At 65.8% G+C, this 56,993-nt stretch carries 46 protein-coding genes, 1 tRNA gene, 3 pseudogenes and 1 riboswitch (1 of these 51 running past the window's edge); of the genes and pseudogenes, 26 read left to right on the top strand and 24 right to left on the bottom strand.

Features of this window, described 5'->3' with window-relative positions; all coding sequences use genetic code 11:
* Positions 1-428, top strand: partial view of a CBS domain-containing protein gene (locus tag AB6A66_RS11480; RefSeq protein WP_371038506.1) — the 3' portion only. The gene continues 7 nt to the left of window position 1, outside the view; only the last 428 of its 435 coding nucleotides appear in the window; the start codon falls outside the window, past its left edge; the stop codon is at positions 426-428.
* 80 nt (positions 429-508) lie between these two features.
* Complete coding sequence (gene coaD, locus AB6A66_RS11475; RefSeq protein ID WP_371038505.1) at positions 509-1,000, top strand: pantetheine-phosphate adenylyltransferase; 492 nt, start codon at positions 509-511, stop codon at positions 998-1,000.
* A 3-nt stretch (positions 1,001-1,003) separates the two neighbouring features.
* On the opposite strand, the gene AB6A66_RS11470 is transcribed toward coaD, so the two are convergent.
* Together AB6A66_RS11470 and gap are read right to left on the bottom strand one after the other, a co-directional pair.
* Positions 1,004-1,147, bottom strand: coding sequence for a hypothetical protein (locus tag AB6A66_RS11470; protein ID WP_371056012.1), 144 nt, complete (start codon positions 1,145-1,147; stop codon positions 1,004-1,006).
* 13 nt (positions 1,148-1,160) lie between these two features.
* Entirely contained in the window at positions 1,161-2,165 is a 1,005-nt protein-coding gene (gene gap / locus AB6A66_RS11465) for a type I glyceraldehyde-3-phosphate dehydrogenase (protein ID WP_371056011.1), read from the bottom strand.
* Positions 2,166-2,376: 211 nt separating this feature from the next.
* Between gap and AB6A66_RS11460 the strand changes: the two genes are divergently transcribed.
* Positions 2,377-3,351: a DUF808 domain-containing protein gene (locus AB6A66_RS11460; RefSeq protein WP_371056010.1), complete on the top strand. Its 975-nt coding sequence runs from the start codon at positions 2,377-2,379 to the stop codon at positions 3,349-3,351.
* Positions 3,352-3,354: 3 nt separating this feature from the next.
* On the opposite strand, the gene tkt is transcribed toward AB6A66_RS11460, so the two are convergent.
* The gene (gene tkt, locus AB6A66_RS11455) at positions 3,355-5,370 is read right to left on the bottom strand and encodes a transketolase (RefSeq protein ID WP_371056009.1); all 2,016 of its coding nucleotides are present in this window, start codon (positions 5,368-5,370) and stop codon (positions 3,355-3,357) included.
* Between the two features lie 219 nt (positions 5,371-5,589).
* Here tkt and AB6A66_RS11450 point away from each other — a divergent pair, with 219 nt between their 5' ends.
* Complete coding sequence (locus AB6A66_RS11450) at positions 5,590-6,162, top strand: hypothetical protein (RefSeq protein WP_371056008.1); 573 nt, start codon at positions 5,590-5,592, stop codon at positions 6,160-6,162.
* Positions 6,162-6,782, top strand: coding sequence for a cell division protein ZapA (locus AB6A66_RS11445; protein WP_371056007.1), 621 nt, complete (start codon positions 6,162-6,164; stop codon positions 6,780-6,782). Before AB6A66_RS11450 ends, AB6A66_RS11445 begins: the two co-directional genes overlap by 1 nt.
* Positions 6,783-6,807: 25 nt before the next feature.
* Here AB6A66_RS11445 and grxD read toward each other — a convergent pair whose 3' ends face one another.
* The 5 genes from grxD to AB6A66_RS11420 form a co-directional block, all read right to left on the bottom strand.
* Entirely contained in the window at positions 6,808-7,170 is a 363-nt protein-coding gene (gene grxD, locus AB6A66_RS11440; RefSeq protein WP_371056006.1) for a Grx4 family monothiol glutaredoxin, read from the bottom strand.
* Positions 7,167-7,445 carry a hypothetical protein gene (locus AB6A66_RS11435; RefSeq protein ID WP_371056005.1) on the bottom strand — a complete coding sequence of 93 codons (279 nt, stop codon included), beginning with the start codon at positions 7,443-7,445 and terminating at the stop codon, positions 7,167-7,169. Before AB6A66_RS11435 ends, grxD begins: the two co-directional genes overlap by 4 nt.
* A 7-nt stretch (positions 7,446-7,452) precedes the next feature.
* Positions 7,453-7,695, bottom strand: a complete 243-nt coding sequence (locus tag AB6A66_RS11430; RefSeq protein ID WP_371056004.1) for a BolA/IbaG family iron-sulfur metabolism protein — start codon at positions 7,693-7,695, stop codon at positions 7,453-7,455.
* Between the two features lie 193 nt (positions 7,696-7,888).
* Entirely contained in the window at positions 7,889-8,359 is a 471-nt protein-coding gene (locus AB6A66_RS11425; protein WP_371056003.1) for a disulfide bond formation protein B, read from the bottom strand.
* Positions 8,356-8,934: a YqaA family protein gene (locus tag AB6A66_RS11420; protein WP_371038494.1), complete on the bottom strand. Its 579-nt coding sequence runs from the start codon at positions 8,932-8,934 to the stop codon at positions 8,356-8,358. The genes AB6A66_RS11425 and AB6A66_RS11420 overlap by 4 nt, the downstream gene beginning before the upstream one ends.
* Before the next feature lie 123 nt (positions 8,935-9,057).
* Here AB6A66_RS11420 and AB6A66_RS11415 point away from each other — a divergent pair.
* From AB6A66_RS11415 to AB6A66_RS11405, 3 genes are all read left to right on the top strand, one after another.
* Positions 9,058-9,141: transfer RNA gene (locus AB6A66_RS11415), tRNA-Leu, on the top strand.
* A 336-nt stretch (positions 9,142-9,477) separates the two neighbouring features.
* The gene (locus tag AB6A66_RS11410; RefSeq protein WP_371056002.1) at positions 9,478-10,206 is read left to right on the top strand and encodes a VPLPA-CTERM sorting domain-containing protein; all 729 of its coding nucleotides are present in this window, start codon (positions 9,478-9,480) and stop codon (positions 10,204-10,206) included.
* Between the two features lie 452 nt (positions 10,207-10,658).
* The gene (locus AB6A66_RS11405; RefSeq protein WP_371056001.1) at positions 10,659-11,264 is read left to right on the top strand and encodes a VPLPA-CTERM sorting domain-containing protein; all 606 of its coding nucleotides are present in this window, start codon (positions 10,659-10,661) and stop codon (positions 11,262-11,264) included.
* A gap of 106 nt (positions 11,265-11,370) precedes the next feature.
* Here AB6A66_RS11405 and AB6A66_RS11400 read toward each other — a convergent pair whose 3' ends face one another.
* The 3 genes from AB6A66_RS11400 to AB6A66_RS11390 all read right to left on the bottom strand — a co-directional run bounded on the left by AB6A66_RS11400 (position 11,371) and on the right by AB6A66_RS11390 (position 14,857).
* A complete protein-coding gene (locus AB6A66_RS11400) occupies positions 11,371-11,553 on the bottom strand; it encodes a hypothetical protein (protein ID WP_371056000.1) in 183 nt (60 codons plus the stop codon).
* Between the two features lie 206 nt (positions 11,554-11,759).
* On the bottom strand, positions 11,760-12,971 hold the full coding sequence (locus tag AB6A66_RS11395; protein ID WP_371055998.1) for a class I SAM-dependent methyltransferase: 1,212 nt from the start codon (positions 12,969-12,971) through the stop codon (positions 11,760-11,762).
* A 530-nt stretch (positions 12,972-13,501) separates the two neighbouring features.
* Positions 13,502-14,857, bottom strand: a complete 1,356-nt coding sequence (locus AB6A66_RS11390) for an IS1380 family transposase (RefSeq protein ID WP_371055997.1) — start codon at positions 14,855-14,857, stop codon at positions 13,502-13,504.
* A 206-nt stretch (positions 14,858-15,063) separates the two neighbouring features.
* Between AB6A66_RS11390 and AB6A66_RS11385 the strand changes: the two genes are divergently transcribed.
* The 3 genes from AB6A66_RS11385 to AB6A66_RS11375 all read left to right on the top strand — a co-directional run bounded on the left by AB6A66_RS11385 (position 15,064) and on the right by AB6A66_RS11375 (position 20,577).
* Positions 15,064-15,735 carry a VPLPA-CTERM sorting domain-containing protein gene (locus AB6A66_RS11385; protein ID WP_371055995.1) on the top strand — a complete coding sequence of 224 codons (672 nt, stop codon included), beginning with the start codon at positions 15,064-15,066 and terminating at the stop codon, positions 15,733-15,735.
* 567 nt (positions 15,736-16,302) lie between these two features.
* Complete coding sequence (locus tag AB6A66_RS11380; protein WP_371055994.1) at positions 16,303-19,149, top strand: PKD domain-containing protein; 2,847 nt, start codon at positions 16,303-16,305, stop codon at positions 19,147-19,149.
* Positions 19,150-19,785: 636 nt separating this feature from the next.
* The gene (locus AB6A66_RS11375) at positions 19,786-20,577 is read left to right on the top strand and encodes a hypothetical protein (protein ID WP_371055993.1); all 792 of its coding nucleotides are present in this window, start codon (positions 19,786-19,788) and stop codon (positions 20,575-20,577) included.
* 6 nt (positions 20,578-20,583) lie between these two features.
* On the opposite strand, the gene AB6A66_RS11370 is transcribed toward AB6A66_RS11375, so the two are convergent.
* Genes AB6A66_RS11370 through AB6A66_RS11360 form a run of 3 tightly spaced genes read right to left on the bottom strand, consistent with a single transcriptional unit; the run spans position 20,584 to position 24,013 of the window.
* Positions 20,584-21,540 (bottom strand): glycosyltransferase family 2 protein, encoded by a 957-nt coding sequence (locus tag AB6A66_RS11370; RefSeq protein ID WP_371055992.1) that lies wholly within the window; start codon positions 21,538-21,540, stop codon positions 20,584-20,586.
* Positions 21,541-22,461, bottom strand: coding sequence for a sulfotransferase (locus tag AB6A66_RS11365; protein WP_371055991.1), 921 nt, complete (start codon positions 22,459-22,461; stop codon positions 21,541-21,543).
* 37 nt (positions 22,462-22,498) lie between these two features.
* On the bottom strand, positions 22,499-24,013 hold the full coding sequence (locus tag AB6A66_RS11360) for an oligosaccharide flippase family protein (protein ID WP_371055990.1): 1,515 nt from the start codon (positions 24,011-24,013) through the stop codon (positions 22,499-22,501).
* 365 nt (positions 24,014-24,378) lie between these two features.
* On the opposite strand from AB6A66_RS11360, the pseudogene AB6A66_RS11355 reads away from it, so the two are divergent.
* The 5 genes and pseudogenes from AB6A66_RS11355 (at position 24,379) to AB6A66_RS11335 (ending at position 30,800) form a co-directional block, all read left to right on the top strand.
* Positions 24,379-25,546, top strand: a pseudogene (locus AB6A66_RS11355) (IS3 family transposase).
* 247 nt (positions 25,547-25,793) lie between these two features.
* Positions 25,794-26,551: pseudogene (locus AB6A66_RS11350) on the top strand (IS5 family transposase).
* Positions 26,552-26,618: 67 nt separating this feature from the next.
* Complete coding sequence (locus tag AB6A66_RS11345; RefSeq protein WP_371055989.1) at positions 26,619-27,713, top strand: IS630 family transposase; 1,095 nt, start codon at positions 26,619-26,621, stop codon at positions 27,711-27,713.
* Between the two features lie 222 nt (positions 27,714-27,935).
* On the top strand, positions 27,936-29,342 hold the full coding sequence (locus AB6A66_RS11340) for a hypothetical protein (RefSeq protein ID WP_371055988.1): 1,407 nt from the start codon (positions 27,936-27,938) through the stop codon (positions 29,340-29,342).
* Positions 29,343-29,738: 396 nt separating this feature from the next.
* Complete coding sequence (locus AB6A66_RS11335) at positions 29,739-30,800, top strand: glycosyltransferase family 2 protein (RefSeq protein WP_371055987.1); 1,062 nt, start codon at positions 29,739-29,741, stop codon at positions 30,798-30,800.
* A 19-nt stretch (positions 30,801-30,819) separates the two neighbouring features.
* Here AB6A66_RS11335 and xrtD read toward each other — a convergent pair whose 3' ends face one another.
* The 5 genes from xrtD to AB6A66_RS11310 all read right to left on the bottom strand — a co-directional run bounded on the left by xrtD (position 30,820) and on the right by AB6A66_RS11310 (position 37,909).
* On the bottom strand, positions 30,820-32,421 hold the full coding sequence (xrtD, locus tag AB6A66_RS11330; RefSeq protein WP_371055986.1) for a VPLPA-CTERM-specific exosortase XrtD: 1,602 nt from the start codon (positions 32,419-32,421) through the stop codon (positions 30,820-30,822).
* Between the two features lie 119 nt (positions 32,422-32,540).
* Positions 32,541-33,947 (bottom strand): hypothetical protein, encoded by a 1,407-nt coding sequence (locus AB6A66_RS11325; protein ID WP_371055985.1) that lies wholly within the window; start codon positions 33,945-33,947, stop codon positions 32,541-32,543.
* A 9-nt stretch (positions 33,948-33,956) separates the two neighbouring features.
* On the bottom strand, positions 33,957-34,577 hold the full coding sequence (locus AB6A66_RS11320; RefSeq protein ID WP_371055983.1) for a polysaccharide biosynthesis/export family protein: 621 nt from the start codon (positions 34,575-34,577) through the stop codon (positions 33,957-33,959).
* Positions 34,578-34,699: 122 nt separating this feature from the next.
* A complete protein-coding gene (locus AB6A66_RS11315) occupies positions 34,700-37,174 on the bottom strand; it encodes a tetratricopeptide repeat protein (protein ID WP_371055982.1) in 2,475 nt (824 codons plus the stop codon).
* Positions 37,175-37,228: 54 nt separating this feature from the next.
* Complete coding sequence (locus tag AB6A66_RS11310) at positions 37,229-37,909, bottom strand: sugar transferase (RefSeq protein WP_371055981.1); 681 nt, start codon at positions 37,907-37,909, stop codon at positions 37,229-37,231.
* 524 nt (positions 37,910-38,433) lie between these two features.
* On the opposite strand from AB6A66_RS11310, the gene AB6A66_RS11305 reads away from it, so the two are divergent.
* The 4 genes from AB6A66_RS11305 to AB6A66_RS11290 are packed head-to-tail and all read left to right on the top strand — an operon-like array spanning position 38,434 to position 42,570.
* Positions 38,434-39,288 carry an ExeA family protein gene (locus AB6A66_RS11305; protein WP_371055980.1) on the top strand — a complete coding sequence of 285 codons (855 nt, stop codon included), beginning with the start codon at positions 38,434-38,436 and terminating at the stop codon, positions 39,286-39,288.
* The gene (locus AB6A66_RS11300; protein WP_371055979.1) at positions 39,285-40,844 is read left to right on the top strand and encodes a GumC family protein; all 1,560 of its coding nucleotides are present in this window, start codon (positions 39,285-39,287) and stop codon (positions 40,842-40,844) included. Before AB6A66_RS11305 ends, AB6A66_RS11300 begins: the two co-directional genes overlap by 4 nt.
* Positions 40,845-40,871: 27 nt before the next feature.
* Positions 40,872-41,702 (top strand): CpsD/CapB family tyrosine-protein kinase, encoded by an 831-nt coding sequence (locus AB6A66_RS11295; RefSeq protein ID WP_371055978.1) that lies wholly within the window; start codon positions 40,872-40,874, stop codon positions 41,700-41,702.
* On the top strand, positions 41,677-42,570 hold the full coding sequence (locus AB6A66_RS11290; RefSeq protein WP_371055977.1) for a glycosyltransferase family 2 protein: 894 nt from the start codon (positions 41,677-41,679) through the stop codon (positions 42,568-42,570). The genes AB6A66_RS11295 and AB6A66_RS11290 overlap by 26 nt, the downstream gene beginning before the upstream one ends.
* Positions 42,571-42,640: 70 nt before the next feature.
* Here AB6A66_RS11290 and AB6A66_RS11285 read toward each other — a convergent pair.
* The 3 genes and pseudogenes from AB6A66_RS11285 to AB6A66_RS11275 all read right to left on the bottom strand — a co-directional run bounded on the left by AB6A66_RS11285 (position 42,641) and on the right by AB6A66_RS11275 (position 46,607).
* A pseudogene (locus tag AB6A66_RS11285) lies at positions 42,641-43,564 on the bottom strand (IS5 family transposase).
* A gap of 84 nt (positions 43,565-43,648) precedes the next feature.
* On the bottom strand, positions 43,649-44,782 hold the full coding sequence (locus tag AB6A66_RS11280; RefSeq protein ID WP_371055976.1) for a glycosyltransferase family 4 protein: 1,134 nt from the start codon (positions 44,780-44,782) through the stop codon (positions 43,649-43,651).
* Positions 44,783-45,737: 955 nt separating this feature from the next.
* Positions 45,738-46,607 carry a universal stress protein gene (locus tag AB6A66_RS11275; RefSeq protein ID WP_371055975.1) on the bottom strand — a complete coding sequence of 290 codons (870 nt, stop codon included), beginning with the start codon at positions 46,605-46,607 and terminating at the stop codon, positions 45,738-45,740.
* Positions 46,608-46,745: 138 nt separating this feature from the next.
* Here AB6A66_RS11275 and AB6A66_RS11270 point away from each other — a divergent pair, with 138 nt between their 5' ends.
* The 5 genes from AB6A66_RS11270 to AB6A66_RS11250 all read left to right on the top strand — a co-directional run bounded on the left by AB6A66_RS11270 (position 46,746) and on the right by AB6A66_RS11250 (position 52,948).
* Positions 46,746-46,985, top strand: coding sequence for a helix-turn-helix domain-containing protein (locus AB6A66_RS11270; RefSeq protein ID WP_371055974.1), 240 nt, complete (start codon positions 46,746-46,748; stop codon positions 46,983-46,985).
* Positions 46,982-48,712, top strand: a complete 1,731-nt coding sequence (locus tag AB6A66_RS11265; protein WP_371055973.1) for a cation:proton antiporter — start codon at positions 46,982-46,984, stop codon at positions 48,710-48,712. Before AB6A66_RS11270 ends, AB6A66_RS11265 begins: the two co-directional genes overlap by 4 nt.
* 39 nt (positions 48,713-48,751) lie before the next feature.
* A complete protein-coding gene (locus tag AB6A66_RS11260; RefSeq protein ID WP_371055972.1) occupies positions 48,752-51,457 on the top strand; it encodes a cation-transporting P-type ATPase in 2,706 nt (901 codons plus the stop codon).
* A 71-nt stretch (positions 51,458-51,528) separates the two neighbouring features.
* Positions 51,529-51,632: riboswitch (SAM-I-IV-variant riboswitch) on the top strand.
* Positions 51,633-51,773: 141 nt separating this feature from the next.
* Positions 51,774-52,439 (top strand): hypothetical protein, encoded by a 666-nt coding sequence (locus AB6A66_RS11255; protein WP_371055971.1) that lies wholly within the window; start codon positions 51,774-51,776, stop codon positions 52,437-52,439.
* Positions 52,436-52,948 (top strand): hypothetical protein, encoded by a 513-nt coding sequence (locus tag AB6A66_RS11250; protein WP_371055970.1) that lies wholly within the window; start codon positions 52,436-52,438, stop codon positions 52,946-52,948. Before AB6A66_RS11255 ends, AB6A66_RS11250 begins: the two co-directional genes overlap by 4 nt.
* 449 nt (positions 52,949-53,397) lie before the next feature.
* Here AB6A66_RS11250 and AB6A66_RS11245 read toward each other — a convergent pair whose 3' ends face one another.
* Positions 53,398-54,075, bottom strand: coding sequence for a PEP-CTERM sorting domain-containing protein (locus tag AB6A66_RS11245; RefSeq protein WP_371055969.1), 678 nt, complete (start codon positions 54,073-54,075; stop codon positions 53,398-53,400).
* Between the two features lie 497 nt (positions 54,076-54,572).
* On the opposite strand from AB6A66_RS11245, the gene AB6A66_RS11240 reads away from it, so the two are divergent.
* Positions 54,573-55,289 carry a VPLPA-CTERM sorting domain-containing protein gene (locus AB6A66_RS11240; RefSeq protein ID WP_371055968.1) on the top strand — a complete coding sequence of 239 codons (717 nt, stop codon included), beginning with the start codon at positions 54,573-54,575 and terminating at the stop codon, positions 55,287-55,289.
* Between the two features lie 153 nt (positions 55,290-55,442).
* Here the strand turns inward: AB6A66_RS11240 and AB6A66_RS11235 are convergent.
* A partial coding sequence (locus AB6A66_RS11235; protein ID WP_371055967.1) for a hypothetical protein occupies positions 55,443-56,993 on the bottom strand: 1,551 nt, incomplete at its 5' end.

Below are 56,993 nucleotides of genomic sequence, written 5' to 3'. Positions count from 1 at the left end.
TTCGCAACATTCTGAAACTGAAGGGCGATGCGGGGGTGGTCACCGTGCAGCCCGACGCGACGCTCATGGCGGCGGCGGGCATCCTCGCCGAGCGCGGCATCGGCTCGGTGGTCGTTTCCCACGACGGGGCGCGGGCCGAAGGCATCCTGTCGGAGCGCGACATCGTCCGCCAGATCGCCGTGCGCGGGCCGGACTGCCTGTCGGAGCGGGTCGGGACCTGCATGACCGCGCGCGTCGTCACCTGCGCGCTCGACGACAGCGCCGACGATGTGCTGGGCAAGATGACGGAGGGGCGCTTCCGGCACATGCCCGTGCTGCAGGAGGGCCGGATGGTCGGGATCGTCACCATCGGCGACGTCGTCAAGGCGCGCCTGACCGAGCTTTCGATGGAGAAGGACGCGCTTCAGGGCATGATCATGGGTTACTGAGCGCGACGCGCCGCCCCTTGCATTTCGTCTCCGCGTGGGTTTGCTTCGGGCGCGGGCAGCACGCGGACGGGGACAGGGACATGCGCATCGGGCTTTATCCGGGGACCTTCGACCCGATCACCTTCGGTCACATGGACATCATTCGCCGCGCCTGCGCGCTGGTCGACCGCCTTGTGATCGGGGTGGCCATCAACCGGGACAAGGGGCCTCTTTTCGATCTCGAGACCCGGGTGGACATGATCGAGCGGGAATGCGCGGGGCTCGTCGAGGAAACCGGGACGGAAATCGTCGCCCATCCGTTCGAGAACCTGCTGATCGACTGCGCGAACGATGTCGGCGCCACGCTGATCGTGCGCGGACTGCGCGCGGTCAGCGACTTCGAATACGAGTTCCAGATGGTGGGCATGAACCGTGCCCTCGACGACCGCGTCGAGACCGTGTTCCTGATGGCCGAGGCGCGCCACCAGGCCATCGCGTCCAAGCTCGTCAAGGAGATCGCCCGGCTGGGCGGAGACACCACGCGGTTCGTGTCCCCCGCCGTGAGCGAGGCGCTCCGGGAACGCTTCGCCTGACGCTCAGCGCCAGAAGGCGAGCCAGTCCAGCAGGTCCAGGAACCTCTGCATCAGAAAGACGAGCGCCGCGCCGCCGTTCCAGACCTGGTCCGCCGCAACGGCGCCCAGGACGAGCACGGCGAGAACGAGCGCGGCCCCGTTGGTCATCGCCCCCGTCCCGTCAGACCGAGAGCCGGCCCATCACCGCGGCCACGTCCGCCATGCGCGCGGAAAAGCCCCATTCGTTGTCGTACCAGGCCAGCACGCGCACCAGGCGCCGGCCCACGACCTTCGTCTGGTCGGGCGCGAAGATCGACGACGCGGTGGTGTGGTTGAAGTCGACCGACACCTTGGGTTCGGGATCGAAGGCGAGCACCGCGCCCATGTGGCCCGCGGCGGCCCGGGCGGCGATCTCGTTCACCTCCTCTTCCGTCACGTCGCGCGCCGCCTCGAAGGTGAGATCCACCGCCGAGACATTCGGCGTGGGCACCCGCATCGCGGTCCCGTCGAGCCGCCCGGCGAGATCGGGCAGCACCTCGCCCAGCGCCTTCGCCGCGCCGGTGGAGGTCGGGATCATGGCGAGCGCCGCGGCGCGGGCGCGGTAGAGATCCTTGTGGCGCCGGTCGAGCGTCGGCTGGTCGCCGGTGTAGGAATGGATCGTCGTCATCACGCCCCGCTCGATCCCGATGGCCTCGTGCAGCACCTTGGCGAGCGGCGCCAGGCAGTTGGTGGTGCAGGAGCCGTTCGAGATCATCCGCTCCTCCGCCCGGAGATCGCGGTGGTTGACGCCGAAGACCACCGTCCGGTCCACGTTCTTCGCCGGCGCGGAGATCAGCACCTTCTTCGCGCCGCGCTCCAGGTGGACGCGCGACGTCTCGCCGTCGTTGAACTGCCCGGTGCACTCCAGCACCACGTCCACGCCCTCCCAGTCGAGATCGGAGGGATCGTAGGTGGAGAACACCTTCATCGGGCCGCGCCCCACATCCATCGTGTCGCCCTCGACCCGGACCTCCTGGCCGAAGCGGCCGTGCACGCTGTCGTAGCGCAGCAGATGGGCGTTCGTCTCGATCGGGCCGGTCGCGTTGATCTTCACCACCTCGACGTCGTTGCGCGCGGCTTCGACGATATGCGCGAGCGTGCAGCGTCCGATGCGGCCGAATCCGTTGATCCCGAGCGTGACGGTCATGGTCCCCTCCTGCGTGGCGATTGCGCGCCTCATAGCCCCGCGGCGGCGGCACGGCAAAGGAAACCGGCCTTTCATGTCGCGGTGTTAGCGATAAAAGTTGCCGCGCCCGGTGTGATTGCGCTAACGGACCGGGTGGCGTGCCGGCGTGCCGTCGGGTATCCCTCGGTCTGTCACGCGCAAGGCGTGGCGACCGGGTGGAAGGAACAGGGGCATGGCTGGCGGTCTTCTCGCATTGCTCGACGATGTCGCGGCGCTCACCAAGGTGGCGGCAGCCTCGCTCGACGATGTCGCGGGGCAGGCGGTCAAGGCCGGCTCCAAGGCGATGGGCGCGGTGATCGACGACGCCGCGGTGACGCCGAAATACATGCGCGGCTTCCATCCCTCGCGGGAACTGCCCATCGTCTGGCGCATCACCAAGGGCTCTCTGCGCAACAAGCTCCTCATCCTGCTGCCGGCGGGGCTGCTGCTGTCGGCCTTCGCGCCCTGGCTCATCGCGCCGCTTCTGATGCTGGGCGGCTTCTACCTGTGCTTCGAAGGCGCGGAGAAGGTGGTGCACGCCGTCGCGCCCCACGCGGTGGAGCATGCCGCGAGGGCCCACGAGACGGTGGATCCCGCCCATCTCGAGGAAAAGAAGGCGAAGGGCGCGATCAAGACGGACTTCATCCTGTCGGCCGAGATCATGACCATCGCGCTCGCCGCGATCCCCGAGAGCGCCTTGTGGATGGAGGCGGCCACCCTCGCGCTCATCGCCGTGGGCATCACCGCGCTCGTCTACGGGGCGGTGGCGCTCATCGTGAAGGCCGACGACATGGGCCTCGCCATGGCCAAGCATGGCCGGCTCGGCGTCACCCGCGCGGCGGGGCGGGGGATCGTGAAGGGGATGCCGGGCTTTCTCAAGGCGCTGATGGTGGTGGGCACGGCCGCGATGCTCTGGGTGGGCGGTTCGATCGTGGTGCACAGCCTGGAGGAGATGGGCGTGGCCGGGCCCGCGCATCTCATCCATGCCGTCGCCGCGGCCGTGGCGCATCCGCTGCCCGACGGGCTGCACGCCGCCGGCGAGTGGGGTGTGACCGCGCTCATCGACGGCGTGCTGGGTCTTGGCATCGGCCTTGCGCTCATCCCCGTCGTGGCACGCGTCGTCGAGCCGCTCTTCGGGCTCTTCGGCGGCGCCGGGGTCGGGGAGTGACGCTCAGAGCAGCGCCCTGGCCCGTTCCGCCACCGCCTCGGCGGTGATGCCGAACTCCTCGAACAGCACCTTCGCCGGCGCCGAGGCGCCGAAACTGTCCATGCCCACGAAACCGGCCTTCTTCTCGCGCCCGCGCTCGCCCAGCAGCCAGCGGTCCCAGCCTTGCCGGACGCCCGCCTCGACCGCGACGCGGACCGGGCCGGCGGGCAGCACGCGCTTGCGGTAGGCTTCGTCCTGCGCGGCGAAAAGCTCCATGCAGGGCATCGACACAACCCGCGTGCCGATCCCCTCGTCCTGAAGCATGTCGCGGGCGGCGAGCGCCACATGCACCTCCGAGCCGGTGGCGATCAGGATCGCCTGACGCTTGCCCTCGGCCTCGGCGAGGACGTAGGCGCCCTGCGCCGACAGGTTCCGGGTCTTGTGCTCGAGCCGCACGGCGGGAAGCCCCTGCCGCGAGAGCGCGAGCACCGAGGGCGTCGCGGTGGCGGTCAGCGCGAGCTCCCACGCCTCGGCCGTCTCCACCACGTCGGCGGGGCGGAAGAGGCGGGTGTTGGGCGTGGCGCGGTGGATCGCCAGGTGCTCGACGGGCTGGTGCGTCGGCCCGTCCTCGCCGAGCCCGATGGAGTCATGCGTCATCACGTAGACGACCGGCTGGCGCATCAGCGCCGAAAGCCGGATCGCGGGGCGCGCGTAGTCGGTGAACACCATGAAGGTGCCGCCGTAGGGGCGGATGCCCCCGTGCAGCGCCATCCCGTTCATCGCCGCCGCCATGGCGTGCTCGCGGATGCCGTAATGGAGGTAGCGGCCCTTGCGGTTGTCGGTGTCGAACACGCCCAGATCGTGGGTCATCGTGTTGTTGGAGCCGGTGAGGTCCGCCGAGCCGCCGATCGTCTCGGGCATGATCGGGTTCACCACCTCGAGCACCATCTCGGACGCCTTGCGGGTGGCGACCTTGTGATGCGCCTCCGCGGCCTGCTTCTTGAGCGCGCGGATCGTGGCGGCGAGCCGCTTCGGCGCGTCTCCCGCCTGCATCCGGTCGAATTCGGCGCGCTTGCCGGCGCCGAGCGCGTCGAGCCGCTCCTGCCACGCGGTGCGATGGGCGGCGCCGCGGCGGCCGACCTCTTCCCACCATCCCTTGATCTCGGCCGGCACCTCGAAGGCGTCCTCAGTCCATCCATAGGCGGCCTTGGTGTCGGCGACGAGCTGCGGGTCGGTGAGCGCGCCGTGCCCCTTGGCGGTGTCCTGCGCGGAGGAGCCGAGCGCGATGTGCGTCTTGCAGGCGATGAGCGAGGGGTGCGGCGCGGCCTTGGCGGTCTCGATCGCGCGGTCGATCGCCTCGGGGTCGTGGCCGTCCACCTCCTGCACGTGCCAGCCCGAGGCCGCGAAGCGGGCGAGCTGATCGGTGCGGTCGGCAAGGCTCACCTTGCCGTCGATGGTGATCTCGTTGTCGTCGAAGAAGACGATCAGGCGCGAGAGTTCCTGCCGGCCGGCAAGCGTGAGCGCCTCCTGGCTGACGCCTTCCATCAGGCAGCCGTCGCCGGCGATGCAGTAGGTGTGGTGATCGACGATCTTCTTGCCGAAGCGCGCGCGCAGCGCCTCCTCCGCGATGGCGAAGCCCACCGAATTCGCGAGGCCCTGGCCGAGCGGGCCGGTCGTCGTCTCGATGCCCTGCGCGAGGAAGTTCTCGGGGTGCCCCGCGGTCCGCGCGCCCCATTGCCGGAAGTTCCGGATCTCCTCGAGGGTGATCTCGGGCGAGCCGGTGAGGTAGAGCAGCGCGTAAAGCAGCATCGATCCGTGGCCCGCCGACAGGATGAAGCGGTCGCGGTCGGCCCAGTCGGGATGCGCGGCGTCGAATTTGAGGTGCCGGGAAAAGAGCACCGTGGCCACGTCGGCCATGCCCATGGGCATGCCGGAATGGCCCGAGTTCGCGGTGGCCACGGCGTCGAGCGTGAGCGCGCGGATGGCGCAGGCGCGCCTCCAGTGGTCGGGGTGGGCGGTGCGAAGCGCGTCTATGTCCACGGGGGCTCTCGTCCTTTTCGGGCTGGCTTTCGGGCGGGGTCGCGACCCTCTGGGCGCCTCAATAGCAAGGCATGGGGGAAGTTCAAGCGCGGCCTATAAGCCCTTGACAAGGCAGGGGGCGCAATTTCCGCTGCGGGACGTTAGACTTGGGCGGGCGGCCGGATCCGCCGATTCGCGGACAACGCGGACGGGCCGGCGCGGTAACGGAGGACGAGGGGCATGGCCGAGCTCGAAGACCTGGAGCGGCGCATCGCGCGCGCGATGGACCGGATCGCCGGAGGCGTCGAGGCGCTGTCCGCCCGCGCCGCCGCGCCCGTGCCGGAACCGGAGCCCGCCGCCGACACCGAGGCGCCCGAGCGCCTGCGTGCCGCTCTCGAGGAGGAGCGCGCGGTCACGGCCCAGCTCGAGGAGCGGGTGCGCGCCATCAAGGAGCGCCAGGAGACCCGCGTGGCCCGGCTCGAGGCGCAGGTGGCCGAGCAGGCCGCGGCCATGGCCGCGCTCGACGAGGAATTGCAGCGCCTGCGCCGCGCGAACCAGCAGTTGCGCGACAACAATGCCGCGCTGCGGCAGGCGAACGAGGCCGGGCTGGCCGAGCCGCAACTCGTCAACGGCGCGATGGTCGCCGAACTCGAGGCGCTGCGCGCGCTGCGCGCCTCGGAGACGGCGGAGATGCAGGCCGTGCTCGCGCGGCTCGACCCGTTGATCGCCGAGGCCGAGCGCCCCGCGCCAGGCGCGGATGACGGGGCAGGGGCGCCGCGCCCCGACGCGGACAGCGCACGGGAGGGGATGTGATGCCCGAAGTGACGATCCAGATCGGCGGCCGCAGTTTCCAGGTCGCCTGCCAGCAAGGCGAGGAAGCCTATCTTCACGCCGCCGCGAAGCTTCTGGACGACGAGGCGACCGTCCTCGTGAACCAGATCGGGCGCATCCCGGAGTCGCGGCTTCTGCTCATGGCGGGGCTGATGCTGGCAGACAAGACCGCGGGGCTCGAGGACCGGCTGCGCGCGGCCGAGGACCGGCTTGCCGGGCAGGAGGCGCGGTCCGAGGGCGCCGCCGCGCCCCGGGACGATCGCCTGCGCGATGCGGAGGCGCGGATCGCCGCGCAGGAGGCGGAGCTGGAAGAGCTGCGCGCCCGGCCCGAGCCCGCGGACGCGGCGGCCGCCGCCGAGCGTCTGCAGGCGGCCGAAGCCCGCCTCGCGGCGCAGGAGGCCGAACTGGAAGAACTGCGCGCCGCCTCGGCGTCGGCGCCCGCGCCGGCCGGGGCCACGCCCGATCAGGTGACGGAGATGCTGGCGGCGCTCGCCACGCGCGCCGAGGCGCTGGCCGACACGGTCGAGGCCGAGGCGACGGGGGCGGCGGAAGAGGCGGCGGCGCACGGCCCCGCGCGGACCGGACCGCCGGAGGGCGCCTGACCCGCCGGCGCCCGGTGCCGCGGGATCAGCCGTTGGCTTCGCGGATCTTCTCGGCGGCGTCCTTGTCGTAGGCCACGCCGTTGGCCTCGAGCAGCTGGTCGAGCTCGCCCGAGAGCGTCATCTCGGTGATGATGTCGCAGCCGCCCACGAATTCCCCCTTGACGTAGAGCTGGGGGATGGTGGGCCAGTCGGAGTAGTCCTTGATGCCCTGCCGGATATCCTCGTCGGCGAGCACGTTCACGTCCGCGAAATCCACGTTCATGTAGGTCAGCACCCCGGCCACGCGGCTGGAGAAGCCGCATTGCGGCATTTCCTTGGTGCCCTTCATGTAAAGCACCACGTCGTTGGCTTTCACCGTGTCCTCGATGCGGGTCTTGGCGTCGGTCATCGCTTGTCCTCTCGGTCAGGGTCACGCGCCGGGGCGTCCGTCGCGTCGTCCTCGGTCGGGGCGTCGGTCCCCTCCTCGTCCGTCCCGGGGCCCTCGGCGTCCTCCTCGGGCTCGGGCGGTTCCTCGTAGCTCGGCGCCTCCTCGTCGAACTCGAAGGCGTCGCGCGCGTTCTCGGGCGGACCGTGCACCTTGCGGTGGCGGATCTCGTGGACCGCCGCGTAGCCGAAGAACGCGCCGAACGCGCTCACGACCACCCAGGGCAGATACTCGAGCATCGGCGGCTCAGTCCGGCGCCTTTGTGGTCAGCGCCAGCGCGTGCAACTCGCCGGCCGACCCGTCCATCTTGCCCTTGAGCGCGGCGTAGACGGCGCGCTGCTGCTGAACGCGGTTCATCCCGCGAAAGCTCTCGTCGATCACCTCGGCGGCGTAGTGGTTTCCGTCTCCGGCGAGATCGCGGATCGTGATCTGCGCCTCGGGGAAGGTGGCACGGATCAGTTCCTCGATCTCCTGGGCCTGCATCGCCATTCGGTCGGGCTCCCGTTCCTGTTCCGGTTCAGACTTAGTCTGCCCGTCCATGGCGTGCAAGAGACCGCGCGGCCCGCCCGGCGTGCCCCGCGCACACGGTCGGGCAAGGGGGGATGCGGGCGCGTCGCGCCGGTCGCGAACGGGGCGGGGCGCGCGCGGAGCGGAGCCGCCCCCGCCACCCCGGCCGGGCGGCTCACGCGCCGCGCGCGCGGCGCGCGGCGGCCAGCCACAAAGCCGCGAGGGCGAGGGCGGCGAGCGCGTTCCAGCTCGCCATGCTGAGGCCCAGGACCTGCCAGGCCACCTCGTCGCAGCGCACCAGCGGCGCGGCCATGATCTGCGCGGTCAGCTCCTCCACCGAGACGCGCGCGAGATCGCCGCCGCCCGCGCAGGCGGCGGGGCCCTCCCACCAGCCGCGCTCCACCCCGGTGTGGTAAAGCCCGATCCCGCCGGTGGCGAGCGCCGCGCCCGCGCCGAGCAGCGGCAGGAGCGCGCCGGGCCGGGCGAGCGCGGCGGCGCCGATCGCCACCGCCGCCGCGTGCGGCCAGCGCTGCCAGAGGCAGAGTTCGCAGGGCGCGAGCCCGCCGAGATACTGGAAGGCGAAGGCCGCGGCCAGGAGCGCGGCGGAGCCGCCGGCGGCGGCCAGGACCAGAGAAGTGCGGCTCACATCACCCTCACCACCAGGAAGCCCCCGATCAGGAGCACGACGAAGAGGGTGAAGACAAGCCCGAGCCGGCGCTCGATGAAGTCGCGGATCGGCGCGCCGTAGACGCGCAGGAGGGCGGCCAGCACGAAGAACCGCAGCCCGCGGGCCAGCACCGAGGTCGCGATGAAGGTCGCGAGCGGCAGCGCCGTCCACCCCGACATGATGGTGATGACCTTGTAGGGGAAGGGCGTGACGCCCGCCACGAGCACCGCCCAGACCCCCACGCCGTTGAAGGTGTCGTTGAAGGCGGCCATCGCCGCCTCCTTGCCGAGCGCCTCGAGGATCGGCCGGCCGAGCGTGTCGTAGGCGAAGGCGCCGATGGCGTAGCCCGCGAGCCCGCCCGCCACCGAGGCCAGCAGCGCCACCGCCGCGATCAGCCAGGCCCGCGACGGGCGGGCGAGGATCATCGGGATCATCAGGATGTCGGGCGGGATCGGAAAGACCGAGCTTTCCGCGAAGGCGACCAGCGCCAGCGCCCAGAGCGCGCGCGGATGCTCGGCGAGCCGCAGCGTCCAGTCGTAAAGCCCGCGGAGCATGGCGGCCGGCGTCCCCTCGTTACGGTCACGGGGCGCGAGAGACCACGCGCCGCGCGCCCGGTCAAGCGCAAGCGCGGGCTCTCCACTGGACGCGCGCGCCCGGCGCGGCTAGACCGGGGCCGGGCCCAAGTGGCGGAATGGTAGACGCAGGGGATTCAAAATCCCCCGGCTTCGGCCGTGCGAGTTCGAGTCTCGCCTTGGGCACCAGTCTCCTTCCCGGCAGGACGACCGGCGCGGCGCGGCAGGGGCGCCGGGCCGGCGCGGGGAACCGTGTCCGCAGGGGGCCCGGGGCGGGCCGTGATTCGACACCGCGCGCCGCCGCGAGTGTTGCGCTCGACGATCCAATCCGCGCGCGAAGCGCGGTTTGTCGCCCCGATGCGCCCGTGCGCCGCCCGAAATCCGGCAAGAAGCACACCTCAGGGCTGTATTGTTCCTCAATCGTAAACGCGGCAGTCGTACGACTTGCGCCGCGCGGGCATTCGGCGGTAACGTGTCGTAAATGCGGCACGAGTGTGGCGCGTATGGCCATGTGGAGGAACTGGTATGGGTATGAGAACGTCCCTGATGGCGCTGGCAGCCGGCGCGACGCTCGTCGCGGGTGCGGCGCAGGCGGACACGATCACGCAGCAAGAGAACAGCGTGTTCGGGTCGAACGGATCGGCCAATGTGTCGGTGAACGACAGCGGGTTTGGCGGCGCCGGGTCCTCCAACGTGATCGCCGGGGCCTTCGCCCTGAACAGCACCAACACGAGCTACACCGATGCGGCGGGGGATTTCGTGGCGTTCTGCCTCGACATCTTCAACAACCTCAACCTCGGCACGCGGGGAGATTACGAGGTCACGACGACGCCGTATATCGGGGCGACCACGTCCTCGCCCGGAGACATCAGCGACCGGATCGGCGACGTTCAGAGGCTCTTCAATACCGCTTACGCGGGCGTGGACCTTTCGGACGACAACCAGTCCGCCGGCTTCCAGCTCGCGCTCTGGGAGGTCGTGTTCGAGGACAGCGTGTCGTCCACCGGGTTCGATCTGGCCTCTGGCGATTTCACCGTGACGAATGCGAGCTCAAGCCTGCGGAACACGGCGCAAGGTTATCTCGACGGGATATTCGGCGCGAACACGGGCAACTACCAGCTGACCTACCTGGAGTCGACGCAAGGCGGCCAGAACCTCGTGACCATGGCGCCGATCCCGCTGCCGGCCGGCGGCGTGCTGCTCCTGGGCGCGCTCGGCGGCCTCGCCGTCGCCCGGCGTCGCCGCAAGGCCTGAGCCGCGCATCAGGCGATCATGATTTTACGGAAAGGCGGCCGCCTCTCGGCCGCCTTTCTCGTTTGCGCCAGGCGCGCGGGCAGGGAGCGCCCCGCTTGCCGGGCGGCGCCCTGACAGACCGGCGGCGCCCGTCGGCACGACTCCCGTTGGCGTGGCCCCGGCAAGCCCCCCTCGCGTCGCGAATCGCCTCCGCCCGCGAAGGCCCATGAGACCCCGGAACGCGCCGTCTGCCCGGCCTCGCCCCCGACGCGGCGTGGACAATCGCAACCTTGCGCGAGGGACCGTTCCGAATTTCGCGCCAGTTCCGCAATCCGTGGTTGCTTTTCGGGGCGGAACGTTCGGCGCGCTTCCGGATCGGGCGCAATTGTGGCACGATCATGGCGTTACGATGATGGTCTCCGGGTGACCGGTGCGCCCGGATCCGAGATGGTACAGCCCGAGGAGGGCAAGACATGAAACTCTACGATTGGAAATCCCTGGCGGCCGCGGCGGTCGCCGCGCTGTCTTTCGCCGGCCCTGCCGCGGCGCTGACATGTCCCGAGCCTGTCGCAGGGGATGACGTCACTCGGTACCTTGAAGCGACGACGAACCCGATGAGTGTGGGCCTCTCGTGTCTTGCCTCCGGAACCGAAGCGACCGCGAACAACGCGTTCGAGGCTGCCGTGCCGAACTTCACCTTCCTTGCCAAGGAAGAGCAAGGTTCCGACGATGCACTCAACGGTGTTCTCGATCCAGTAGGTGTCTCTACACTGTGGGGTGGCACCACCGGAACATTCGAATTCACCGATCCGGGCACCTATCAAACTTACGCCGTTCTCTTCAAATTCGGCAACCCGAACGTCGAAGACTCCTGGTTTGCAATTGAAATCCCCGGAGGTGAGAGTGTTTTCAACATTGACTGGGCGACGGTCGACAGCGACGGCGACAGAATAACGCAGTGGGAACTCTCGAACGTCTCGGTCTACGGCGGCGTTCCGATCCCGGTTCCGGCGGGCGGGCTGCTCCTGATCTCCGGCCTTGTCGGCATCGGCCTGCTGCGCCGCCGCAAACCCGCCTGACGGAACGCGGTGCGACCGCACCCGATCGAAAATCGCATCAAGGGGCGGCTGGAAAGCCGCCCCTTGGCGTTGCGGGCGCCGGGGCAGGCGCGGCGCGAAATACCCCTCAACGTGCATCCCCCGGCCCGCCGCTGTGGAGCCAGAACTGCCGGGCCTTCTCTTCCGGCAGGCCTGCATCGAGGTTGAGCGCGACGATGGCCAAGCCTATTGCGCTGACAGCCATGAGCGTCGGTACGAACCAGAAGCCGGCCAGCAGGCTGGCCCAGAGTGTGTAGAAGCGGCTAAGCATCGTCGCCTGCGCCGGACGGGATAAGATCGACCAGGTTCATCTCTGTCAGGTCCGCCGCGCAAGCACCCGGACAATGTGCGATCCGACGCGGCACCGATGCTGTCGTGGCACCTTGGGGCACGATTGCCCGCGGCTTCCAAGCGATCATGCGGGCGCGGGAAAAGTATAGGGCAGTGATATAGGCGCAGGGGCACTCAATTGGCATCTCAAGCCGGCCGTTCCACGGTGACCTGCGTCACGTCACAATTTCCGCTCGCGAAACCTGCAGCGCAGGAGGTGAGATAGAAGTTCCACATCCTGCGGAACCGCTCATCGAAACCTTGTCTGGCGATCTCGCTCCAGTTTTCGTTGAATGATTCATGCCAGCGGCGGAGCGTCTGACTGTAGCTCTCGCCGAAGTCGACCGAATGGACGAACTTCAGTCCGGCACGCTCTACCTCGGCAAGGAGCGCACTGCGGGAGGGTAGCATGCCGCCTGGAAAGATGTATTTCTGGATGAAGTCGACACCCCGGCGATAGGCCTCCCAGCGGCGGTCCGGGAGCGTGATGATCTGCAGGGTCGCATTGCGCCCCGGTTTCAGGCACTCGCGGACGGTCTCGAAGTAGGTTGGCCAGTGGCGCTCGCCGACCGCCTCGAACATCTCGATCGAGGCGATGCCGTCGAAGCGGCCACGCGTGTCGCGGTAGTCCTGGAGCCTGATCTCGACACGGTCGTCGAGGCCTGCGCGCCGGATCCGGTCCCGTGCGTAGTCGTGCTGCGCCGGGCTTATGGTCAGCCCGGTGACGCGCAGTCCGCGCTCGGCGGCCGCGTATTCGGCAAAGCCGCCCCAGCCGCAGCCGATCTCCAGCACGTGGTCGCCCGACGCGACGCCCATTCCGTCGATCAGGCTCGCGTACTTGGCGATCTGCGCCGCCTCGAGGCTTTCCTGCCCGGTCGTGAACTTCGCAGAAGAATAGGTCATCGTCTCGTCGAGCCAGAGCCGATAGAAGTCGTTCCCGAGGTCGTAGTGGGCGGCGATGTTGCGCCGCGCCTGAAACCGGGTGTTGTCGCGCAACAGGTGCCGCGCCCGCTCCAGTAGCCGCAGCAGGCCCATGCCCGGGAAGCCGTCATAGATGTCGTCGCCGGCGGCGCGCACGAGATCCATGAAAGCCTGCAGGTCGGGCGTCGACCAGCCGCCCTCCAGATAGGCCTCCGCGAAGCCCAGCTGTCCTTCGCGTATGAGCCGCGCGAAAAGGGAAGGATCATGCACATGCAGTTCGGCCACGGGCCCGGGCCGTGCGCCGTCCGCGCGGAACCGGCGCCCGTCGGGCAGCACGAAGGTCATTCGTCCTGCCTTCATCCCGCGCGCTTTCGCGAAGACCGCCGCGAAGTAGCGCGGCAGGTCGCTCTGGCCCTCGGGCGTCGTCACTGCCTTCATCTGATCCGTTCCTGCGGTCCCCTCGGTTCAAAGACGAAGTTTCTCCGCCGGCGATCGTCCGCGTTAGTCCACGTCTGAACCATCCCGTGACGGCATGGTGATGTCGGGGTCGCGGCGTCCACGTTCATGCTGTGCTGCAAATGCGGAAATACGATGTTCAACCGCGACGGAGCGCCACCCGCGCCGACGAAGACTATCAAATCCCCGTCTTCGACGCCACGTAAGCCGGAGGTCATTGCTCCGGTCATTTGCGCTTCCATTCTTGTTTTACAGGTTCAACGCGGGACGAGTCGAGCGAAGCCATCCGAACCGACATTCCCCAAGTGGCATGCCGTCTGACGTGAAGGTCGCCTGAATCCGACCGCTGGACAAGCATATTCCGTCCTGAGCGGCGTTGTCGGGCGCGCAAGGCGCTGGAACGGGGCAGATCGGCCCGCGAAGCCGCCGTGTTGTGCCCCGACGGCGGTGTTTTTCAGCGAAGCGGGCAGACCTGTCCTGCCGCTTTCGTTCAGTTTGGGCTTGGATGGCGGTCATGCGCATAGCGGAGGCGCCCGAAGACGGCGGATCGCGGCGAGGATGGCGCGGACTATCGGGCCGGTGACGGCCACCTCGGCCAGCTGGAAGGTGATAGCGCGGGCGTGACGCACAACGCGGGCGCCGATCTTGATCAGCTTCAGTTGCAGGCTGGTCAATGACCAGTCGGCCATCGCCTCGGGCAGCTCGATGCAGCGCAAGATGGTGGCCAGGTTGTAGGCCAGAGCGTGCAGTTGCAGCCGCACCTCGTTGTCGCGAAACTTCCGGCATGACAGCCGTGTCCAGCGGAAGGCGTATTTGCCTTCCTTGATGTGTTGCTCTGCGGTGCCGCGCTGGTTGTAGAACTGCACCACCCAGTCCGGGTCCATGGGCATGTTGGTGACGATGAAGCCGACACGCGGGAACAACTCGCCCGGATGCCATTCGATCTTGGCGACCACGCGGCGCGGCTTGTCCCAGGACGCCGCCTGATACTCGAAGTCCTCGTAGAACCGCTTGACCTTGGTCGGCGAGGGTCGCCCCACGGGTCGGGTCAGCCGATGCGCGATCTTCTCGCGCAGGACGTTGTTCGCAGGCAGCCGGATGGCGTAGAAGAACCGGGCTTCTTCCAGCCGCTCATAGATCGCCGGGATCGCGTAGGCGGCATCGGCCCGGAAGAACCGGCCGCCAAGGTCGCGCCCCGCGTAGCGGGCGATGACGGGGTCGAGGACATCCCGCCAGCCCTCGGCGCTGTGGACGTTGCCGTTACGCAGGGCGCACCGTTCCAGCATGCCGAACTGGTTGAACAGAAAGTTCGGGTGATAGCAGGCGCAGTCGAAATGCCCATTCCAGGCCGCGCCCTCCTGATCGCCATGGGTCGGGCTGACCGAGCTGTCCATGTCCAGCACGACGTACTTCAGCCCATTGCGGTCATGGAACCGGTCAATCCATTGCCCGTTCAGGTCGGCCAGCGCGGCACGGTTCTCGGCCAGAGCGAGGGTCTCGGTCTCGAACCGCCCCATCTGTGAGGCCGAGGCCGCCTGCGCATCGACCGCTCGGCCACCCACAACCTGACGCATGACCGGGTCAATGGCCAAGCGGTCGGCGTCATTCACATCCTCGTATCCGGCTAACCGCCCGAACACCGATTGCCGGAACAACCCGTCGAGACGATGGACCGTGTTCTTGCCGCGTCGCGTGTCGCGCAGCGCCGCTGACGCCAGATCGGACAACCCGAGCGCGTCATCCATCTCCCGCATCACCAGGAGGCCACCATCCGAACTGAGCTGCGCACCTCGAAATTCCAGCCGCACGCGAGTGTCGAAATCCACCCGATCTGCCCGCTGCAGGCTCGCACCCTCTGGGTGATCCATGAAACATGTCCCTCGAAGCCGACAACGCCATGATTTATAAACAAAATATCACCATCATGACAGCGAAATCAGCACCTTACTTGGGAAATGTGGGCTCAAGAAGCGCAAAGAATCCTTGTGTCGAAAGCCGTTTTCCTGCGAAACTCAGATTGTAATGGTTCTGGCATGGTTCGCGTGTCGGTGACCGAATTCGGATAGGGGGCAACATGTTCAAGACCACGTTTCTTGCCAGCGCAATCGCCGTCGCCGCAATGGCGTCGCCGGCACTGGCGTCCACGCTGACCGGCACGTTCCAGATCAACATCTACAATTTTTCCGACAATGATCCGGGCGGGTCGTCCTCGACGGTGACGCAGACGAACTCTGCCGCCACCCCAACCAACGTTGCGGCGCAGACGCTCGACGCGACCGTGACCTATACCGGGACGATCGACTTCCGGATCGGCGGCGGGAACAGCAATTCCACCTACATCTCCGATTTCCTCGAAAGCAGCAGTTCCGGGTCCTACACGATCGACTCGGGAACGCAGACGTTCCTGGACAACACGCTTCTGAGCCAGGGCACTTACGTCACGACGACGTTCTTCGAGTTCATCGGCAGCTTCTCCGGCGCCGCTACGGGCACGATCACGCATGACGACGGCGTTTATCTGACGGCCGTGAACTCCACCGGTGGCATCAGTTCGCCCCCGACGACGGAAGAGAATACCGATTTCACCGCCGACGCGGGGGACTTCACGCTGATCTACGCCGCGGCCAACGGCAACCCGTCGATCCTCGAGATCGACGCCACGGTCGTGCCGCTTCCGGCGAGCGCGCTCCTGCTTCTGGCCGGGCTCGGCGGTCTCGCCGCGGTGGGCCGTCGCCGCACCGCCTGAGCGCGAGAAACCTATCGGAAACACGGGAAGGCGCCCCCCGGGGCGCCTTTTTCTTGTGAGCGGCACCGCGCGCGCCGAGGCCGGCACCCGCGCCACATGACGCACGACCCCCGGCCGCCCTGGGACACGCCATGGGCAGGGGCGCAACCCGCGTCAGCACCCGCGATCCGCAGGTCCCGGGGGGACTCGCGCCGCGGCTTCGATGGAGCAGCGCGCGAGGCGCAACCGCCTTTTCCGCCACATGACACCGGATCGGCAGCGGGCTGCCGACGCGGCCCGCGCGCCTTGCGGATCGCCGCTCGTGATCGCATGGGCCCCCTCGCGCCCGCGGGGGCGTCTGTTACCTCTGTCACGACGACCGGCGAAGATCCCCGAACACGCCGACGCCAGACCCGCAGGCGCATCCGCGCCGCCACGCGAGCGCCGGATGCCGGCTCGGTTTGCGTCGGAGACGCGTCCGGGTTTCGCCATAAACGGGCCCCGTTGTTGCCGCTCTTGTCCTGTTCCTGTCGTTCGGGGGCACATTGTGCACGGAATGACCGCTGTTGGGCGGCTGAGGGGTAAGCCATGTCTGCGACGACTTTCACGGTGTCTTCGACCGAGGACCTTTACGACGCCCTGTCCCGCGCCACCGGCGGCGACCGGATCGAACTCGCGGCGGGGGAGTACACGCTCGACCTGAGCGCCAACTCCGGCTTCGACATTACCTACGACGCACCGGTGACGATCACCTCGGCCGATCCGGGGAACGTGGCCACGTTTACACAGATGACGCTGAACGGAGTTTCGAACCTGACGATCGACAACCTCCTATTCGACTATACGGCCCCGGAGGGTGCTGCGGACTGGGCACGCCCTTTTAGGATCAAAAGCTCTGAGAGCGTCACCATCAAGAATTCGGTCTTCGAGGGAGACCTCGCTTCCGGTGTCAGCGACGCCGTCGATGGATACGGCACTGGCTATGCTTTGGGTATTGGTGCAAGTAGCGATATTTTAATATCTGACAATGAGTTCACGACTTGGACGCGTGGAGTGATTGTTGATAAAAGTCAAAATATAGCGATCTCGAATAATAACATCCATTCCATACGCTCGGATGGAATAAATCTAATTGAGGTTTCTTCAATTCTGATCGAGAATAACTTTATTCACGATTTTATTACTGCCCCCGACAGTGGGGACCACGCGGATATGATACAAATGTGGAGCTACGGAACAACTGTAGCCAGTCGTGATGTCGTCATCCGCGGTAACACCCTCGATATTGGGGATGGCTCGACGACCCAATCGATCTTCCTGGGAAATGAATTGGCCGCGCAGGACGGTTCAGGTGACGAAGTATTTTATCAAAATATCCTCATTGAGGAAAACATTATTTTCAATAGCCATTCCCATGGAATCTCGGTGGGTGCCACAAATGGTCTGACTGTTCGGAACAACTCCGTATTATCTGTTGAGGATCCCGACCTCATTCCCCGGATCAACGTGGCCAGCGCCTCCACGAACGTGACGATCGAGCAGAATGCGACCGCCGCAATCAGTGGCTTCACAGATCAGTCAGACTGGACCGTTACCGAGAATGCGATCGTCCAGAACCGTGACCCGAATGCTGCCGGATACTACGAGGTCGAGTTCCTGACATCGTCTCTGGGTGGCAGGTCCGAAGACATTATTGTCGATCCAGAGAGTTTGGTCGCGAAACTTGGGGCCGGCGCGTCCCGCCTGCAGCTCGACACGACGCCAGAAGTGTTGGTTCCAGCCTTCGATGTGACGAGCGATCCGGATGATGCCGGCGTCCTCGTCTTTGACGCGACACATACTTACGGGCCATCAGGCCAGATCAACGATGCGGAGGCAACCTTCACGTGGGACTTCGGCGACGGCACAAGAGCCACGGGGCCGCGTCTGCAGCATGAGTTCGAAACCCCAGGGACGCATCAGGTAACGCTTACGGTCAAGTTGTCTGACGGCACCGAGGTGTCCACGCAGGGTACGATTGCGGTGCCCGGTCAGGATGTACTGGCCTTCAATGCCGAAACGGGAGCGTTCGAGAGCCAAGGATATGGCGAGACTTTAGCGGTGGAGGGAACGGAGACGGCCTCAATCTCTTTCAACGGTCAGCAGGCCCTTGATATAGGGTCATCCAGTACGAATATTGGAATTCCCAAAGAGGCCTTGGACCGGTTCTTCGGAACGGAAGATTTTACGCTCTCCATGACAATCGTCGCGGACACGCCTGGCAGTTCAGGAGAGGTGCTGGGTTTGCACACTGTTCTGGGGCTACAAATTACGCAGGACGGGCATGTCAACTTTCAGCTCTCGACTGATAGTGATCACGTCAAGATGACGACGTTGCCTGCTGGAACGTTTTCGCCATCCCAGTCCGGTATTCAAGTGAATGACGGACAACCGCATGATATTACCGTCGCCTTCGACGGTGCGACCGACACTGTGCAGATCATTGTTGACGGTCAGTTCGCCGCCGCCGCCCAGATCGAGGGCGTGATGCCGCCCATGGCGCATTGGGGTCTTGCGTTCGGCGGCAGTTGGGGAAACGCGAGCTTCGACGGAAAGCTACTTGCCTTCGACCTCGACGCGACGGCGCGTCTTTATCCTGAATTTACCGGTGACATCTCTGGAATCGCCGACACGAGCGCCCAGACGGTGCCAAGCGAAACTGCATCCGACCCTGAGCTCCAAACCGAGGAGCCGAGCCTGGAGCCGGAAACCGAAATAAACTCTCGGACAATAGAAGATCCTGCGCCGGAAGCCTTGGAGGAAGATCCTGCGCCGGAAGCCGTGAAGGAAGAAGATGCCGGCCTCATTCTGCCTGAGCTCGACGGCTGGGAGCTGGATTTCGCGGCGCTGGGAACATCCAAATCGTCGCTTCGCGGGGACGCGTTCGTGACGACCGATGAGGCGGGCACCAGTGCGGTCGTGTTCGACGGGCAGGGCGACTACGCCAGGCTGGGACGTCTGGTGGAGTACGAGACCGCCGAGGCCCTCACGGCGTCGGTCAGTTTCCAGCGCACCAATCCGGACGAAGATTATGAACGGATTTTCTGGAACCACGAGAAGTTCGGCATCGGTGTCTTCGGCGACTCCCTCTTCGTGCATGTCGCCTCGCCCGACGGGGAATTCTCGGATCCCTTCCGTATCCACGACCTCGGACTTGCGGACACCGAGGAGCACAATGTGCGGGTGGCCATCGACGAGATGACGGACCGTGTCCAGGTCATCCTCGACGGAGAGCTCGTGTTCGACGAACAGGCAACCGACATCGACATTTCGGGCGTGGGCGCGCCTCAGTGGTTTGTCGGCACGAAGATCAACCCCGGGTTCGAGGGCAGCGTGAGTGAACTCCAATTGCAGCCGGAGGCGCTTTTTGTCGATGACGGGATACTGATTGCGTAAGCAGTCAAGCGAACTTACGCCGGCGATCTGTCGCAAAGGTGCTTTGTCTTGTGACGCCACTTCGAAAAGCTTGAGCCCGGTTTACTACAGGAGCGATGTTTACCAGAAAACATATGAAGGTTGACCTGCCCCCCGTGGGCTCCTCTGTCATAGGCTCCTCTGTCATAACGAGCGTCCGCGAGTGAAGTTTCGGTATCCGGCCGGGTTTGGAGGCGCAAGCGCGCCGGGCGCAGAGCCCTCAGTTCGCTCGAGCGCCCGACGCGATTGCCCGTGTGCCCGATTGCCCGACGCGCTGCCCGCGAGAACCCTCAGTCTGATGTAGACCCTGCTCGAGAGCGAAGGAGTAGACGGCAAGAGGCGATGTCGCATTCCGGTGACGGATGTCGCAAGGGTCAGGTCACAGTTGGTGGACAACCTCAGTGGCAGCGCGCGCCTGTTCAGGACTAACGACAGTTGCGTTAGACGCACTTTTCATATTTATTGACCAAGAAAAATCCGAGCGCTTTATTTGTCTTAGACGTTAAATGAAAAATCGGTCCAAAGAAACCACGATGGTGGAGAGCTTTTGAAGCACGGTTGTCGGATCTATTTGCGGGTAAGTGACTTGCGCGCTAACGCATTAATTGCAGGGCAAAAATGAAAGAAGAGATGGATTGGTGCTGTATTGCGGCTGTCAATAATATAGACGTGCTTGAGCAAAATCTCGCGCGATCACCCGCTTTGCAGCGCAGCCCCGCTCGTCTGATTGTCAAACATGGTCAGCCTTCATCTTCAATTGCTTATAATGTTGGCTTAAACCAAACTCAATCGCGTATCTGTATTTTTGCTCATCAGGATGTGTATCTGCCTGAAAATTGGGAGGTCAAGCTTCGTCAAAAAATTGACGCGCTAGAGAAGTACGATCCCAGCTGGGCAGTTATAGGCCTCTACGGAATTGACCTGGCGGGCAAAAGAGTTGGGCGCGTTTGGGATACCGGCATTCAGCGAGAGCTTGGTTCCAAGTTTAATTCGCATATACCGGTGCAGTCCCTTGATGAACTGTTGCTGGTCGTAAATCGAAATAGCGGGCTGCGATTTGACGAAAACTTGCCGAGTTTTCATCTGTATGGAACAGATATTGTGCAGACAGCCATAGCATCTGGTAAGGGCGCCTATGTCGTGGACGTTCCGGTAGTGCATAACAGCCTTCCTGTTGCGACAGTTCGAGGAGGGTTTGCGGCCTCTTACAAATATATGCAAAACAAGTGGCGCGATCGTTTGCCTATTTCTACGCCAGTTACATGCATAACTCGAGGCGGTTGGGAATTCGTTTGGCAAGATATCCGCAGATTTCGTTTGAGCGTTAATCGGCGAAAGCGTGTAAGGGCGGCGTTGAGCGGGCCGCGCCCGGATCCAAGGAAGATTGCTTTAGAGTTGGGGTATGAATAGAAATTATCATGTTCGCGAAAAGCCGTTGCTCCGGCGCAAGACAAAACGATAACCGACGCAACCGAATAAGAGCGGTGGAAGCGCCTTAAGCCACCCCTTGAAGGCAGAGGGATGTTGGCGTGCTGAGGCAATTACGGTCTGCCGATGCGACCCAGTATTCTCTTGTGCCTCTGCGGCGGCAAGGCGAAGGAGCGCTCCGCTGTTCGCTTTCTTTGCCATAGTCCTCTGAGTTGGCGTGAGTTTCTGCTCCAGCAACGTCGAAGTAAGTTTCACTTTGGCTATTGCATTTTCGATGGGATGCTTGACTTCGATAAAGGTCAGCGCATCGGTATCGTCGGCCAAACGACGCCCCTCACCAAGAACATCACCAGTGATCAGCCATGGACCGCTAAGCGCAGCAATAGAAAAGAGCGCCATGTCCTCATAGATACGCAAAGCGTCATTAAATCCACCAGCTTTTATCACGACATCCCGTCTTAAAGCCGTGGTAATGGGAGATATTCCTAACAATGCTCTTGGCAAAAAGTTGTTTTCTCGAGAAGCGCGATGTTTCGGAAAGTTCCACATACGAATTTCAAAAAGTCTTTTATCTGGCCCGGAGCCGGTGAAGAGCAAGTCCCCCGTGTGTCCGACGGTGTCCGGGGCTGCATTCGCGAGATCTCGGTGTAGGACTTCCAAGCGGCCAGGATACCAAGTATCGTCAGAGTCCAGGAAAGTGATCCATTCCCCTTGCGCATGCCGTATCCCGGCGTTGCGGGCCGAGGCTGCGCCTGCATTCTCTTGACGCAGGACAGTGATACCGTCGCCATAGCCGGAAAGGACGTCGAGAGTTGCATCTGTAGAGCCATCATCGACCACGATTATTTCGTCGGCCGAGGGGTCTTGGGAGAGTACGCTGTCGATCGCCTCGCACACGCAATGAGCTCGGTTGTATGTGGGGATGATGACCGAGACCGTGACCACTCATTTCTCCTTTTCAGACCATAGTCTTTCCAGCGCGAGAACGCACTGATTGAACTCCTTAAGCTTGTGCGCCAAGCGTTCTGGAAGCGGCGCCAGAAGCGCTTCTGCGGTCGTGCGTTCTTCTTCGGAAAATACCTGAACCCATTTTGACGTCGATTTCTCCACGGCTCCATCAACGGCACCGGCCTTCCATGGCTCGGTTTCCTCGGCTATGTTGAAACGTTGTGGGGCCGTTTTCGGAGCGCCCGGTGTCGATACCGTAGCACCGACATGTTCGAGCACCACCTCAAGCGCCGCTGATGTGCAATTGCAGAACGTATCGTAATCCACGAAGATATGCCTGTCGTCATCGACATATTCAGCGCTTCTGGCGATATCGGTGTTCTGGCGGTCGACATTCCAGAAAAGGTCTGAGTAGAACTGGTCCCAGTGTCCTCCGTGAACCTCTGCCGCGTCTTTTCGCGAGGCGATCACATCTCGTCCTTCCCGGATGATGTGGACGATCCGCGCGTCTGGGACATAGCGGTGAATTTCGTCGAGGTAATGAAGATGCTCAGGAGTTTTCTCGATCCACCCTGCAAGGTTGTGTTCAGCGGCCATACGATCGAACCCTTGGACGAAGGCGTTCGCAAGTTTTTGCATTGGTACCCGTCGGTTGTTGAAAATTTCCGGAATAAAGCCCAGGAACGTCCAGTCGCGCGGTGTTGACAGCCTAAGCGCTTGGCGAGTTCGGTATTTTTGCCGTGCCCAGAATTTTTCATGGAACCGGTTCCGTGAATAAGTTCGCGGATGGATATTTCCAACCATCTTCATAAAGAATTGTGTTTCGGGGTGTGTGAACAAATTTCCATGCTCCGCGATCGCGCGCTGAACGATTGTTGTTCCGGCTCGCGGAGACCCCACGACAAAGACACGTATCATTCAGAACGACCCTTTCTGAAACATGCGCAGGGTTATCTCAATGCCCTATTGGCCAGCCGATCAGACGATAGAAGCTGCGCGCGCGGGAAACAAGCCGTCCCTGCGATCCGATTCGGCTTATCACACGACGTGCGCCGGTCAGCGCTATCGCTGCGCCCAGAAGTGGCGCCGCGCACGCGCCGGCCCCCGGCGCGACACGAGCCAGGACCAGCATGCCGAGCACCAAAAGCAGCGTCGTAGCGAATATTCTAACTGTCCCTGACTGCCAGCGAAACCCTTGCAGGCGGTTCGTCAACATTGCGACCATGATGATTTGCAGGGCATGTGCGAACAAAAACGCGATTCCCCCCGCCTCGATCCCGAAGGTGGGCAGGCCAAGCCAAACAGCCCCGAGAAATAATAAGTTGAGTTGTACCTGAGTGTAGAGGAATACTACAGATCGCCCAGCCGCTACGAAGGCTGCCACCATTGATCTCGTAGTCAGCATCAGAAACGCGCCTACCATCTGCCATTGCAGGACCGTGGCGGCGGCATCGAATTCGGCGGAATAGAGCAAGCGTATCAACCATGGGGCGAGACCGATCATCACCAGCAGGATCGGACCGCCCAGGGCTAGTCCGAGCTGCATCTGTTCGTTCATCAGCCGGGTTGCAGTCTCTCGATCGCGGATGACCTCGATCAAGCGCGGGAGGTAATCGGTCATCATGGCTTGAATGAGGAAACCGATATAGGTGAAGGTGATCGTCCAAGCAGCTGCGAATTGCCCCGCCTCGTCGAGCCCCAGATCACGGGTGATCAGTGTGCGTATCACGAGCAGCGTTCCGAGGTTCAGCAAAGCGCCGATCATGAAGGCGGTGCCGAGCTTTACCATCGGTTTCCAGAGTTTCCAGATCTCGGCAGGCGGCGGCCGGTCTACAGCCGGCAGCGGCAGGCGCCGGACATAGATCGCGCCCACAAGAAACGCGCCGGCAGTCTCGGCGATCAGGAACCAGATCAGGCCCTCCCGCCCCAGAAGCAGGATCGCCGCGATCCCGGCGAGGGCGCCCGCCAGCGTGCCGAGAACCATCACCCGGCCCTGGTCGTTGATCCGGCGCATCCCGCGCAAGAGCGTTTGCTGGGAGGCGGACAGCAGGAACAGGAAAACCACCACGCCGACCAACCCGACCTCGGTCGATCTTTCCGTGTCGCCGAGGAGCCAGACCGATATCGGCGCGCGCAGCAGCCAGATCACGGCCATCCCAATTCCGCCCTGAAGGGCGAGCGTGACGAACAGCACGTGTTTCAGACGCCCCAAGAGATCAGGATCGCCCCGCGACGACGCCAGCTCGCGCATGCCGCTGTCCGGAAGGCCGAGGCCTGCCATCTGTGCTCCAAGCATCTGAAGGTTGGACAAGACCGCCAGAAGGCCGGTGCCGGAAGGGCCGAGCATAACGGCCACCAGCTTAGCCTTCACGATGCGGATGACGATGGAGATTAATTGCGCAGTGCCGATAACGGCAATGGATTTGAGCAGCCCGCGGGTGTTGTCCACAGGGGGCGGAGCGTCGCTCATGAAATCACTTTGCTCTTATGACTTGCGTCGCTCGCGACGCAGGGCATGATCCAGCCTTGGTGAACGACCAACGTTCCGGGGGCAGGCGAGCAGTCTGAAAAGTAGTCCGTATCAGCGCTGAGCCCGCTCTTGGAACTGGTATAGGCCGGAGTCACCCACAGAAACCGCGGACCTGGACTGGTCAGTTTGGTGTTTTGTCTCATCGTCGCCGTAACGTCTCGCTAACTCTTTTAGAAGGGTAAGGCCGGAGCAGATCCGAGGCAACGTGCGATGTCGGCTGTTTGCTTGATCGGTGCCATTAATGATCCTGCCCCGGATTGGTGGACACCCTTGATAGTGTTTATAGCTAACGGAAGGCGTGTCCGATGGAGAAGAAGAAGCGCCGGTATTTTCCGGATGAGTTCAAGCGGCAGGCCGCGGAGCGCGCCAAGACGAGCGGGCTGTCGATCATGGATGTCGCAGCGGAACTCGGCGTCCACGAGACTCAGCTGCGCCGCTGGATAAGGCAGTTCGGCAAGTCGGGGACGGGCCCTGCGCGGCGCCCCAGTACGCAGGCGCAGGGCCCGTCCCCGGCCGACCTGGCGGCTGAGAACGCCCAGTTGAAACGGGAGCTGCAAAAGGCCCAGACGGAGCGCGATATCTTAAAAAAGGCGGCGCTCATCTTCGGAGCGGCCACCCGATGACGTTCGGGTTCGTGGATGAGCATCGCCATATCTGGCCCGTTCGCACGATCTGTGCCGTGCTCGGCGTCTCCGTCAGTGGCTACTATGCGTGGTGCCGACGGCCGGAGAGCAAGCGCAGCATCGAGAACCGCGCGCATTTGGACGACATCCGCCAAGCTCATGCCAAGAGTGGCGGGTGCTATGGCGCGCCGCGCATCCATGCGGCGCTGCGAGCTGCCGGCCGGCAGATCGGACGACACCGTGTCGCGCGTCTCATGCGGCTTGCGGGCCTGTGCGGGCTGGCCGCCATCCCGCGCCGCGTTCGCACGACCGACAGCAAACACGACTACCCGATCGCGCCGAACAGGCTGCGCAGAAACTTCACCGCGACCGCGCCGAACCAGGTATGGCTCGCGGACCTGACCTACATCAGGACCGGCGAAGGCTGGCTCTTTCTTGCCGCGCTGATCGACATGCACACCCGCAAGGTCGTGGGCTGGAGCATGAGAGAGACCCTGCATGCCGCGATAGCACTCGAAGCTCTCGACATGGCCATCAGACGCCAGCGCCCGGGCTGATCCAGCATTTGGATCGCGGCATTCAATACGCGGCCGACGAATACCGCCAAGCCCTTGCCACCGCGAAAATAACTCCCTCGATGAAACGGAAGAGGAACTGCCTCGACAACGCACCGATGGAGAGCTTCTTCCAAACGCTCAAGGTCGAGCGGGTTCATCACCGCGTATACGCCACACGGGACGAAGCGCGCCGCGACCTGTTCGCATACATCGAAGGATTCTACAATTCACGCCGCCTGCATTCCGCGATAGGCTACAGATCACCGGCCGACATGGAACACATGGCGGCCTGACCCCGTCCACCAATTCGGGGCAGGATCATTAAAGCGAGCTTGGGCGTAGGAAACCGCGGTGGGTCTCCCGGAGGCTGAGGTCGTTTTAGGCTCCAGGCCCATCGATCGGCTGGTGTCGGCATGTGTCACTTTTCGAAATGCGAGCAGTGACATGAGCAACCTCTTTTGGTTGACGGACGCTTTGGGTCAGGATGCATTGATTTCCGTTGCGCTGCGTGATTCACGGCTCCGAAAACGGAGCGGCGACATGAGCGATCTATACTGGCTGAGCGACACGCAGATGGCCAAGCTGGAGCCCTTTTTCCCGAAGTCCCATGGCAAGCCTCGTGTGGACGACAAGCGGGTGTTGAGCGGCATGATATTCATCAACCGCAATGGCTTGCGTTGGCGCGATGCGCCTGCGGAGTACGGGCCGCACAAGACGCTTTACAGCCGGTGGAAGCGATGGAGCGAGAAGGGGATCTTTGCCCGGATGCTTCTGGAACTGGCCGATCAAGGCGGTGGGACTGATACGCTGATGATCGATGCGACACATCTGAAGACCCATCGCACAGCCTCAAGCCTCGGGTTGAAAAAAGGGGGCGTGGCCGCCTGATTGGGCGCACCAAGGGCGGGATGAACTCGAAACTGCACGCGGTGACGGACGCGGCAGGCCGCCCGCTTCGAATGTTTCTGACGGCTGGTCAACGGAGCGATTACATCGGCGCGCGGGCATTGCTGGACGGCCTTCCTCCCGCCGAACACCTGCTGGCGGATCGTGGATACGATGCGGACTGGTATCGCGAAGCCCTTGAAGACAAGGGGATCAAACCCTGTATCCCGTCGCGCAAAGGCCGCAAGGTCGCGATCCCGCATGATGAAGCGCGCTATCGAAAACGCCACAAGAATTAGAACAGCTTCGCCCGCCTCAAGGACTGGCGACGGGTCGCAACCCGCTACGACAGGTGCCCAAAGTTCTTCCTGTCCGCATCCGCCTTGGCTGCCGTGGTCATGTTTTGGTTATGAATCCTGACCCTAGTCACCCGGAACCATAGTTCGTATCATTGTCTGACATATATGAGGAGCCGATGCGATGGTGGGGCGTGTGGCGGACGAGGTGGTTCTGAGCGACGAGGAGCGAACCTTTCTGGAGGCACAGGTTCGGCGACACAAGGCGGCGCGATCGCTTTCGGACCGATGCCGTATGATCCTACTCTGTGCGGACGGGCTGCAAAGCAAAGAAGTCGGTGCTCGGCTCGGAGTCCATGAACACACTGTCGGAAAATGGCGCCGGCGTTTCGTGAAGGATCGGATCGAAGGTCTCACCGATGAATACCGCCCCGGTCGGCCGCGCACTGTGTCTGACGCGCAAGTGGCTGAGGTGATCGAGCGCACGCTGAACACGACGCCCAAGGACGCCACCCATTGGTCGATCCGGACCATGGCCGCCGAGACGAGCCTGTCGCACACCACGATCCGCAGGATCTGGACCGCCTTCGGGCTGCAACCCCACCGGAGCGAGACGTTCAAGCTGTCCACTGATCCGCTGTTTGTCGATAAGGTGCAGGACATCGTCGGTCTCCACATGTCGCCGCCGAACCGGGCCATCGTGTTGTGCGTGGACGAGAAATCCCAGATCCAGGCATTGGACCGCGAGCAGCCGGTGCTGCCGATGGCGCCCGGTGTCGCCGAGCGGAGAACCCATACCTGTGTCCGTCACGGAACAACCTCGCTGTTCGCTGCGCTCGACATCGCAACAGGCGCGGTGATTGGGAATTGCTACAAGCGCCACCGGGCGACTGAGTTCCTCGATTTTCTGAAAAAGATCGACGCCGCGGTGCCGGAAGGGCCGGACGTGCATCTGGTGATGGACAACTACGCCACGCACAAGACGCCGAAAATCAAGGCCTGGCTGGCCCGCCGCCCGCACTGGCACATCCACTTCACCCCGACATCAGCCAGCTGGATCAACCAAGTGGAACGTTGGTTCGCGGAACTGACCCGGAAGCAGTTGCAACGCGGTGTGCATCGCTCCACCGCCGAACTGGAGGCCGACATCGTCGCCTTTATCGAGGCCCATAATGAAAATCCCAAGCCCTACAGATGGGTCAAGTCCGCCGATGAAATCCTCGCATCCGTCAAACGGTTCTGCCAGCGAACGCAGCAGACCCTATGCGCCGAACTTTAGATTCGGGTGACTAGGGTGGTCGGCGCCTATGTCGTCATTCGCGCCAGCGCTGTAGTGAGGTGATTACGGTTGCCAGCGATCACTGTTGCGGGCAGAAAGTTGAGAGCCAGGGCAGGAATCGGTTCGTGACCGCTACGGGTGCTCGAATTCGTGCGTCTCCCTCCCCAAAGCGGCACCGGCAGGCCTCCTGCGTTCCAACCGAGCCTAGGGTAAGATGCAGCGGTGATCATGAAATACACACGGTTCCCCAGCTTGTCCAACGGGTCGGCTCGGCTGTCGCTTACCAATCCCGCCGCCAGATCTCTCGGACGTTTCAGCGATCACACTGAGAAGACGACGACGCCGAAAGCCGCGACGTCGGCGAGGGAGCGGCCGAGCCCGATCCTGGCGCTCTTCCTGACCAGCTTTTTCGTTCCAGTAGTCTGGAATGTCGCAACATTTTCCTTTTCGCTGTCCCGACTTTTTCTTGTCTTCGCTGCATTGCCGACCTTCATCGCCTGGCTTTCAGGGAAAGCGGGACGCCTACAAGCGACCGATGTCATGGTCGTCCTGACCGCGCTTTGGGCCGCCTTGACGCTGCAAATAGGCGTCGGACCGAGTTCTCCGGAATATGCGGTCATCACTGCTATCGAGTTCCTGACGCCGTTCCTGCTCGGGCGCGTTCTGGTTCGTAACGAAGGTCAGTATCGTGCCACTGTGCGTGCGCTCGGCTGGGCGGCGCTTGTCCTTCTTCCAGTAGCTGCATTGGAAGCCTTGACAGGCTTTCGTGTGTTCAACTTCGTTTTCGGTCTTCCGCAGCCTTCGGTCGCCATCGACGATATGAGGCTGGGTATGGTTCGCGCTCAGACGGTTTTTGTGCATCCGATCCTTTCGGGCATCGCGCTGGCCATGTGCTTCGCACCGATCTATTTCGCCGTCCGGCCCTTCCGTGGTGCCATTACCGCCGGATTGGCTAGCGCGCCAGTTGTCGGGGTGGTTTTCTTTTCTCTCTCTTCGGGGGCCTGGGTCGTTCTCATGACGCAGATGATGTTCATGGCCTGGGGGCGTCTATGTAGAGAGATTTCGGCCCGCTGGTATATTCTCGCCGCCATCGCGTTTGGGACCTTTGTAGTGCTGGAGGTGTTGTCCAACCGCTCGCTTCTGAAGGTGGCTGCACAATATCTTGCCCTGAATCCCTGGAATGGATATGTGCGAGTTGTCATTCTGGAAAACGGCTTGAATAATGTATGGGCTCATCCGGTTTTTGGACTGGCGCTTGCGGATTGGGCTCGACCGGCGTGGCTTCCTTCAAGCGTTGACAATTTCTGGCTGGTAATGGCCATGCGACATGGCATACCCGGCTTCCTGCTCATGGCTGGCTCCTGGCTTTCCGCGCTCATCTATCTTATACTTTCGCAACCGGAGACGAAATCCACGCGCATGTCCCGCGATGCCCACGCATTCGTCTTGATATCTGTTGCTGTAGCCATCTTCACTGTCCACCTCTGGGGTACGGCGCTCTACCTCGCGATGTTCATGCTGGGCGCCAGCGGGTGGTTCTTCGATCCCGCCGATGAGCCGACCCGGGAACGAGCTAGGGAAGCCGCAGACGAAGCCGGGGCAAGCGAAAGGCAAGCAAGGCGTTCGTGATCGAGATCTTCCGACGCAGTTGCCGCCACTTCGCAGGGTGCACCGCTATAGAGGTCAAGGAGGTTTTGAAAGCCGCGCCGTCAGAAGCACACACTGCTGTACTCATCTAGCGGCCTCTTGAGCACAATACAGAACTTCGCCCTTGCAGAATTCAGCTTCGCGGCGCCCCGGAACTAGACAGGCCGGGATAGCTACCGCGTCCATCCTAGGCATCGACATGAGGCGTTGAAGGCCAAACAAGACCACTCGACGTCCCGACCTGATAGGGCTAGCAACAGTGGGAGAATTCTATTCAACACATGGGTTCGACTCAGCGGCTGTGTCGTTGTCCGCAAGGAAGAGACCGTCTTAAGATAATGCTCGATTAGTTGTGCGGAGATCTCGGAGCCGTGAGCCTTGCAGGACAGGACTAATGTCAATGCGACAAGGCTCGCGCGCGAGGCGGAGGGTGTAGAGCAACCCGAGCTTTCGATTTTGATCGTTAACTACAATTGCGCGCAAGATACGATTCGCGCGGTGCAGTCTGTGCAGGCGAACGCGGATGATTTTCGCGTCGAGATCATCGTGGTTGATAACGCCTCGACGGACGACAGCGTCGATCGAATTCGCGCCGCGGTGCCAGATGCGCGCGTGGTGGCGACCGGAGCCAATGGCGGCTATGCGTGGGGCAACAACGTTGGGATCTCGATTGCGCAAGGACGTTATGTTCTCGTTCTCAATCCCGACACCGAAGTCTCGACTGACGCCCTCCAGAAAGCTGTCGCCTACCTCGATGAGCATCAGCATGTCGGTCTGCTTGGCGCGAGATCCGAGGACGGTGACGGCCATGTCGAGCAGACCTGTTTCCGGTATCCGAGGCTGCGCGACCTCTTCTGGCGCGCGTTCCTGCCTTTCAGCGTGCTTCGGCGGAGCCGGTTATTCGGAGACCGCAGGTATCGATCCCTCTCCCTCGAAGATATCTGCGATGTCGAGGCCGTCGTCGGCTGCTTCATGATGGTGCCGCGCCGCGTGATCGACGAGGTCGGAGGTCTCGACGATCGCTTCTTCATGTACAGCGAGGAGACGGAGTGGTGCTGGCGGATCCGTAAAGCAGGTTACCAGGTGCATTATCACCCCGATGTGCGGATCATCCACTATGGTGGCGGCTCCACCGGCGGCGTGTCGCCCTGGAGTGCCGTCGAAACCGCCAAAAGCCAGATCCTCTTTCTGCGCCTGACGCGCGGCGCGGGGGTCGCGCGGGTTGGCACTGGCCTCATCCTCCTGGGAGATGCGCTGCGGGCCGCGTGGTTCGTGCCGATTTCCGTGACGAGGGCGGGCCGCGCCCGCGGTGCCCACTGGCGCGCGCGCTTCGTGTTCCTGTGCAAGGCCCTGATCGATCAGCCCAAGGGCCAGACGCCGCCGCCCATTCCGGATACCGTTGCCAAGGCGGGTTTCACGGAGACCGATTCGAACGCGTGAGGTGTTCAGATGACCGGCCTCACTCCGCCGGCACGAACTCCGGCATGCGGCCGAGGCTCGTCTCGAGCATCGCGTTCAGCCTTTCTTCCGCCGCGTCCACCGTCTCGTCGTCGAGGATCGGTGTCACATACCGCACCAGCGCGCCGTCCGTGCGCCCTTTCGTGATCCCGTCATAGATCACGGCGAGTTTTGCGGCGACGTCGTCGGTCATGCGGCGGCCGCGGCCTTCGAACCAGTAATATACGAGCTGGCGTTCCGTGCCCTTCTCGATGATGGCGCGGTTCACTTCGAAGGTGCCGTAGGGCGTGCCGGACATGTCGACGGTGGCGGGGCCGAACTCCGCGATCTCCCAGCCCGCGCCGGGCAGGCAGGCCTCGGGGGAGTGGATGCCCTCGCCGCGGTTCTGCTCCGCGTAGTAGGCGGAGAAGAGGCTCACCGGCGCGGCCTGGCCCGGCGCGGCGTAGATCGCGGCGAGGTAATCCGAGGCGGCCAGGACCTCCTCGACCTCCGGGTCGAGCCGCGTGGCGGACCCGCTCCACTCGTCGAGCTGGAGCGGGAAGAGGGCGAAGGAGCGCCGCTCGACGGGGTCGGGCTCGAGCCCGCCATAGGACACCCAGGCGGCGGAGGCCGTCACGGTCAGGAGCGCGCCGGTGGCGAGCGCGACCGACGCGCGGATGCCGAGCATGCGCAGGCCGATGGGGCCCAGCCCGTTGAAGTCGAGGTCGATGATCTCTCCGAGGCTCTTCGGCTCGGGCGTCAGGCGCTGCAGGGCGATCGCCATGCCGAAGAGGATCGCGATGGAGATCATGAAGATCACCCACCCCTCGAAAATGTGCATGAAGCCCTCGGCATGCCCGATGCCGTAGGCGTTGACGAGCACGCCGATCACGCCGATCCGGATCGAGTTCATCAGCACGGCCACGGGCACGGCGGCCAGCAGCAGCACGGCGCGGTGCCAGAAGGGGCCGCGGTAGAGGATGGCGAAGAGGTAGGAGAAACTCAGGATCGGGAAGAGGTAGCGCAGGCCCGAGCAGGCCTCCGCGACCTGGAGCTTGTAGACGCCGAGGTCGATGACGTTGCCCTCGAGATAGACCGGGATGCCCATGACATCGACGATCCAGACCCCGATCACCGACGAGATGCCCTGCAGGAAGAGGTTGGCCTTCCAGTAGAGGATCTGGGGCAGGGGCAGCATCAGGATGAGGTGGAACACGGGCAGCTGGTGGCGGATGCCCCGGGACCAGCCGAAGCTCGTCAGCACCACGCCGCCGACCCAGAGGATCATCCCGTAGGTCACGATGTCGGGCACGCGGGCGAGGTTGCCGATGAGCGCCACGAGAAGTGCGGCCGCGATCACCAGAACGCCCGGCCACCGGTCGGTGACGATAGCGGGCGGCGGCGGGCTGTTGCGCAGCTCTCGCAGGAAAAGGTAGAGCGAGATCAGCGGAATGAGGGGCCCGTGGCTGTATTCCGGCGTCGTCCACGCCTCTCCGAGAGAGATGAAGCCGATCCAGAAGAGGGGCAGGGAGCCCAGCACGAGCAGGGTGAACCAGGCCATTCCGGGCAGGTTCACCGAGGGCATCGCCACCCGCGTCGCCGTCATGCCGTTCGTCGTCGTCAAACCGTGACCCTCGCTCGCAACCCACGCACATGTCTTTCGCGGCACAGTAATCTATTAACGTTGGGGGAGGGAGTCCTCTTCGCTCACGAATGCGCCAGAAACACAGCGTTTCCGGTGGCTCAGGGCAGGATCGTGAAGCTGCGACTGAGGCCCAGGAAGACGCGGTTGCCGCTTGCCGCGCGGGTCGTGCCGGTGTCCTCGCGGTCGTGGCTGTAGCCGAGGTCGAGCGACCAGTCGCGCGTGATGTCGCGCGAGTAGGTCACCGACAGCGTGGCGCGTTCCTCGTCGCCCGCGCTTCCGGCGCCGAGATCGCTCACCGAGACGTAATCGGCGCCGAGCGAGAGGCGCGAGAGCGCGTTGATGTCGTGCACGTAGTTGAGGCTCGCGCGCAGGCGGCTCAGGTCCTCGTCCTCGTCGCTCGTCGTGACGCTCTGCGACAGGCTGGCCTCGAGCGCGCCCGTCGGCAGGTCGAGCGCATAGGCGATATCGGCAACGGGCTCGATCTCGCCGTCCTCGTCGCTGCTGACGCCGAGACCCAGCCTCAGCTCCGCGTTCGGCCGCACGATCACCCGCTCGAGGTTCAGCGTGTTGCGCCGCCCAGTGGTCTCGAGCGCGGTGGCGGCGGAGATCCCGATGCTCCCGAGGGGCAGGGGGCGGGAGAGGCCGAGCGATCCGGTAAACCCGTTCTCCTCGATGCGCGGCGCGCCGCCTGCCCGGGCAATCTCGTCGATGTCGGTGACCCCGAGGCTCGCCTCGAGAACCGTTCCGCCCGAAAGCTCGTGGGTGATGTCGAAACGCGCCGCGCGGCGCTCGCGCTCGCGGCGCAGCGTGTCCTCGGCGCGGTAGAGGCTGCGCGAGACCTCCAGAACCCCTTCTGTGGCGGGGGTGAGCGTCATGCGCAGGCCCACTGACGCGCGGGTCTCGCGCGTGTCGTAGAGGTCGGGATCGGTCGTGTCGGTGAACTCGGTCGCCTCGCGGCGCAGATCGAGCACGAGCCCGAGCGGGGCGGTGAGCCCGGTCTCCAGGGTGATCCCCGCCACGGCGCTGCGGCGCTGGCCTGCCTTTTCGGTGACCACGCTGCCGTCAGGCAGTTCGACCGTGTCGTCGAAGGGATCGAAGACGTCGAGGTCGCGGTAGGCGACGCGGCCGTCGAAGGAGAGCCGGCTCGTGGCCACCTCGCGCGAATACGCGACGCGGAGGTCGGCCTCACCCAGCCCGTTGAGATCGCCGTCGCCCGGCGCGTCGCCGGTTCGCGTGACCGCGCCGAGGTCCAGCTCGAGGCGCGAAAGCCGCGTCTCGCTCACCAGCCCGAGGCCGAGCCGGGTCTCGAGATAGGTCGCCGTGCCGGGCGGGTCGGCGACAAGGTCCAGGTTGTCGTTCGCGACCAGCCGCGTGTCGAGGTCGAAGGTCAGGCGCGGCCCGCTTTCCGCGGGTTCCTGGGCAAGCGCGCCCGCACCGCCGAGCAGGCTGCCGGCGGCGCAAAGCCCCGCCGCGAGGCCGCGCGGGGACGATCGGCGGCGCGCCATGCGGCCGGCCTATTCGAAGAGGCGGCGCGAGGGCACGACCACCACGTCGCCGGGGGCGAGCCGCGTGCTTCCGGCGATGCGCGGGCCGTTGGCCGCGCCGCTGAAGCTGAAGAGATAGGTGCGCACCGCGCCGGTCTCGCGGTCGGTGCGGCGCAGCTCGATCCGCTTTTCCGCGGCGAAGCGGGTCAGGCCCCCGGCATCGGCGAGGAATTGCAGGATCGTGGTTCCCGGCGTGACCTCCTTGCGCCCGGGCTCGGCGACCTCGCCCAGGGCGTAGACATCGATCGTCTCCGCCTCGGGTTCCGGCCCGCGGGCAGGGCGTTCGGCGAGCGAGCGCACGGCGACGAAGACCGTCGGTTCGGCCGCGAAGGTGTCTGCGAGGCCCCGCGTCAGCGCCTGGCGCACGCTCGCCACGGTCTGCCCGCGCGCGGCGACGGTGCCCACGAGGGGAAAGTCGATCGAGCCGTCGGGAAGCACGAGAACCTCGCGGTTGAGGCTCGGGTCCTCCAGCACCTCGACGCGAAGGACGTCGCCGGGGCGAAGCTGGTAGCCGTCGGCGGCAAGCGCCGCGCCCGCACCGGTCGCGAGCACCGAGAGGGCAAGGAAGAGGACACGGAGTGTGCTGCGCATGTCGGGGCCTCGATTGGATTCGCCTGTCGGGGGCGACCATGGCAAGTCTGCGGGCTCAGGAGAATCCCTCGCCCCGCGAATTTCCGCGAGTGCTGCAACTTTGCCCACTCGGGCGCGGGGTCTCAGTCGGGCGCTCCCGCGCCGTCCGCCGCCGGGTCGCCGGGATTTTCCAGCGCCTCGATCTGCGCGATCAGCCGGTCGAGATAGGGCGGCGCGGCGCCGTCCTCCTCTATCAGCGCGCGCGCGGCGCGGTATTCGGCGAGCGCGGCGTCGGTGCGCCCGAGCGCGGCGTGGACCTCTGCCAGGTGGTAACGCACCAGCGGCTGGTCGGGCAGCGCCGCGGCGGCCGGTTCGAGATACTCGGCGGCCTCCTCGTAATTGCCCAGCCGGAAGGCGATCCAGCCATAGGTGTCCTGGAAGGCCGGCACCTCGGTGCCGCGCAGCCGCCGGGCGATGCGATAGGCGCGCTCGAGGCTTTCGGGGGTGTCGTCGAAGGACGAGATCAGGCTCGCCAGGTTGTTGGCGACGACGACCGAGTCGCTGTTCCTGGCATAGAGGCGCTCGTAGATCTCGATGGCGCCGGCGATGTCGCCGGCCGCCTCGAGCTGTCCGGCACGGGTCCAGAGCAGGTTCGCCGCCTCTGGAAGCGCGGCGAGCGCCTCCTCGAGCGCCGCGTCCGCGGCCGCCTGGTCGCCGGTGGTGGCATGCAGCCGGATGAGGGCGAGCCAGGCGTATTCCCGCTGCGGGTCTTCCGCGACGAGATCCCGGAACGCCACCTTCGCCGCGTCGATGTCGCCCTCGCTCACCAGAAGCCCGGCCTCGACGAAGCGCAGGGCGGGGCTGTCGGGACGCTTGGCCAGCGCCTCGTCGAGGAAGGTGCGCGCGCCCTCGAGATCGCCCTCGGCGATGCGCCGGCGGATGAGGGCAAGCTCGGCGTTGAGCCCCTCGGGCCCGCCCTGGGCCAGCCCCTCGAGGAAGGAGTCGAGTTCCTCGGTGCGGTTCTGGCCGGCCAGCAGCCGGGCGGTGAGGTCGTTGGCGATCCCGCGCGCCGCGGGGGTGCCGATGCGTTCGAGCGCGGCGATCGCGCTTTCGAGGCGCGGCCAGTCGGCCATCCGCGCGTAGACGTCGCCCAGCGTCCTCAGAAGCCCGAGGTTCTCGGGCTGAAGCCGCAGCGCCTCTCTCAGCACGTCCTCGGCGGGCAGGAGATCGCCCTCCTCGATGAGGAAGGTGGCGTAGCGCACGGCCTCGGCCGGCGCGCTTCCGGAATAGGCCACGGCGTTCGACAGCATCTCGCCCATGAGGTCGCGGTCGCCCGCGCGCTGATGCGCCCGGGCCATCAGCGTCGCGATGCCGGGATCGCGCGGCGCCTGGTCGAGCGCGCGGCGCAGTTCCACCAGCGCGTCGCCCACCTTGTCGTCCTCGATGAGCCACTCCGCCTTGAGCTTGAGCGCGTCGACCTCGGTGCTGTCCTCGGCGAGCACCTCCTCGACGAGGGCGCGGGCGCCCACGGCGTTGTCGGTGGCGAGATACATCCGCGCGAGCGCGACCTTGATCTGCCGCGTCTGGTCGGAGGGCTCGGCCTCGGCGAGGATGTCCTCGAGCTCGGAGATCCCGGCCTGGCGGTCTCCGGTGTCGAAGCGCAGCGTGGCGCGCATCGAGCGGAAGAGTTCCGCGCTCTCGGTCGTCTCCGCCTCCGCCACCAGCGCGTCGAGCGCGTCGAGCGCGGCCTCCACGCCGCGCAGCTGCACCAGGAAGTTGACGAACTGCGTGCGCGCCTCGACGCCAGTCTCCTCGGCCTCCATCCGGCCCCGCAGATAGGCTTCGGCCTCGTCGAGGCGCTGGCGGGAGACGTACCAGCGCACGAGCATCTGGCCGATCGAGGCGTCCTCGGGGAAGAGGTCGAGCATCTCGCGGAGTTGCGCTTCCACCTCCGCCTCGCGCCCGAGCTGTTCGAGCGCGCCGAGGCGGATGGTGTAGAGACGGCGGTCGAGGAGGTCCTGCGCGATGGCCGCGTCGATTTCCGCGAGCGCGCCCTCCCAGTCCTCGCGGCGCACGAGATCGTCGATGAGAAGGCGCCGGGCGAGCGGCGCGTCGGCGTCGGCCTCGACCACCGCGCGCGCCGCCTCGAGGGCGGCCACGCGATCCGCGTCGGTGCCCTCCAGCAGCGCCGCGCGGTAGTCGAGGTTGGCCTTGATCGCGCGGACCAGCAGGTCCTCGGGCGCGAGGTCGATGGCGACCTGGCCGTGGCGTTCGACCTCGTCCCAGTTGTTCACTTCGAGCGCGAGGCGGGCGAGCGCGCGCCGGCCCTCGAGGTTCTCGGGGTACTGCTCGACGAGGCGCAGGTAGTTGCCGTAGGCGCTCTGCAGGTTGCCGCGCGCCTCCTCGATGTCGGCCACGAGCAGCCGCGCCTCCTTGTGGCGGCCGTCGAGCTTGAAGACGTTGCGCAACTCCACGAGGGCGCGGGCGTCGTCACCCTCCTCGTGGAGCGCGACGGCGTTCTCGTAATGCTCCGCGATCTTCTCTTCGGTGGTCTTGCAGGCGGTTAGGGAGAGCGTGGACAGGCACAGGACGGCCACGAGTGCGGCACGACGAAACATCTCATATCCCCTTGTTGGTCGACGCGGAGGGTGTCGGGAGGCCGGGTGACCGGGTTACTTCCCGGTACACCGTAGGACAACCCCGGCGGTGCGCACAAGGATCCCGAGATCGGTGCCGAGCGACAGCGTGCGGTGATAGGTGTCGTCGAACTCCGCGCGCTCGGCGAAGCTGCAGGCGTTGCGCTCGGAGACCTGCCAGGGCCCGGTGATGCCCGGGCGCAGGTCGTAATAGGCGAGCCCCGGGTAGAGGTCGCGCTGGTCGTTCATGATCGGGCGCGGTCCGACGAGCGACATGTCGCCCACGAGCACGTTCCAGAGCTGCGGCAACTCGTCGAGCGAGGTCTTGCGCAGGAGCGCCCCGATGCGCGTGATGCGCGGGTCGTCGTGGAGCTTCTGGTCGCGATCCCACTCGCGCCGCGCCGCCGGGTTGGCGTCGAGATGGGCGTCGAGCACGCGGTCGGCGCCGGGCACCATTGTGCGGATCTTGACGATGCTGAAGACGCGTCCCCGGCGCCCCACGCGCCGCTGGCGGTAGAACGGCGCGCCGCCGTCGAGCATCGCAAGCAGCGCCGAGACGGCGATGAGCGGCAGCGCGACCGGCGCCAGCGCGAGCGTCAGGATCACGTCGAGGGTGCGCTTGCCCCAGGCCCGGTACGGGCCGCGACGCATTTTCTGGTCGACGGGCGCGGCGCCATACCGCGCCGCCGCGTCGAAACTCTTGAATACGGTCGTCACTCGTTCCCCCCGAACATTTGCCTACGCCCTTTCGGGCGCGGATCGACGCGTGCAGCAGCCTGCCGCCGACCCGACTGCACCATCAATACCAACATTCCGCCGCAATTGTGCCATCTTCGTGCAAATCTACCAAGCGCCGTGGAGACCGGGTAAGGGAAATCGCCGCTGCGCCCCGGCCCCGCCGCCGCCGGGAGGGCAAGGGATTTCCGTAAAATATTGATAAAACGTGACAAAAACCGCTTTCGAAACAATCGGTTTGCGCTTCTGCAACGATGTCCTCGTCCGCCGCATTGTTGAGCGGGCGTGACGAATGGGGAGAATCGGGCGATGTGGTCGCCGAATGACTATCGAATCGCCACGCCCGCGCCCGAATTTTCCGTCAGCCATCGGCGTCGAAGAGCCGCGCGCGCCGGAGGTTTTCGGACGAGCATATTGCCCAGCACGTACTTATATGGTGACAGACAGTGGATGGTTCGACGCACGCTCGCGCTTCGGGCGCGGAACGGGAAGGCAAACGCTCCTACATGAAGGACTACGCACTTTACGCACGCTTCTTCGGCCTGACAGAGCGGCCCTTCACGCTGACGCCCGATCCGGGCTACCTCTTCTGGTCATCGCAGCACCGTGACGGGTTCTCGGTGCTGGAATACGGCATCATGGCCCAGGTCCCGATCACGCTTTTGACCGGCGAGGTCGGCTCGGGCAAGACGACGCTCGTGCAGGAGCTTCTGAAAAAGCTCGACGAGCACCTGACGGTCGGGCTGATCTCGAACGCGCAGGGCGGCCGCGGCGAACTGCTGCAATGGATCCTGAACGCGCTCGGCGTCGCGATCGAGCCCGCGGCGAGCTACGTCCAGCTCTTCCAGACGCTGCAGGATTTCCTCGTGGCCGAGTACGCCGCCGGCCGGCGCGTCGTGCTGGTCTTCGACGAGGCGCAGAACCTCTCGATGGAGGGGCTCGAGGAACTGCGCATGCTCACCAACATCAACGCCAACAAGGACGACCTCGTGCAGCTCGTGCTGGTGGGCCAGCCGGAACTGCGCGAGATGATCGAAAGCCCGCGGCTGCGCCAGCTCGCGCAGCGCGTGGCGGCAAGCTATCACCTGCGCGCGATGGATGAGGCGACCGTGCAGGCCTACATCCGCCACCGCCTCGAATGCGCGGGCGGGCAGGGGAGCGAGTTTACCCCCGACGCCTGCCGCGAGATCTTTGAAAAGAGCCGCGGCGTGCCCCGGCTCGTCAACCAGCTGTGCGAGTTCGCGATGCTCTATGCCTGGAGCGCGGACACCCGCACGATCGACGCGCAGATCGTCGCGAACGTGCTCGACGACGGTGTCTTTTTCGCAGGCTATCTACCCGAGGAGAGCGAGGCCCGATGAGCGAGGTCCGGTACTACCTGTCGATCTTCCTGCGGCGTCTGCCGTTCTTCCTGCCGGTCTTCCTGGTGATCTCGGCGGCGTCGGTGATCGTGGCCTACACGTTGCCGCCGGCCTATGTCAGCGAGACGCGGCTCGTGGTGCAGTCGCCGCAGATCCCCGAGGAGCTTGCGCCCTCGACGGTGCAGATCCCCGCGCTCGAACAGCTCCAGATCATCCAGCAACGGCTGCTCACGCGCGCCAACATGCTCGACATCGCGCGCCAGCTCGACGTGCTGCCCGATCTCGACCAGATGAGCCCCGACCAGATCGTCGAGGCGATGCGGGCGCGCACCAGCCTGAACGTCTCGTCCGGGCGCAACGCGGCCACGCTGATGACGATCGGCTTCGAGGCGCCCGAGGCGCGCACGGCGGCGGCGGTTCTGGGAGAATACCTCACCCTCATCCAGCGCGAGGACGCGACCTTCCGGCGGGGCAGCGCGGGCGAGACGCTGGATTTCTTCGAGCAGCAGGTCACCGACCTCTCGCGCGAGGCCGATCTCAAGAGCGCCGAGATCCTCGAGTTCAAGAACGCGAACTCGGGCGCGCTGCCGGAGACGCTCGACTACCGCCTGTCGCAGCAGTCCACGCTGCAGCAGCGTCTCTCCCAGATCGAGCGCGACATCTCGGCGCTCACCGACCAGCGCGACCGGCTCATCACCCTTTTCGAGACCACGGGCCGCGTCGAGGCGGCCGCCGGCCGGCCGCCGAGCCGGGAAGAGCAGCGCCTCGACGAGCTCGAGCAGGAGCTCGACGCCGCGCTCGCCGTCTATTCCGAGAGCGCGCCCCGGGTGCAGCTCCTGCGCACCCGGATCGCCCGGCTCGAGGAGCAGATCGCGGCGCGCGCGGCCGCGCAGGAGACCGAGGAAGAGACCGAGGAGAGCGCGGCGGCCGCGGCGCGTCCCGCGGTGCTCGAGATCCAGCTGAGCGAGATCGACAGCCGGGTCGCGATCCTTGAGGAGCAGAAAGCCGCCACCGCGGCGCAGCTCTCCGCGCTCGAGGAGAGCATCGAGCGCACGCCGACGGTCTCCATCCGGCTCGAGGAGATGACGCGCGAGTACCAGGCGGTGCAGCAGCAACTCACGATCGCGCAGGATCGCCTGTCGCGCGCGCGGACCGGCCAGCTCATCGAGACGCGCTCGCGGGGGCAGAAGATCTCGGTGATCGAGCCGCCGGCGGTGCCGAGCGAGCCTACCAAGCCCAACCGGATGCTCATCGCCGCGGGCGGGGGCGTGTTCGGGCTTTTCGCGGGCGGGCTGCTCGTCTTCCTCATCGAGGCGCTCAACCGTTCGGCGCGGCGGCCCGAAGACCTCGTGAAGCGGTTCAACATCGCGCCGATAGGTACCATCCCCTTCATCCGCACGCGCCGGCAGGTGATCCTGCAGCGCTCGGTGAAGGTCGCGATGCTGCTGATCATCCTCGTGGGGGTGCCCGCGGCGGTCTACGCGGTGCACACCTATTATCTGCCGCTCGACGTGATCGCCGATCGCGCGATGAACAAGGTCGGTATCCGCCTCTGAGGGGCGGTCAATTCGGGAGTGGGTTGAATGGAACGGCTACAGGCGGCGATCGAGAAGGCGCGCAGGGAGCGTGACGCAGGCGATCCGGCCCGGCAGACCCCCGCCGCGGCGAGCGTGGCGGCGGCGCCGCCGCCGCCGCGGGACGACGCGGCCTGGGACGCGCTCGCGCGGATCAGCTTCGACCGGCGCGTGCTGCGCAGGAACCGCGTCGTCACCTTCGACGGCGGACCCGAGGCGGGGCCCTACGACATGCTCCGGACCAAGCTTCTGCAGCGCGCGAAGGAACATGGCTGGCGGCGCATCGCCATCACCTCGCCCGACAGCCACAGCGGCAAGACGACGACGGCGGCGAACCTCGCCTTCAGCCTCGCGCGGCGGCGGGACATGCGCACGCTCGTGCTCGATCTCGACCTGCGCCGGCGGGCGCTCGGCCGCATGCTGGGCCAGCGCGTCGTGCACACCATGGCCGACGTGCTGGAGGGGCGGGTGCGTTTCGAGGAGCACGGGTGCCGCTACGAGGAGAACCTCGCCTTCGGGCTCAACGGCGCCGCCGTGCGCAACCCCGCCGAAGTGCTGCAGAGCCGCCGGACGGCCGAGGTGCTCGACGAGATCGACGCGGCGCTCAGCCCCGACATCGTGCTCGTCGACCTGCCGCCGATGATGGCGACGGATGACAGTTTCGGGTTCCTGCGCAACGTCGATTGCGCGCTCATCCTGGCGGGCGCGGAGAAGACGGGCCTCGATCTCATCGACGTGGCGGAGCGGCAGGTGGCCGAACTCACCAACGTGATGGGCATCGTGCTCAACAAGAGCCGCTACACGGACGGGGCCTATGGATACGAGCAAGGCTACTACTGAGCGCGTCCCCGAGGTCTCGGTCGTCATCCCGCACTACAACGACCCCGAACGGCTCGGTCTCTGCCTCTGCGAGCTGATGGAGAACGACACGGGCGGGGTCGAGATCATCGTCGTCGACAACGGCTCCACCGTGCCCATCGACGCGGTGCGGGAGAGGTTTCCCGCGGTGCGCTTTCTCATCGAGACGGAAAAGGGCGCCGCGCCCGCGCGCAACCGCGGCGTGAGCGCCGCACGCGGCGAGATCCTCGCCTTCATCGACGCCGACTGCGTGCCGGCCCGCGACTGGCTGGCCGCCGTGCGCCGCGTCGCGTCCCGTGCCGACCTCGTGGGCGGGCGCGTCTCGGTCTTCGACGAGACCCCGCCGCCCCGGACCGGCGCGCAGGCCTTCGAGGCCGTCTTCGCCTTCGATTTCCGGACCTACATCGAGAAGAAGGGGTTTTCCGGGGCCGGCAACCTCGTGACCACGCGCGCGGTCTTCGAGGATGTCGGGCCTTTCGTCAACGGCCTCTCGGAAGACACGGAATGGACGAAGCGCGCGGTGGCGAAGGGCTATCGCCTGGTCTACGACGACGGGCTGCGGGTCGGGCACCCGTCGCGCTCGGACTGGCCCGCGCTCAGGGCCAAGTGGCGCCGCCTGACCGAGGAGGCCCACGCGCTCGAGCGGGCGGAGGGCCGGCCGCGCCGCCGGTGGCTGGCGAAGGCGCTCATGATGCCGGCGAGCATCCTGGCGCATCTGCCGCGTGTGCTGTCGCATCGCGACCTGCGCTCCCCGGGAGAGCGCTGGCGCGCGGCGCTCACGCTCGCCCGGCTGCGCCTCCTGCGCATGAGGTGGATGCTGCGCCAGGCGTTTGGCATGCCGTCCGATTAGGCTTGCACGCGCAACGCTACTCCGTTGCACAAACCGTCTGACGCACGGAGCCGCCTGTCACCGGAAAAACTTATCTCAAGGGTTCGGTGGTTGGCATGCCAAGCGTGGTGTAGCCGTTAAGGACCCCGATGCGGACATGGAGTTCTGCGGAGTGGGGGGCGAAGTCTCTCATCATGAGCCACTGGACCAACGATTTTACATGAAGCATCTTGGTCTCGACGCGACTCTGGCGGTGGTATCCGTTCCATCGTCGCCAGATCGTACGACCGAGGTATTTTAAGGCTCGAAGGGCGTCCTTGCGCGCTACGGTGCCGTTGGTGCTGAGCTTCCAGTTTCTGCGTTCCTGCGCGGTGAAACGACGGCATACGCCTCGCGGTCGACGATGGTATCGTGGCATTTGCGCATGTCTTTGGCACGATCTGCCGTGACGCTTGCCATCTCATGATCGGCCGCGACTTGATCAAGCATTTCAGGGCGCATCGGCAAGCTTCCGATACGGCTATTAGTGACCTCGACGGCCCGCACCTCCAGCGCTTGCTCGTAGATCCCAGGGTGTACATTGCGCCAGACGCGGCGTTAAGGCTCAGCATGCTTGCGGGCATGCCTGTCGCCTTTTCACTCAATCTTTTTTTGTACCCGGGCTGTCTACCAGCAGTTCCAGCGGTCCCTCGGAACCACGATAGGGAATGTACACGGTCAAGGTCTTCTGGTGACGGGAGTGTGTGCTGAGGTCCGGCGCCGGCCACTCCGCGTCAACCAGTTGCAGCAGGATCTCAACAAAGCCTGTGGTCTAGCGCAATGCCATGCCGAACAGCACCTTCATTGTCAGACAGGTTTGGATCGCGGGATCGCTGTAACTGGATTGTCGGCGACGCTTGCCAGTCGGCTTGATTTCCAAAGGCATGTCGGTATTAAGCCGGACCATCAGCGAGCGTCCGCGCTTGAGCGCTTCTTTGTAGGCTGGTCAGATCTTGGTCTCGTGGCTCGGAGGTATTGATCTGCTCTAGTTACCAAGCCATAACGCTGGATTTGCGACTCAGGCCCATCAACAAATTTTTTTACCAAAATCGAAGAAAAATCAAAGCAAGCTTGTGGCAATTTTGTCAACCCTTTCACCCCAAGCGTCCCAATTAAGATTTTCTTCAAACTCATCTCTTGCAGTCTCCTGTAGTTTCCTCATGCTTTCGGAGTTGGACGCTAAATTGCAAATGCGATCTGCGTATTGTTTAACGTCTGCATCCTCTGAAAAAAGAAATCCGGAAACACCATCACGAACGGCGGAAGACACGCCGCCAGTGTTGGACGCAAGGCTTATGACACCGTGGGCCGCCGCTTCACAAAATACAATACCAAAACATTCATTGACTGTCGGCAATATCATGAAATGAGATTGCCTGTATAATTCAGAAAGCATCCTTTCTTGATTTCTCTCAGTTTTGTCAAGAAATGGGTAAACTGTCACTCTCTCGGGATCGAAATGCCCTGGTGGTACGCATCCAATAATCGTGAGGTGCGCATCGAAGCCCCGCTTGACGAGCGTATTCAATATGGCAATTGCTTTTTCACCTCCTTTTCGTTGCCAGTCGACACCAACAAATAGGAGATGAAGTCCGTTTTTTGACTTTGCGGATAATACAGGCTCCCTTTCGGGCTCAATCATTAAATTCGCACCAAATGGGACTATGTGTACTTTCCGTTCATCTGCGCCGTACTGCTGGAGCGCAGAGTTTGCCGCCCAGCGTGAAGGGTAAATGATTGCATCGGCGCGCGAAATTGAGCTTGCTTCTAATTCGTTGACTTCATTTTTTGACTTTGCGCTCAAATTAAGAAATTGGGGATAGTAGTCGATCATCAATTCGGCAGTGGCGTCAGATGTGTATATTATTGGCAACGTGCTTTCGAGAAATGCGATCAATGCGGATCCTGCCGGCGCCACCAAAACATCAAGATTTTCTCTTTTGAGTCGCTGCTCGATTATTTTGGCATTGTCTCGCGCGACCCGATACGATTGGCCGGGCACAATGTTATGCGCTTTCAATATTTTGCGCAGGCGATTTTCGGCACGCTTAACCCACAATGAACTTGGTTCGACCGGCCCTATGGGAACAACGCTTCCAACATGCTTTGAGAGTGACCGTGAAATGAAGTAGTTTGTTCCTGACCATGTGCGGGGATTATTTGGGTCTTGAGTTGTTATCAGTCCAATTTTCATGCGCGCTCGCAAGGTTGATGTGTCAATTGAGATTTACGACTTCTTACGGTGGTGCAAATGGATTGGCACTGTCTGCTGGCGCGACACGAACGATTGGAAGTTCGTCCGTGTTGAGGCGCAGCTTACTTGTTTAGGATAAGCGGAGTTTGATGTTAAGCTTTTGTTGTTTCAAGTATGAAGTTTTGTGGCCTTGCGGCCAGCAGCGGTGTTCCACGCGGGGGCGAGGAAGCGCGCGGCGGTCATTTATAAAGCCAGTGCGCGGCTCAGTCGACGGTCACCGACGATGATGGCCGACGTTGGGGCGAGGAGGGTTGCGGCGTTTCGCTTGGCTTGCTCTTCTGTGTGCCTGCCGGGGGATGGGACGTGGAGGCAGATCATGCTCATTGGCTCCGGATCTACGGTGATCTACTCGGTCTTCTGCGGGACCCTCCTGACGAGACGATTGAGGCCTTGCGCACGTGTTAAGCATGGCGGTGGTGAAGTGCAGCGTGCAGGGGTGTTCCCCGAAACCTAGCCCGAGATTGCGCACCGTGGCGAACGGGCGGCGTATCTCGCGCAAGGGTAGGCGTGCGCCTCGCAGTCAGGATTATGGTTGACTTGCCTGACCGCGCAGGAGGGATAATCGGGATCGTGGGCGCTGAAGAGGTCGTCGCCTGAGGACTAGCCCTCCTCAATCGTGCGCCAGTGGGCGGACTGGCCCGCGCTCAGGGCCAAGTGGCGCCGGCTGACCGAGGAAGCGCACGCGCTCGAGCGGGCGGAGGGCCGGCCGCGCCGCCGGTGGGTGGCGAAGGCGCTCATGATGCCGGCGAGCATCCTGGCGCATCTGCCGCGCGTGCTGTCGCACCGCGACCTGCGCTCGCCGGGAGAGCGCTGGCGCGCGGCGCTCACGCTCGCCCGGCTGCGCTTCCTGCGCATGGGGTGGATGCTGCGCCAGGCGGCTGGGGCGTCGGCTGGTCTAGCCCGCTCGGGCGGCGGAGGGCGGGACGGCGAGGACGTCGCGGTCGGCCTTGCGCAGCACCGCTTCGGCCACGCTGCCGAGGAAGAGCTTCGCGAGGCCGCTGCGGCCGTGGGTGCCCACCACCACGAGGTCGGCCGCCTCCTCCCGCGCGGCCTCGAGGATCGCGTCGGCCGGGGCGGCGTCGCTCAGGCGCGGGCTCTGGCGGAGCGTGCCGAGGCCCGTCGCCTCGACGAAGGCCGCAAGCTCGCGCGCGGCCTCGCTGCGCGCGTCGTCGCGGTAGGCGGCGCGCCCCTCGGGCGCGACGTTGCCGCCGAGGACGAGATGGCCCACCGGCGCGTCGACGACGTGCAGGATCGAGCGCCGGGCGTCGCCCGCGATCCCGAGCCGCGTCGCGGCGCGGGCCGCCGCGGCGGCGCCGTCGGAGAGGTCGGTGGTGAGCATGACGTGGGCGTAAGGCGCCACGGGCGGGGCGTTGACCATCAGCACGGGCGTCGTCACCGACCGGATCGTGCGCTCGGCGGTGGTGCCGACGAAGACGTCGCGCAGGGCCTGCCGCCGGTGCGGGCCGATGACGAGCAGGTCCGCGGCGCTCTCCGCGGCTGCCTGCGCGATGCCGGCGAAGGGGTCGGCCAGGACCAGGCGGGTTTCGCAGTCGAGCCCGTCGACGCGGCGCACCGTGGCGCGCAGGTCCTCCAGGAGCCCGGCGGCCGCCTCGCGTTCGCTGTCGAGGATGCGCCGCGGCTGGTCGTCGTCGACGACATGGACGACCACGAGGGTGGCGCCGACCTGCCGGGCGAGCAGGGACGCGCGCCGGAACGCCCGGTCCGAGCGCTCGGAAAAGTCGGTGGCCAGCAGGATCGTCTTCATCGCATGCCCCCCTCTCGCCGACGGGTCGTCACGTTCTTGACCCCAAGCGGTGCCTGCGGCAAATCATTTCACCGAAATCACCCCGATTGCACCAGATAACGCTATCCTTCACGCAACGACACTGCAAAGGTCCATGCCATGGCCCGCGACGCGTATCAGACGGTCAAGGAAGTGGCCGACCGGTTGAAGGTCAGCGAGGCGACGGTGCGCGGCTGGATCCGGCAGGGCGAGCTGCGCGCGATCGTGATCGGCAAGGGGTGGCGGATCGCCGACGCGGACCTGGCGGCGTTCCTGGCCAGCCACGCGACGCGGGCGCGCGCGCCGGACGCGCCCGAAGCGGGCGCCCCGCCCGGGCCCCCGGGCGGGCGGGACGCATGATCGACGCGCTGACCCATTCGCCCTTCGCCGAGGTCGCGCTTCTGCTGGTGATGGCCGCGGCCATCGGGCTTTTCGGCATCGCGCTGCGCCAGCCGCTGATCGTGAGCTTCATCGCCGTCGGCCTGATCGCGGGGCCCTCGGCGCTCGATGTCGTGCGCGCCGATGCGCAGATCGATCTTCTGTCGCAACTCGGCATCGCCGTTCTGCTCTTCCTCGTCGGCATCAAGCTCGACGTGAAGCTCATCCGGTCGCTCGGCGCGGTGTCGCTCACGACCGGGCTCGGGCAGGTCGCCTTCACCTCGGTCTTCGGCTTCCTGATCGGGCTTGCGCTGGGGCTCGGCGCGGTCACCAGCCTCTACGTCGCGGTGGCGCTGACGTTCTCCTCGACGATCATCATCGTCAAGCTGCTCTCCGACAAGCGCGAGATCGACAGCCTGCACGGGCAGATCGCGCTCGGCTTCCTGATCGTGCAGGACATCGTCGTCGTGCTGGCGATGATCGTGCTCTCGGCCATCGGGATCGGCGCGGCGGCGGAGGGCGGCGGCCACGGCGGCGGCACGGTGCTTTCGGTGCTCGTCTCGGGCGTGGCGATGGTCGCGCTCGTCGTGCTCTTCGTGCGCTACATCGCCGACCCGCTGACCGAGCGGCTCGCCCGCGCGCAGGAGTTGCTGGTGATCTTCGCCATCGCGATGGCGGCGATGTTCGCGGCGATCGGGGATTTCGTGGGGCTGGGCAAGGAGGTGGGCGGGCTCCTGGCCGGCGTGGCGCTCGCCTCCACGCCCTACCGCGAGACCATCGCGGCGCGGCTCGCCCCGCTTCGCGACTTCCTGCTGCTCTTCTTCTTCATCGCGCTCGGCGCGACGCTCGACCTGTCGCTGCTGGGCACGCATGTCACCGGCGCGATCGTCTTCTCGCTCTTCGTGCTGATCGGCAACCCGCTCATCGTGCTCGCGATCATGGGGGCGATGGGCTACCGCAAGCGCACCGGCTTCCTCGCCGGGCTGACGGTCGCGCAGATCAGCGAGTTCTCACTGATCTTCGTGGCGATGGGCGTCTCGATCGGCCATGTCGAGGAGGACGCGCTCGGCCTCGTGACCATGGTCGGGCTCGTCACCATCGCGGCCTCCACCTACATGATCACCTATTCGCACCGGCTCTACGCGCTCTTCGAGCCGGTGCTCGGGATCTTCGAGCGCCGCGGCACCCCGCGCGAGCCCTCCGACGCGGCCGCGCATCGCGGCGACCGCTACAAGGTGATCGTCTTCGGGCTGGGCCGGTTCGGCACCGCCATCGGGATGCGGCTGCAAAAGCGCGGCGTCACGGTGCTGGGGGCGGATTTCAACCCGCTCGCGGTGCGGCGGTGGCGCGAGCTGGGCCTCGCGAGCGAGTTCGGCGACGCGACCGACCCGGAGTTCGTGGCCGAGCTTCCGCTCTCGCAGGCCGACTGGATCGTCTCGACCGTGCCGATCCACCCCACCGGCCTGAGCCACGAGGACACGCGCACGACGCTGATCCAGCTCACGCGGGCGGCGGGGTTTTCGGGCCGGATCGCCGTCGCCTCGCATCATCCCCGCGACACCGAGGCGCTTTTCGGCGCGGGCGCCGACATCGTGCTCGAGCCGTTCCAGGACGCGGCCGATCAAGCGGTTGACCTGCTGTGCGGCGCGCCCGAAAAGGAACGTACCGAGATCCCGGAGATCGGGACCGAGGAGAAGCAGGCGTCGTGAGCGCAAACGCGCGGCGTCGGGAAAGGCGAGGCGCAGCCGATGACCGACACCCGCGAGACCGCCCCGCACGCCCGCCCCGCCGCGGACCTGCTCGACGCGTTCGCGACGGGGCCCGACGGGCTCGGCGCCGGGGAGGCCGCCCGCCGGCTGGCCGAGCAGGGGCCGAACCGCCTGCCCGAGCCGCCGGCGCCCAACCCGGTGCTGCGGTTCCTGGGGCACTTCCACAACGTGCTGATCTACGTGCTCATCGCCTCCGCCGCGGTGACGGCGGCGTTGCAGCACTGGATCGACACCGGCGTGATCCTCGCCGTAGTGCTCGTCAACGCGGTGATCGGCTACATCCAGGAGGGCCGGGCCGAGCAGGCGATGGCCGCGATCCGGGGGATGCTGGCGCCGCAGTCGACGGTGCTGCGCGACGGGCGGCGCACGAGCCTGGATGCGGCCGGGCTCGTGCCGGGCGACATCGTGCTGGTCGAGGCGGGCGACCGCGTGCCCGCGGACCTGCGGCTGATCGCGGCGCGCGGGCTCAAGGCCGAGGAGGCGGTGCTGACGGGCGAGTCGGTGCCCGTCGACAAGGGCACCGCGCCCGTCGCGGCGGAGGTGTCCCTGGGCGACCGGAGCCCGATGCTCTTTTCGGGCACGCTCGTGGCGGCCGGGGCGGGGCGCGGCGTCGTGGTGGCCACCGGGGCCGACACGCAGATCGGCCGGATCAGCGGCATGCTCGGCCGCGTGGAGACGCTGACCACCCCGCTCGTGGCGCAGATGGACCGCTTCGCGCGCTGGCTCACGCTCTTCATCCTGATCGTGGCCGGCGCGCTGCTGAGCTACGGTTACTTCGTGGACCACCTGCCGTTTTCCGAGCTTTTCATGGCGGTGGTTGGCCTTTCGGTCGCGGCGATCCCCGAGGGGCTGCCGGCGGTGCTGACCATCACGCTGGCGGTGGGCGTGCAGGCGATGGCGCGGCGCAACGCCATCGTCCGCCGGCTGCCGGCGATCGAGACGCTGGGCTCGGTCTCGGTGATCTGCTCCGACAAGACCGGTACGCTGACCCGCAACGAGATGATGGCGACGACGCTGGCGGCGGCGGGCCGGGTCTACTCGGTGGGCGGCAGCGGCTACGCCCCCGAGGGCGCGGTGCGCTGGCGCGAGGCGGACGCCCATCCCGACGAGCACGCGGTACTGACCGAGATCGCCCGCGCGGCGGCGCTTTGCAACGACGCGCGGCTGCGCGGCGCGGAGGATGGCTGGCACGTCGAGGGCGACCCGATGGAGGGCGCGCTCATCGCGCTTGCGGGCAAGATCACCGGCGACGGGGCCGAGCCCCTGCGCGCGTGGCGCCGCGCCGACGCGATCCCCTTCGACGCGGCGCACCGCTACATGGCGACGCTGCATCACGGCCGGGGCGGCGAGGCCTGCATCCACGTCAAGGGCGCGCCGGAGGCGGTGCTCGCGCTCTGCGCCGACCAGCGCGCGCCCGATGGCGGGGTGGCGCCGCTCGACGCCGGGCACTGGAGCGACGAGGTCGAGGCGCTGGCCGCGGAAGGCCAGCGGGTGATCGCCGTCGCGGCGCGCCCGGCGCCGCGGGAGATGGAAACCCTGGAAAGCGCCGATCTCGAGGGGCGCCTCACGCTGATCGGGCTGATCGGGCTGATCGATCCGCCGCGCGCGGAGGCCATCGAGGCGGTGGCCGAGTGCCACGCCGCCGGCATCCGCGTGAAGATGATCACCGGCGATCACGCCGCGACGGCACGCGCCATCGCGGCCAGGATCGGTCTGACGAACCACGACCGCGTGCTCACCGGCGCCGATCTCGAGGCGATGGACGACGCCGCGCTCGCCGACATGGTGGTGGAGACCGACATCTTCGCGCGCACCTCTCCCGCGCACAAGCTGCGCCTCGTCACCGCGCTGCAGGCGCGCGGGCTCACCGTGGCGATGACCGGCGACGGGGTGAACGACGCGCCCGCGCTCAAGCGCGCCGACGCCGGCATCGCGATGGGGCTCAAGGGCAGCGAGGCGGCGAAGGAGGCCGCCGAACTGGTGTTGGCCGACGACAATTTCGCGTCCATCGCGGCGGCGGTGCGCGAGGGGCGCACGGTCTACGACAACATCAAGAAGGTGATCAGCTGGACCCTGCCCACCAACGCGGGCGAGGCGATGACGATCATCCTGGCGCTCTTCGCGGGCCTCGCGCTTCCGATCACGGCGGTGCAGATCCTGTGGGTAAACCTGGTCACGGCCGTGACCCTCGGCATCGCGCTGGCGTTCGAGCCGTCCGAGCCCGGCACCATGCGCCGCCCGCCGCGCCCGCGCGGAGAGCCGCTGCTGACCGGCGGGCTGATCTGGCAACTCGTGCTGGTCTCGGGGCTCTTTCTCGCCGCGGTCTTCGGCGTCTTTCTCTACGCGACCGACCGGGGGTATCCGGTCGAGCTGGCGCAGACGATGGCGATGAACACGCTCGTCGTTCTCGAGATCTTCTACCTCTTCTTCATCCGCAACATCCACGGCGCCTCGCTGCGCCTGTCGGCGCTGCTGGGCACCCGGGTCGTCTGGATCAGCGTGCTGACCGTGACCGGCCTGCAATTCGCCATCACCTACCTGCCGCCGTTGCAGCGGATCATGGGGACCGCGCCGGTGCCGCTGGCCGACGGCGTGATCATCGTGGCGATCGGCGCGGTCTTCTTCGCCCTGATCGAGACCGAGAAGCAGATGCGGCTCGCCTTCCGGGCGCCGGCCGCGGGATGACCCGCGCGCCCCGGGTGAGACCGGGGCGCGAGGATTGGGGTTGCGCGACGATTCGCGAATGAGGTAGTGTGCGCATGCATCATGAGTGGGGCGCGAGCCTCCGCCAACCTGCCGACCCCGGCAAGGTGGCTGCCCGCAAGGCGATGTGGCCGACACGGCAACGAAGGGGGGCGTTTCCTTCTCCTGGTGCGAATGATTGCCGGCCCCGTGCCGTCGGGACCGCCGCGCGCATGCGGCGCCCTCGGCCGATCGGGGCTGCGCACCCACCGCGACGCCGGCGCGCGCCGCCGCGTCGCCCAGCCAGAAGGAGGCCATGATGGCCACGACACCAGACCCCGGAACCGCCCTGACGCCGCCCGATCCGCAGCGCTTCGGACTTGCGTCCTTCCTCGAATTGCTGCCGGGCCGGGATCCCTTGCCCGGCCAGTCGCCGGCCGCGTTCCCCGCCTTCGAGGCGGGGCTTCTGCGCGCGCTGGCGCCCGTCACGCCCTACGAGGCGGTGATCGCGGAAAACCTGATCGCGATCGAGTGGGACCTGATGCAGCACCGCCGGATGCGCGACCGCGTCCTTGCGCGCCAGGTCGAGCACAAGATCACGGAGGCCGTCGTCGAGGCCTGCCACGCCCGCCACGAGGCGCATCTCGACCAGGTCTGGGACGCGTGGATCGAGGCCGGCAAGTCCGAGGAGGATTTCCACGAAGCGCCGTTCGACCGGCCGGGCGCCCTGAGCGAGGCGACCGAGCTCGCGGCGCGCGCGGTGTCGCGCGACGCCGGGACCGTGGCCGCGGCGGAGGCCGAGATCGCGGCGCTCGGACTGGACATGGTCGCGCTGATGGCCGAGTTCTGGCAGGCTGGCGAGGTCGCAACACGCTTCCATGACCGCAAGATCGTCGAGCTCGAGCCGCGCCGCCGCGAGGTGAAGCGGGATCTCGACGCGCTTCAGGCCGCCCGCCCGATCGAGGCGGTCGCGGAGGTGTCGTGACCAGCGCGCGCCAGGTCGCCGCCAACCGGCGGAACGCGCAGCGGAGCACCGGGCCGCGCTCCGCTTCGGGCAAGGCACGGGCATCGGGCAACGCCCGGCGCCACGGGCTGACCGCGGCGCCCGCGCCCGAGGCGGTGCAACGATGGCTCACGGTGATCCTCGATCGCACGGAGCTGCCCGCCGCGGCGGCCTTCCGGGAGGAGGAGGGGCTCTCCCGCGCGCTGGTGCTCGCGCGGGCGGAAGCGCGGGTCGCCGGGCTTGAGGCCCGGCTGGCGGCCTTGGCCGGCGGGGCCGGTCACGCGCCCGGCGTCGAGGACGCGATGGTGCTCGTCGGTCGCAAGGTGACCGAAACGTGGATCGACGGCCAGCTCGTCGAGACCCGCGTCCGCGAGAAACATGCGCCGGAGAGCGAACTCGCCCGGCGCTACCTGCGCGAGGCCAGGGGCGCGCGGAAGCGCGCGTTCCGGGGCTGGGTGGACTGGCTGCGCCAGGCGGGCGTTCCGGCATGACGGGCGGTTTTCCGAAACGAAGCCATTCCGGGCGCGCCCTCGGGAGGTCGTGCGACGGGCGGCGGACACCTGGCGCGTCGCGTCAGTTCTCCGAAACGAAGCCATATGACGGGCGGTTTTCCGAAACGAAGCCATTCCGGGCGCGCCCTTGGGAGGTCGGGCGACGGGCGGCGGACACCTTGCGCCTCACGGCAGTTTTCCGAAACGAAGCCATTCAAGCGCACCGACGATCCAGTCGCAGAACGGCCGCTTCTACGACGTTTCCCGAAACGAAGCCATTTTCGCGCCCGCCGCGCGCCGCGGCGGCGGCCAGGTGTCTGCGGGGGCTTTGGTCACCGTCGCGTGCCGATCGGACCCGCTCGGACTGCCTGTGGATGTCGAGGACCATGCCCAACGAAAAACGGCGACTTGTCACAAAGCCGCCGTCGTCGCGATCCGAAACGCCGATGTCAGGCGCGCTTGCGTCTCCGAATGACGGCCAGCCCGCCCAGCCCGGCAAGCAGCATCAGCCCCGCGCCCGGCGCCGGCACCGGGGCGACAAGATCCGCGGAGCCCTGCAAAGTGCAGAAAGCGCACCCGCTGGCGGTGGATTTGAGCGTGATGACGTGCGTGATCGAATAGGACGTCATGTCGAAAACGCCGCCAGTGTCCGAACTTTCGGAGGTGTTTCTCGACGCGATCTCGTTGAGTGGGGTCCATCTCTCGAACAGCGTGGCCCCGTAGAATGTCTCGACGGTGCCGGCGCCGCGCTGCGTGTTCAGGTTCTGGGTGAGCCGGTAGGGGCCCGACACGCCCGACGCGGTGTTGTCGAAGATGTGCGATACCTCGAGGGTGATGTCTGCGGAAGAGATGTCGTCGTAGAGGAATTGCGCGGTCAGGTTCGCGAAGAGCCCGTCGACCGGGGGAAATGCCGCGTTCGCGCCCGACGCGATTGCCAGTGCGAACCCACCGAACGCTCCGTAATAGTCCACGAGGTTGTCGGGCGCAGTCCCATCGGCGCCGTCGGCAATCATGACAGAGCGCCCGTCCCGATTGTCGATCAGCTTGAGCGTCAGCGCGCTGGCCTGGAGCGGCACGAGGATCAGCGCGAGGCCTGCGACTGCACGTTTGACAATCTTCAAATTCATACCGTCTACCTTCTCTTCGATGTCACGACATCGCGGCTGTCGCGGCGATGGTCGTGCATGGCCTGTTCCTCGGGAGTTACCGAAGGCAGGGTGGTCCGACAAGCCTCTTTTGCGCCACATTTTGGTTAAAGAGGCTGCGCTGCAACAATATCCGGAAACGGTAGCCCCAGATCCGGTGGGGCTGTCGAGGCGTTTCGGGTCCTGCGGCTCTGCGATGTGTTCCGGTTCGGAAGGGGTGGTCCGGGACTGCCGGCGGCCTCGTGGCGACAGCGGAGGCGTTCGGTGTGCGATCCCGCGGCCTCCGGGGCCTTCGCCCGTCCCCGCGCCGTACCTGTCCCGGCAGCACCCGTTCCGGGCCCCGGTGCGTGCCCAGAGAACAGACTGTTTCCGCCTTGATGCCGACACATTTCTTGCCGGGATCCGCGGCCATGGTGTACGTATGGTAAAGATTACGGAAGGGTGAACCGTGCGATTCGCCGTCAATTAGGGGGTAAGTCATGAGATTTTCCAGAATCACGAGTGCGGTGGCGGCCGTTCTCCTCGGGTCCGCGGCGCATGCCACGACGATCACGATCGAAACCTTCGACTTCACCGAGTGGCAGAACGTTACCGCTGGTGGCATCGTTGAGGATTTCGAGTCGATCCACGACGGCGCGAATTTCGTTAGCGGGTCGGAGGGCGAACTCGACGGCCCGCTCTCGACGAATGTCGGCACGTTCAGCTCCCTCGGGGGCTCCGGGTCGGGGTCGACCTGTGCTGCCAACAGCACGACGGGCTGTACGCAAATCGCGCTTGAAAACGATGAGGGGATCAACGATCAGGGCAATCTCGTTCCCGAAAACGGCGAGTGGTCGCTCAGCTCGAACGATACCCTGGGTATCCAGTGGGATGCCTCGACTGGCGGTGTCTTCTCGCGGCTGGTGTTTGGCATCCGTGACGCAGCGGATATCAGCGACATCTTCGTCACCATCACTGCCAATGGGGCATCGAAACAGATCGGCCCGAATGAAGCCAGCGGGTCGGAGTATCTGGTTGTGGTTAGCTTCAGCGAGGCGGTGAGCTCTGCGCTCGTCAAGATCGAGAACAGCGAGAACAAGCCCGACGACGCGTTCACGATCGACGGCGTTGCCGCCGTGCCGCTGCCGGCCTCGGCGTTGCTGCTGCTCGGGGGCATTGGGGCCCTGGGGGTCGCGCGGCGCCGGCGCCGCGCCTGATCCAAGCCGGCTACCACACGCACATCGCGCGCCGTGGCTCCTCGCCGCGGCGCGCTTTTTCGTGGGGCATCCGGGCGGAGGATCGTCGGTCAGGATCAAGCTGCGCGACGCGCGCCGGGATCCCCCACGCCGCGCGTCGCTCCTGCAAGCGTCTCACGGCCTGGTAACGGGCACCTCGCGCAGCACGGGCCGGCCGTCGGGCAACGCGTCCACCGGATAGCGTACGCCGCGCAAGGCGCCATCCTGGCCGCGCCGCCGTCCCGCGGCGTCGTACCGGGTGTCGCCCGAGGCCCGCGACCGGGTCCATCCCAGCAGGCTGCCGTCCACGCCGTAGCGGTAGACGTCGGTCCAGTCGGTGACCGGGAAGAGCGCCGGGTCGGCGTAGACGCCGTCCCGGGCCGCCCGCGTGATCCGCGCGATCCTCTGGCCGCCGTCGGGCGCGGGTTCGTAGACGCGCGCCTCGTGGGCGGGCAGCAGCACCGACACGAACCCCGGCGCGCTGTCGTGCGCGCCGTTCGAGGCGAAGACCCCGATGTCGATCCGCGGCGAGAGGATGTCGTCGCGCCCGGGCACCGGGCGCGGGGCCTGCCACTCCAGCGTGATCCGGGCGCGCCGGCCCGCGGCGTCGAGCGGCTCGATCCGCGTGCGCGCCGGGTCGCCGTGCAGGAGCGACCAGGTGAACCGCAGCGGCCGGCCGTTCGGATCGCGGGTCCTTGCGGCGGAGACGATCATGCTGCGCCGCCAGACCGGCGCGCGCCAGACACGCGCGATGGCCGAGGGCGTGTCGAAGAGCCGCTCGCCCAGCCCCTCGCCGAAGACATCCACGCCCGGGCGGGCCTCGGTCTCCGCGTCCACCTCGAGGCGGACCATGGGGGGCACGGCGTCGGGCGCGATGGCGTTCGCGAGCGCCACCATGCCGGAGAGATTGATGTCCCCGGCGGCGAAGACCGTGGGATGGGCGCGGCCGGTCAGGTAGGTCTCCCGGCGCAGGATGCCCAGCCGCGCGCGCCGGTAGACCATCTGCAGCGTGGTCGCGACGAGCCCGGCGCGCTGCAGCGCCGCCTTCGTGTCGGGGCGGAACGCCGCGAGGATCATCGCGAGCGCCTCGAGATGCGGGCGGTCCGACCCGGAGGAGCCCTGCGAGACCAGACAGTAGGGCGTGTTGGCGGGAAAGAGGTCGCCGTGCTCGGGGTCGTGATCCCTGTGTTCGGGAAAGACCCGGAGCGCCCCCGAGGCGTAGACCCGGAAGAGCCGATGCGCGCCGTCGGGCCGGGTCAGCGCGGCGCGGGGCAGGGAGCGCCAGAACGGGGTTCCGACCAGCGCCATGGAGCAGTTGCCGATGAGCGGCGCGTCGAAGAGCACGCGCAGCCCGAGGCCGCGCGCCAGACCGTCGTCCTGCGCCGCCTCGTCATAGACCGTCGCGGTCAGCTGCGGGTGGTCGCCGGCCGGAAGGCGGGAGTGCCCGCCGTCCAGGTTGTCGTAGAGGTCGCCGTGGTTGCCCGCCGCGGCGCCCGACGCGAAAAGCGCCGCGAGGCGCCGGTGCGCGGGTGTGCGCGCCTCAGGATCGACGACCGCCGCGCGTCTGTCGTCGAAGGCGACGCGGGCGAGCAGCCAGCCGCCCGGCTCCAGCCGTTCGAGCGCGGCGCGGCGCACCTCGAGCCGGCCGTCGCGCGCGACGAGGCCCGGGCCGCGCCCGCGCAGCTC

This window comes from Rhodosalinus sp. K401 (assembly GCF_041365735.1).
In the GTDB taxonomy this organism is placed as follows: domain Bacteria; phylum Pseudomonadota; class Alphaproteobacteria; order Rhodobacterales; family Rhodobacteraceae; genus Rhodosalinus.
Note: the sequence above shows the minus strand (reverse complement) of the source record. Positions and strands in the feature narration are given on the sequence as shown.

What these genes read in the sequence shown, in the direction of transcription:
- AB6A66_RS11390 (WP_371055997.1), bottom strand. Translation starts at nt 14,857, where the DNA reads ATGGATCACCCAGAGGGTGCGAGCCTGCAGCGGGCAGATCGGGTGGAT.
- grxD (WP_371056006.1), bottom strand. Translation starts at nt 7,170, where the DNA reads ATGACCGACGCCAAGACCCGCATCGAGGACACGGTGAAAGCCAACGAC.
- AB6A66_RS11405 (WP_371056001.1), top strand. Translation starts at nt 10,659, where the DNA reads ATGAAACTCTACGATTGGAAATCCCTGGCGGCCGCGGCGGTCGCCGCG.
- AB6A66_RS11315 (WP_371055982.1), bottom strand. Translation starts at nt 37,174, where the DNA reads ATGTTTCGTCGTGCCGCACTCGTGGCCGTCCTGTGCCTGTCCACGCTC.
- AB6A66_RS11420 (WP_371038494.1), bottom strand. Translation starts at nt 8,934, where the DNA reads ATGCTCCGCGGGCTTTACGACTGGACGCTGCGGCTCGCCGAGCATCCG.
- AB6A66_RS11320 (WP_371055983.1), bottom strand. Translation starts at nt 34,577, where the DNA reads ATGCGCAGCACACTCCGTGTCCTCTTCCTTGCCCTCTCGGTGCTCGCG.
- AB6A66_RS11400 (WP_371056000.1), bottom strand. Translation starts at nt 11,553, where the DNA reads ATGCTTAGCCGCTTCTACACACTCTGGGCCAGCCTGCTGGCCGGCTTC.
- AB6A66_RS11305 (WP_371055980.1), top strand. Translation starts at nt 38,434, where the DNA reads ATGAAGGACTACGCACTTTACGCACGCTTCTTCGGCCTGACAGAGCGG.
- AB6A66_RS11360 (WP_371055990.1), bottom strand. Translation starts at nt 24,013, where the DNA reads ATGAGCGACGCTCCGCCCCCTGTGGACAACACCCGCGGGCTGCTCAAA.
- AB6A66_RS11295 (WP_371055978.1), top strand. Translation starts at nt 40,872, where the DNA reads ATGGAACGGCTACAGGCGGCGATCGAGAAGGCGCGCAGGGAGCGTGAC.
- AB6A66_RS11385 (WP_371055995.1), top strand. Translation starts at nt 15,064, where the DNA reads ATGTTCAAGACCACGTTTCTTGCCAGCGCAATCGCCGTCGCCGCAATG.
- AB6A66_RS11345 (WP_371055989.1), top strand. Translation starts at nt 26,619, where the DNA reads ATGGTGGGGCGTGTGGCGGACGAGGTGGTTCTGAGCGACGAGGAGCGA.
- AB6A66_RS11270 (WP_371055974.1), top strand. Translation starts at nt 46,746, where the DNA reads ATGGCCCGCGACGCGTATCAGACGGTCAAGGAAGTGGCCGACCGGTTG.
- AB6A66_RS11245 (WP_371055969.1), bottom strand. Translation starts at nt 54,075, where the DNA reads ATGAATTTGAAGATTGTCAAACGTGCAGTCGCAGGCCTCGCGCTGATC.
- AB6A66_RS11325 (WP_371055985.1), bottom strand. Translation starts at nt 33,947, where the DNA reads ATGGCGCGCCGCCGATCGTCCCCGCGCGGCCTCGCGGCGGGGCTTTGC.
- AB6A66_RS11445 (WP_371056007.1), top strand. Translation starts at nt 6,162, where the DNA reads ATGCCCGAAGTGACGATCCAGATCGGCGGCCGCAGTTTCCAGGTCGCC.
- AB6A66_RS11365 (WP_371055991.1), bottom strand. Translation starts at nt 22,461, where the DNA reads ATGATACGTGTCTTTGTCGTGGGGTCTCCGCGAGCCGGAACAACAATC.
- AB6A66_RS11410 (WP_371056002.1), top strand. Translation starts at nt 9,478, where the DNA reads ATGGGTATGAGAACGTCCCTGATGGCGCTGGCAGCCGGCGCGACGCTC.
- AB6A66_RS11300 (WP_371055979.1), top strand. Translation starts at nt 39,285, where the DNA reads ATGAGCGAGGTCCGGTACTACCTGTCGATCTTCCTGCGGCGTCTGCCG.
- AB6A66_RS11375 (WP_371055993.1), top strand. Translation starts at nt 19,786, where the DNA reads ATGAAAGAAGAGATGGATTGGTGCTGTATTGCGGCTGTCAATAATATA.
- AB6A66_RS11255 (WP_371055971.1), top strand. Translation starts at nt 51,774, where the DNA reads ATGGCCACGACACCAGACCCCGGAACCGCCCTGACGCCGCCCGATCCG.
- AB6A66_RS11260 (WP_371055972.1), top strand. Translation starts at nt 48,752, where the DNA reads ATGACCGACACCCGCGAGACCGCCCCGCACGCCCGCCCCGCCGCGGAC.
- AB6A66_RS11460 (WP_371056010.1), top strand. Translation starts at nt 2,377, where the DNA reads ATGGCTGGCGGTCTTCTCGCATTGCTCGACGATGTCGCGGCGCTCACC.
- AB6A66_RS11275 (WP_371055975.1), bottom strand. Translation starts at nt 46,607, where the DNA reads ATGAAGACGATCCTGCTGGCCACCGACTTTTCCGAGCGCTCGGACCGG.
- AB6A66_RS11395 (WP_371055998.1), bottom strand. Translation starts at nt 12,971, where the DNA reads ATGAAGGCAGTGACGACGCCCGAGGGCCAGAGCGACCTGCCGCGCTAC.
- AB6A66_RS11265 (WP_371055973.1), top strand. Translation starts at nt 46,982, where the DNA reads ATGATCGACGCGCTGACCCATTCGCCCTTCGCCGAGGTCGCGCTTCTG.
- AB6A66_RS11240 (WP_371055968.1), top strand. Translation starts at nt 54,573, where the DNA reads ATGAGATTTTCCAGAATCACGAGTGCGGTGGCGGCCGTTCTCCTCGGG.
- AB6A66_RS11435 (WP_371056005.1), bottom strand. Translation starts at nt 7,445, where the DNA reads ATGCTCGAGTATCTGCCCTGGGTGGTCGTGAGCGCGTTCGGCGCGTTC.
- AB6A66_RS11470 (WP_371056012.1), bottom strand. Translation starts at nt 1,147, where the DNA reads ATGACCAACGGGGCCGCGCTCGTTCTCGCCGTGCTCGTCCTGGGCGCC.
- AB6A66_RS11380 (WP_371055994.1), top strand. Translation starts at nt 16,303, where the DNA reads ATGTCTGCGACGACTTTCACGGTGTCTTCGACCGAGGACCTTTACGAC.
- AB6A66_RS11430 (WP_371056004.1), bottom strand. Translation starts at nt 7,695, where the DNA reads ATGGCGATGCAGGCCCAGGAGATCGAGGAACTGATCCGTGCCACCTTC.
- coaD (WP_371038505.1), top strand. Translation starts at nt 509, where the DNA reads ATGCGCATCGGGCTTTATCCGGGGACCTTCGACCCGATCACCTTCGGT.
- AB6A66_RS11450 (WP_371056008.1), top strand. Translation starts at nt 5,590, where the DNA reads ATGGCCGAGCTCGAAGACCTGGAGCGGCGCATCGCGCGCGCGATGGAC.
- gap (WP_371056011.1), bottom strand. Translation starts at nt 2,165, where the DNA reads ATGACCGTCACGCTCGGGATCAACGGATTCGGCCGCATCGGACGCTGC.
- AB6A66_RS11290 (WP_371055977.1), top strand. Translation starts at nt 41,677, where the DNA reads ATGGATACGAGCAAGGCTACTACTGAGCGCGTCCCCGAGGTCTCGGTC.
- AB6A66_RS11280 (WP_371055976.1), bottom strand. Translation starts at nt 44,782, where the DNA reads ATGAAAATTGGACTGATAACAACTCAAGACCCAAATAATCCCCGCACA.